Origin of the sequence: Sphingomonas sanxanigenens DSM 19645 = NX02, assembly GCF_000512205.2 — a bacterium.
Taxonomy (GTDB): domain Bacteria; phylum Pseudomonadota; class Alphaproteobacteria; order Sphingomonadales; family Sphingomonadaceae; genus Sphingomonas_D; species Sphingomonas_D sanxanigenens.
On record NZ_CP006644.1, the window covers coordinates 1690754 to 1748424 of the forward strand.

45 protein-coding genes (1 of these 45 cut by a window edge) are annotated in these 57671 nt (G+C 67.3%); 23 read left to right on the top strand and 22 right to left on the bottom strand.

Annotated features, from left to right (window positions below; translation table 11 throughout):
- Positions 1-161, bottom strand: partial view of a DUF4198 domain-containing protein gene (locus NX02_RS07780; protein WP_025291627.1) — the beginning only. The gene continues 628 nt to the left of window position 1, outside the view; only the first 161 of its 789 coding nucleotides appear in the window; the start codon lies at positions 159-161; the stop codon falls past the left edge of the window.
- A 131-nt stretch (positions 162-292) separates the two neighbouring features.
- Here NX02_RS07780 and NX02_RS07785 point away from each other — a divergent pair, with 131 nt between their 5' ends.
- Together NX02_RS07785 and NX02_RS07790 are read left to right on the top strand one after the other, a co-directional pair.
- Positions 293-2407, top strand: a complete 2115-nt coding sequence (locus NX02_RS07785; protein WP_025291628.1) for a TonB-dependent receptor domain-containing protein — start codon at positions 293-295, stop codon at positions 2405-2407.
- Between the two features lie 11 nt (positions 2408-2418).
- A complete protein-coding gene (locus tag NX02_RS07790; RefSeq protein ID WP_025291629.1) occupies positions 2419-3183 on the top strand; it encodes an energy transducer TonB in 765 nt (254 codons plus the stop codon).
- A 12-nt stretch (positions 3184-3195) separates the two neighbouring features.
- On the opposite strand, the gene NX02_RS07795 is transcribed toward NX02_RS07790, so the two are convergent.
- Positions 3196-3774: a TetR/AcrR family transcriptional regulator gene (locus tag NX02_RS07795; RefSeq protein ID WP_025291630.1), complete on the bottom strand. Its 579-nt coding sequence runs from the start codon at positions 3772-3774 to the stop codon at positions 3196-3198.
- A gap of 133 nt (positions 3775-3907) precedes the next feature.
- Between NX02_RS07795 and NX02_RS07800 the strand changes: the two genes are divergently transcribed.
- Complete coding sequence (locus NX02_RS07800; RefSeq protein WP_025291631.1) at positions 3908-4876, top strand: SDR family NAD(P)-dependent oxidoreductase; 969 nt, start codon at positions 3908-3910, stop codon at positions 4874-4876.
- Between the two features lie 32 nt (positions 4877-4908).
- Positions 4909-5817 carry an SDR family oxidoreductase gene (locus NX02_RS07805; protein ID WP_211258302.1) on the top strand — a complete coding sequence of 303 codons (909 nt, stop codon included), beginning with the start codon at positions 4909-4911 and terminating at the stop codon, positions 5815-5817.
- 167 nt (positions 5818-5984) lie between these two features.
- Here the strand turns inward: NX02_RS07805 and NX02_RS07810 are convergent, their stop codons facing one another.
- Positions 5985-7352: a sensor histidine kinase gene (locus NX02_RS07810; protein ID WP_158013955.1), complete on the bottom strand. Its 1368-nt coding sequence runs from the start codon at positions 7350-7352 to the stop codon at positions 5985-5987.
- Positions 7349-8008 carry a response regulator gene (locus NX02_RS07815; protein WP_025291634.1) on the bottom strand — a complete coding sequence of 220 codons (660 nt, stop codon included), beginning with the start codon at positions 8006-8008 and terminating at the stop codon, positions 7349-7351. Before NX02_RS07815 ends, NX02_RS07810 begins: the two co-directional genes overlap by 4 nt.
- A 536-nt stretch (positions 8009-8544) precedes the next feature.
- Between NX02_RS07815 and NX02_RS07820 the strand changes: the two genes are divergently transcribed.
- The 6 genes from NX02_RS07820 (at position 8545) to NX02_RS07845 (ending at position 18447) form a co-directional block, all read left to right on the top strand.
- Positions 8545-10836 carry a TonB-dependent receptor plug domain-containing protein gene (locus tag NX02_RS07820; protein WP_025291635.1) on the top strand — a complete coding sequence of 764 codons (2292 nt, stop codon included), beginning with the start codon at positions 8545-8547 and terminating at the stop codon, positions 10834-10836.
- Entirely contained in the window at positions 10836-12338 is a 1503-nt protein-coding gene (locus NX02_RS07825; RefSeq protein ID WP_025291636.1) for an alkaline phosphatase D family protein, read from the top strand. The genes NX02_RS07820 and NX02_RS07825 overlap by 1 nt, the downstream gene beginning before the upstream one ends.
- Before the next feature lie 69 nt (positions 12339-12407).
- On the top strand, positions 12408-13394 hold the full coding sequence (locus tag NX02_RS07830; protein ID WP_025291637.1) for a LysR substrate-binding domain-containing protein: 987 nt from the start codon (positions 12408-12410) through the stop codon (positions 13392-13394).
- Positions 13395-13446: 52 nt separating this feature from the next.
- Positions 13447-13851 carry a hypothetical protein gene (locus tag NX02_RS07835; RefSeq protein WP_025291638.1) on the top strand — a complete coding sequence of 135 codons (405 nt, stop codon included), beginning with the start codon at positions 13447-13449 and terminating at the stop codon, positions 13849-13851.
- Between the two features lie 101 nt (positions 13852-13952).
- The gene (locus tag NX02_RS07840; protein ID WP_025291639.1) at positions 13953-14846 is read left to right on the top strand and encodes an ABC transporter ATP-binding protein; all 894 of its coding nucleotides are present in this window, start codon (positions 13953-13955) and stop codon (positions 14844-14846) included.
- A gap of 10 nt (positions 14847-14856) precedes the next feature.
- Positions 14857-18447, top strand: a complete 3591-nt coding sequence (locus NX02_RS07845) for an ABC transporter permease/M1 family aminopeptidase (protein ID WP_025291640.1) — start codon at positions 14857-14859, stop codon at positions 18445-18447.
- Between the two features lie 15 nt (positions 18448-18462).
- On the opposite strand, the gene NX02_RS07850 is transcribed toward NX02_RS07845, so the two are convergent.
- The 3 genes from NX02_RS07850 to NX02_RS07860 all read right to left on the bottom strand — a co-directional run bounded on the left by NX02_RS07850 (position 18463) and on the right by NX02_RS07860 (position 21913).
- A complete protein-coding gene (locus tag NX02_RS07850; protein ID WP_025291641.1) occupies positions 18463-19737 on the bottom strand; it encodes a M20/M25/M40 family metallo-hydrolase in 1275 nt (424 codons plus the stop codon).
- Between the two features lie 121 nt (positions 19738-19858).
- On the bottom strand, positions 19859-21019 hold the full coding sequence (locus tag NX02_RS07855) for an SH3 domain-containing protein (protein ID WP_084717646.1): 1161 nt from the start codon (positions 21017-21019) through the stop codon (positions 19859-19861).
- Positions 21020-21046: 27 nt separating this feature from the next.
- Positions 21047-21913, bottom strand: a complete 867-nt coding sequence (locus NX02_RS07860) for a hypothetical protein (RefSeq protein WP_025291643.1) — start codon at positions 21911-21913, stop codon at positions 21047-21049.
- Positions 21914-22036: 123 nt separating this feature from the next.
- On the opposite strand from NX02_RS07860, the gene NX02_RS07865 reads away from it, so the two are divergent.
- On the top strand, positions 22037-22522 hold the full coding sequence (locus NX02_RS07865) for a GreA/GreB family elongation factor (RefSeq protein ID WP_025291644.1): 486 nt from the start codon (positions 22037-22039) through the stop codon (positions 22520-22522).
- A gap of 100 nt (positions 22523-22622) precedes the next feature.
- Positions 22623-24956 (top strand): acetamidase/formamidase family protein, encoded by a 2334-nt coding sequence (locus NX02_RS07870; RefSeq protein ID WP_025291645.1) that lies wholly within the window; start codon positions 22623-22625, stop codon positions 24954-24956.
- 85 nt (positions 24957-25041) lie between these two features.
- On the opposite strand, the gene NX02_RS07875 is transcribed toward NX02_RS07870, so the two are convergent.
- Together NX02_RS07875 and NX02_RS07880 are read right to left on the bottom strand one after the other, a co-directional pair.
- Positions 25042-26274, bottom strand: a complete 1233-nt coding sequence (locus NX02_RS07875) for a L,D-transpeptidase family protein (protein WP_025291646.1) — start codon at positions 26272-26274, stop codon at positions 25042-25044.
- 204 nt (positions 26275-26478) lie between these two features.
- Positions 26479-27180, bottom strand: coding sequence for a FadR/GntR family transcriptional regulator (locus tag NX02_RS07880; protein WP_084718222.1), 702 nt, complete (start codon positions 27178-27180; stop codon positions 26479-26481).
- Positions 27181-27421: 241 nt separating this feature from the next.
- Between NX02_RS07880 and NX02_RS07885 the strand changes: the two genes are divergently transcribed.
- Positions 27422-27673: a helix-turn-helix domain-containing protein gene (locus tag NX02_RS07885; RefSeq protein ID WP_025291648.1), complete on the top strand. Its 252-nt coding sequence runs from the start codon at positions 27422-27424 to the stop codon at positions 27671-27673.
- 110 nt (positions 27674-27783) lie between these two features.
- Positions 27784-28209, top strand: a complete 426-nt coding sequence (locus tag NX02_RS30630; protein WP_025291649.1) for a DUF2934 domain-containing protein — start codon at positions 27784-27786, stop codon at positions 28207-28209.
- Here the strand turns inward: NX02_RS30630 and glgA are convergent.
- Positions 28187-29689: a glycogen synthase GlgA gene (gene glgA, locus NX02_RS07895; RefSeq protein ID WP_342671311.1), complete on the bottom strand. Its 1503-nt coding sequence runs from the start codon at positions 29687-29689 to the stop codon at positions 28187-28189. The genes NX02_RS30630 and glgA overlap by 23 nt on opposite strands.
- Positions 29647-30915: a glucose-1-phosphate adenylyltransferase gene (gene glgC, locus NX02_RS07900; RefSeq protein ID WP_025291651.1), complete on the bottom strand. Its 1269-nt coding sequence runs from the start codon at positions 30913-30915 to the stop codon at positions 29647-29649. The genes glgA and glgC overlap by 43 nt, the downstream gene beginning before the upstream one ends.
- 134 nt (positions 30916-31049) lie before the next feature.
- Between glgC and glgB the strand changes: the two genes are divergently transcribed.
- The 8 genes from glgB to NX02_RS07940 all read left to right on the top strand — a co-directional run bounded on the left by glgB (position 31050) and on the right by NX02_RS07940 (position 43636).
- Complete coding sequence (gene glgB, locus NX02_RS07905) at positions 31050-33206, top strand: 1,4-alpha-glucan branching protein GlgB (RefSeq protein ID WP_025291652.1); 2157 nt, start codon at positions 31050-31052, stop codon at positions 33204-33206.
- Positions 33203-35305 carry a glycogen debranching protein GlgX gene (glgX, locus tag NX02_RS07910; RefSeq protein WP_025291653.1) on the top strand — a complete coding sequence of 701 codons (2103 nt, stop codon included), beginning with the start codon at positions 33203-33205 and terminating at the stop codon, positions 35303-35305. The genes glgB and glgX overlap by 4 nt, the downstream gene beginning before the upstream one ends.
- The gene (gene treZ, locus NX02_RS07915; RefSeq protein ID WP_025291654.1) at positions 35302-37020 is read left to right on the top strand and encodes a malto-oligosyltrehalose trehalohydrolase; all 1719 of its coding nucleotides are present in this window, start codon (positions 35302-35304) and stop codon (positions 37018-37020) included. The genes glgX and treZ overlap by 4 nt, the downstream gene beginning before the upstream one ends.
- On the top strand, positions 37017-38951 hold the full coding sequence (gene malQ / locus NX02_RS07920; RefSeq protein ID WP_025291655.1) for a 4-alpha-glucanotransferase: 1935 nt from the start codon (positions 37017-37019) through the stop codon (positions 38949-38951). The genes treZ and malQ overlap by 4 nt, the downstream gene beginning before the upstream one ends.
- Entirely contained in the window at positions 38948-41383 is a 2436-nt protein-coding gene (treY, locus tag NX02_RS07925; protein WP_025291656.1) for a malto-oligosyltrehalose synthase, read from the top strand. Before malQ ends, treY begins: the two co-directional genes overlap by 4 nt.
- Before the next feature lie 137 nt (positions 41384-41520).
- On the top strand, positions 41521-41796 hold the full coding sequence (locus tag NX02_RS07930; protein WP_025291657.1) for an HU family DNA-binding protein: 276 nt from the start codon (positions 41521-41523) through the stop codon (positions 41794-41796).
- A 395-nt stretch (positions 41797-42191) separates the two neighbouring features.
- Complete coding sequence (locus NX02_RS07935; protein ID WP_084717647.1) at positions 42192-42860, top strand: CGNR zinc finger domain-containing protein; 669 nt, start codon at positions 42192-42194, stop codon at positions 42858-42860.
- Positions 42861-42931: 71 nt separating this feature from the next.
- Entirely contained in the window at positions 42932-43636 is a 705-nt protein-coding gene (locus NX02_RS07940) for an alpha-ketoglutarate-dependent dioxygenase AlkB (protein ID WP_342671312.1), read from the top strand.
- A gap of 42 nt (positions 43637-43678) precedes the next feature.
- On the opposite strand, the gene NX02_RS07945 is transcribed toward NX02_RS07940, so the two are convergent.
- Genes NX02_RS07945 through NX02_RS07955 form a run of 3 tightly spaced genes read right to left on the bottom strand, consistent with a single transcriptional unit; the run spans position 43679 to position 47863 of the window.
- Complete coding sequence (locus NX02_RS07945) at positions 43679-45118, bottom strand: TolC family protein (RefSeq protein WP_025291660.1); 1440 nt, start codon at positions 45116-45118, stop codon at positions 43679-43681.
- Positions 45115-46191 (bottom strand): efflux RND transporter periplasmic adaptor subunit, encoded by a 1077-nt coding sequence (locus NX02_RS07950; RefSeq protein ID WP_025291661.1) that lies wholly within the window; start codon positions 46189-46191, stop codon positions 45115-45117. The genes NX02_RS07945 and NX02_RS07950 overlap by 4 nt, the downstream gene beginning before the upstream one ends.
- The gene (locus NX02_RS07955) at positions 46175-47863 is read right to left on the bottom strand and encodes an ATP-binding cassette domain-containing protein (RefSeq protein ID WP_025291662.1); all 1689 of its coding nucleotides are present in this window, start codon (positions 47861-47863) and stop codon (positions 46175-46177) included. The genes NX02_RS07950 and NX02_RS07955 overlap by 17 nt, the downstream gene beginning before the upstream one ends.
- A gap of 375 nt (positions 47864-48238) precedes the next feature.
- On the opposite strand from NX02_RS07955, the gene NX02_RS07960 reads away from it, so the two are divergent.
- A complete protein-coding gene (locus NX02_RS07960; RefSeq protein WP_025291663.1) occupies positions 48239-49156 on the top strand; it encodes a LysR family transcriptional regulator in 918 nt (305 codons plus the stop codon).
- A gap of 23 nt (positions 49157-49179) precedes the next feature.
- Here NX02_RS07960 and NX02_RS07965 read toward each other — a convergent pair whose 3' ends face one another.
- From NX02_RS07965 to NX02_RS08000, 8 genes are all read right to left on the bottom strand, one after another.
- Positions 49180-50724, bottom strand: a complete 1545-nt coding sequence (locus tag NX02_RS07965; protein ID WP_342671303.1) for a serine hydrolase domain-containing protein — start codon at positions 50722-50724, stop codon at positions 49180-49182.
- Positions 50658-51470 (bottom strand): TauD/TfdA dioxygenase family protein, encoded by an 813-nt coding sequence (locus NX02_RS07970; RefSeq protein ID WP_025291665.1) that lies wholly within the window; start codon positions 51468-51470, stop codon positions 50658-50660. Before NX02_RS07970 ends, NX02_RS07965 begins: the two co-directional genes overlap by 67 nt.
- A gap of 140 nt (positions 51471-51610) precedes the next feature.
- Positions 51611-52705 carry an acetamidase/formamidase family protein gene (locus NX02_RS07975; protein ID WP_025291666.1) on the bottom strand — a complete coding sequence of 365 codons (1095 nt, stop codon included), beginning with the start codon at positions 52703-52705 and terminating at the stop codon, positions 51611-51613.
- 51 nt (positions 52706-52756) lie between these two features.
- Positions 52757-53536, bottom strand: coding sequence for a 4,5-DOPA-extradiol-dioxygenase (gene ygiD, locus NX02_RS07980; protein WP_025291667.1), 780 nt, complete (start codon positions 53534-53536; stop codon positions 52757-52759).
- Between the two features lie 159 nt (positions 53537-53695).
- A complete protein-coding gene (locus NX02_RS07985; protein WP_025291668.1) occupies positions 53696-54181 on the bottom strand; it encodes a VOC family protein in 486 nt (161 codons plus the stop codon).
- Between the two features lie 201 nt (positions 54182-54382).
- The gene (locus NX02_RS07990) at positions 54383-55597 is read right to left on the bottom strand and encodes an aromatic ring-hydroxylating oxygenase subunit alpha (RefSeq protein WP_025291669.1); all 1215 of its coding nucleotides are present in this window, start codon (positions 55595-55597) and stop codon (positions 54383-54385) included.
- 164 nt (positions 55598-55761) lie between these two features.
- Positions 55762-57009 (bottom strand): MFS transporter, encoded by a 1248-nt coding sequence (locus NX02_RS07995; protein ID WP_245648801.1) that lies wholly within the window; start codon positions 57007-57009, stop codon positions 55762-55764.
- A gap of 140 nt (positions 57010-57149) precedes the next feature.
- The gene (locus NX02_RS08000; protein ID WP_025291671.1) at positions 57150-57644 is read right to left on the bottom strand and encodes a MarR family winged helix-turn-helix transcriptional regulator; all 495 of its coding nucleotides are present in this window, start codon (positions 57642-57644) and stop codon (positions 57150-57152) included.
- Positions 57645-57671: the final 27 nt, after the last annotated feature.

Below are 57671 nucleotides of genomic sequence, written 5' to 3' on the forward strand. Positions count from 1 at the left end.
GGCACGAACGCATCCTCGCCGAACGAGGATTGCAAGGTGACATGGTCGGCGCGGCCCACGTCGAACGCGGTCGGCAGCAGATAGGGCATGTGTGCCTGCGCACCGGCGCCGATCAGCAGCGCCGCCGCGGTGCCGACAGCCGCCCAGGAACGAAATCGCATCGTTGGTCCCCCGTGATTGATGGGTGGCAGCTATAGCTGTTGAGACTCACTTGCAATATCATTTTCATTCGGTATGTCCGCTTTCACGCGGTTCGCCGCGACAATCGACATTGCGAATTCCGGGGGATCGAATGAAAAAGACGACGGGTCTGCTGTGCGGCGTTGCGCTGCTGTTCGTGCCGGGGGTGGCGCTGGCGCAGGCGAGCGGCGCGCCGCAACCGGCGGCCGACGCGCAGGCGAAGAAGGACGAGGAGGCCGATGGCGCCGAAACCATCCTGACGCTCGATCGCCTCGTGGTCTCGGCGGGCGCCGACAAGGTCGCGATCGATACCCCACAGGCGGTGACCGCGCTGGACCAGGAGGATATCGACCGGACCCAGGCAACGACGATCGGCGAACTGCTGGAGGGAATTCCCGGCGTCAGCGTGCAGGGCGGCGTCAGCGCGCTGGGTCAGGGGTTCAACATCCGCGGCCTCGGCACCGGCCTTGCCGATTCCGACAGCCGCATCCTGATGACGGTCGATGGCGTCACCAAATTCTTCGAGCAATACCGTATGGGCGCGTTCTTCAGCGAGCCCGAACTCTACAAGCGCGTCGAGGTCCTGCGCGGCCCAGCGTCGTCGACGCTATACGGCGCCGGTGTGCTCGCGGGCGTGGTCAACTTCACCACCAAGGATGCGTCGGATTTCCTGTCGGACGGCGATCGCATCGCGGTGCGGCTGAAGGGCAGCACCGAAACCAATGCCGAGGGCCATCTGTTGTCGGGCATCGTCGCGACCGAGCCGGTCGCGGGCGTCGAACTGCTCGGCAGCTATAATTATCGCCGTTCGGAAAATTATGAGGACGGCCATGGCGACGAGGTGAACCCGTCCAACGCGCTGTCTGACAGCTGGCTGGTCAAGGCGCGCGTCTCGATCGGCGGCAACCGCAAGCATGCGATCTGGGCATCGTATCAGGACTGGATCAGCGACAGCGCACAGATCTACGATCAGGCCGGGGCGCTCGCGGTGCTGCCGGTGCGCCGCCGCGTCCACGACAAGACGGGCGTGCTCGGCTACGTCAATGATTTCGGCGGCAGCAAGCTCTTCAACGTCGAGGCGCAGGTCTCCTATGCAGACTCGGTCATCCACCAGACCGAGACCGCGTTCCTCGGTGCGCTCGACTATTCCGAATTCTCCTATGAGACCAAGCAGGCGCGGTTGCAGAACACGTCCAACCTCGAACTGGGCGGCGACTGGAACCTCGTCTTCATCCTCGGCGGCCAGTGGAGCGAGCAGAAGCGCCGCAACCCTCGCAAGAGCGCGACCACCGGCGTGATCGCGCCGGGTGCCGCGACCCACCCCGAAGGCGACATGACGAAGTACGGCCTCTACGCGCAGGCCGAACTGATGTGGTCGGACAAGCTGACGATCATCCCCGGCGCGCGCATCGACTGGACCGACATGAAACCGGGCAACGCGATCGTGAACGGGGTGGAGACGGTGATCCCCGGCGCGCGCGCGGTGCACAACAATGGTGTCTCGCCCAAGCTGGCGGCGATCTACGCGCTGACCGACTGGGTTTCGGTGTTCGGCTCGATCGCGCACACCGTGCGCATGCCCGTGCTCGACGAGCTTTACAGCCGCACCAGCGCCACCGCGGCCAATGTGGCGCTCGATCTGAAACCCGAGAAGTCGGACAATTACGAGCTTGGCTTCACCCTGTCGTTCGACGGCATCGCCTCTCCCCGCGATCGCTTCCGGCTGAAGACCACCGCCTTCCGCAACAATGTGAAGGATCTCATCACCCGCGGCACCGCGACCTCGCCCTATTTCATCAATGTCGGCGAATCGCGTTTCGAGGGCATCGAGGTGGAGGCCGAATATGGCCTGCGCGGCTTCTTCGCGCGCGGCAGCCTGGCGATCATCGACGGCAAGGATCGGCTGAACGACCTTTATCTGAACACGATCCCCGCCAACCAGTATAATCTGACGCTGGGTTATGCCGATCCGGTCAGCGGGCTTTCGGGCGGCTGGCGTGGCGAGTTTGCCGAGAAGCAGGACAAGGTGACGACCGCCGCGCTCGCCACGCCGGGCTATTCGGTCCACGACCTGTTCTTCGCGTTCAAGCCGCAGCGCGGCGCCGCCAGAGGCTTCGAGTTCCGCATCGGCGCGGAGAACCTGTTCGACAAGTATTTCGAACGGCACCTCTCGTCGCTGCCGGCGCAAGGGCGCACCTTCCGTTTCACCGTCGCCGCCGGCTTCTGACGACCCGCACGATGCAACCCGCTTCCCGCACGGTCGCGGCGGCGCTCTCGCTGGCGATGACGGCGGCGACCTTCGCCGGCCTGATCACCATCGGGCTCGCCTCGACCGTGCGGAAGCCGCATCGCGAGCGTGCGCTGACCGTTCTCGATCTCGCGGCTCTCAAGGGCAGCGAGACGGCGGATGCGGATGCGCCCGCCGAGGCGATGCCGCAGCCTCCCGTCGAAGCGACCCCGCCGGTCGAGCCGCCGCCGCCGCCGCCGCCGCCGGTACCGACCCAGGCACCGCTGCCGATCGTGCCGATGCCGGCGCGCGCGGTGCCGGTTGTGGTCGCGCTGCCGCCGCCTGTCGCCGCAGCGCCTTCCCCCGCACGTGCACAGGCGCCGGCTGCGCCTGCCGCTCCCGCACCTGCGGTTCGACGGCGCGATGCGGCGGCATCGCAGCGCGAGGGGGTGCGCGACGGGATGGATGTCGACGCGCCACCGGGAAACAGCCGGGCCTATGCCGCCCGCGTGCGATCCTGGCTGCTCGCGCACCAGGTCTATCCGCGTTACGCGCGGATGCGGCGGCTGGAGGGCAGCGTCGGCGTGCGCTTCGTGCTCGATCGCAGCGGCAGGCTGATCGAAGGCGCGCTGACCGGCACGTCGGGGCAGGCAACGCTCGATACCGAAGGGGCGGCGATGCTGCGCCGTGCTTCACCCTATCCGGCGGCGCCAGCCGAAGTGCCGGGGGAACGCATCACCTTCAACGTCGCGATCGATTTCCGCCTTCGCGATTGAAACCCGGGCCGGTCAGGTCCGGACGCCGGCGATCAGCACATCGACCAGCCGTCGTGCCTCCGCCTGCCAGCCATCGCTCGAGCTCATCTTGGCGACGCCGCCCAGCGCCCACAGCAAGGTCAGCGGATCCATGTCGACGCGCAGCTCGCCGCTCGCGGTACCGCGCTCGACAAGCCTTCCGGTTGCTTCCTTCACATGCGCGCTCGACGCGGCGAACAGATCGGATGCGCCGCCCGCGATCGAATTGAGCGCGTCCATCATGCCATATTTGGTCGACATGAAATCGACGAACAGCAGCAGCCATTCGCGCAGCGCCTCTACGGGCGGCAGCGTCTCGGCAAAGCGCGTGGCGGCGGCGACGATCTGATCGGTCTCGTTGCGATAGACGTCGGCGATCAGCGCGTCGCGGGTCGGGAAGTGGCGGTAGAGCGTGCCGATGCCGACGCCTGCGCCGCGCGCAATCTCTTCCAGGCTCGCCGCCGCGCCTTTTTCCGCAAAGGCCGCCTTGGCTGCTTCCAGAAGCTGCGCGCGGTTGCGCAATGCATCGGCTCGCGGCTTTCGGCTGCTCTGCACTTCGGTCTCGACGGCCACGACAATTCGCCCTTGCTAAACGGAGGGAACCTCCGTATATAAGCGGAGGCGTCCTCCTATTTATACCTTCCAGCTTCGGCAGACAAGTCGTCAGAGGCGGAAAGGGGCGGGCGATCGGGTAAGGAGATTGATGATGTCCATTGTGTTCGGAGCGACGTCGACGACTGATGACGTGCTCGCCGGTATCGATCTGTCGGGCAAGCGCGTGTTGGTGACGGGCGTTTCCGCCGGCCTCGGCGTCGAGACCGCGCGTGCGCTGGCGGCGCATGGCGCTGCGGTGGTCGGGGCGGCGCGTGATCTGGCGAAGGCCGGGCGGGCGACTGCGGTGGTGCGTGAAGATGCCGCCCGCGGCGGCAGCCTCGAACTGATCGAACTCGACCTCGCCTCGCTTGCCAGCGTGCGCGCGGCGGCGGATGCGCTGGTGGCGGATGGCCGCCCGTTCGACGTGGTGATCGCCAATGCCGGCGTGATGGCGGCGCCGTTCGGCCACACCGCCGACGGTTTCGAGACGCAGTTCGGCACAAATCACCTTGGTCACTTCGTCTTCGTCAACCGCATCGCCGGGCTGATCGCGCCGGGCGGCCGGCTGGTGAATGTCGCTTCGTCGGGCCATCGCTATGCCGATGTCGACCTTGACGATCCCGGCTTCGAGCGGACGGAATATGATCCCTGGATGGCCTATGGCCGGTCGAAGACCGCCAACATCCTGTTCGCCGTCGAGTTCGATCGCCGCCACCGCGACCGCGGCGTCCGCGCCACTGCGCTGCATCCCGGCGGCATCCACACCGAGCTCGGCCGTCATGTCAGCGATGACCGGTTCGAGGTCATGATCGCGCAGATCAACGCCGAACTCGCGGCAGAGGGCAAGCCGCCCTTCGACTGGAAAACGGTGCCGCAGGGCGCTGCCACCTCGGTCTGGGCGGGCTTCGTCGCGTCGGCGGACGAGGTCGGCGGCAAATATTGCGAAAATTGCCATGTGTCGGCGGTGACCGACGGGCTGATCAACCCGGTGGCGGAAGGGGTGCGCTCCTACGCGCTCGATCCGGCCAATGCCCGGGCCTTGTGGGAAAAGAGCGAGGCGATGGTCGGCGAGCGCTTCTGAGCGCACCGGCCACCCCGCAATCGGAGGAACGGATGATGACGAGAACCTGGCTGATCACGGGTATCGGCAGCGGCTTCGGCCGCATCATGGCCGAGCGCCTCCTCGGCCGTGGCGATCGCGTTGCCGGCACGGTGCGCGATCGTGCGGCGGTGGCCGATCTGGCCGCGGCTTATGGCAGCCGGCTGTGGCTGGATGTGCTGGACGTTGCGGAAACCGATGCGATCGCCGGCACCGTCGATCGCGCCTGGGCGGCGCTGGGCCGCATCGACGTGGTCGTCAGCAATGCCGGCTACGGGCTGATGGGCGCCGCCGAGGAAGTGAGCGACGCGATGATCCGGCACCAGATCGATACCAACCTGCTGGGATCGATCATGCTGATCCGCGCGGCGCTGCCCCATCTGCGCGCGCAGGGCGGCGGCCGCATCCTGCAGCTTTCGAGCATGGCGGGGCAGGCGGCGTTCGCCGGCGGTGCGCTCTACCATGCGACCAAATGGGGCATCGAAGGCTTTGTCGAGGCGGTAGCGCAGGAGGTCGGCGTGTTCGGCATCGGCTGCACGATCGTGCAGCCGGGCGGCGCGCGCACCGACTTCAGCCGCCGCAGCGCGCAGGTGGCGCCGATGTCGGCGGCCTATGATGCCTCGCCGTCGCGCATGGTCAACCATCTGATCGCCGACACCGCCCATCCGCCTGCCGGCGATCCGGTGAAGATGGTGGAGGCGATGATCGCCAGCGTCGAGCAGGAACCGGCCCCGCTGCGGCTGGCGCTGGGCAGCGACGCCTATCGCGTGATGCGCGCACGCTACGCCGAACGGCTGATCTGCCTCGAAGCGCAGCGCGATGTTGCGCTTGGGACAGATGCGGAAGAGCGCGCGGAGGGTGACGCGGCGTGGTTCGAGCGCCACCGTAAGGTGGCGCCGGCACCGGCGCTGCAGCGCGCGTGAAGGGAGGCTTTTTTCCCCTCCCCTTCAGGGGAGGGGTTGGGGTGGGGGCGAGCGGAGCGAGCTTCCGGCAACACCGGAAAACAGCGCCGCCAGGGGCATTGAGCCCCTGCCGCGCTACCCCACCCCTGGCCCCTCTCCCCTGAAGAGGAGGGGATAATTCAGCCCCCTCAAATCGCCTTGTCCAACCGCGGAAGCGGCAGGCGCAGCATGAAGATCGATCCGCTTTCGGCACCGGGTTCGTACACGATGTCTCCACCCATCGCGGTCACCAGCGCGCGGGCGATGTAGAGCCCCAGCCCCGATCCCCGCTCACCATGCAGCGGCTGGCGCGAGCCGCGTTTGAACTTGCCGAACAGGTCCTCGCGCTCTTCGGGCGGGACGCCGGTGCCCTGGTCGATCACGGCGATCTGCGCGCGGCCGTTCGCACGGCGGCAGCGCAACGTCACCGCGGCGCCCTCGGGCGAGAAGCGGATCGCGTTCGAGACGAGATTGTCGATCGCGCGCTCCATCGCATAGGGTTCGAACGCGGCGAGCAGCGGGGAGAAGGGCTGGTCGATCTCGATCGTCACTCCCGCGGCGGCGGCAAGCGCCGCGTTGCGGTGGCGCGCGGCGATCGCCACCGTCCGGATGTCGTCGATCGCCAGGTCAAGCTCGGCCATCGTCTCCAGTTCGTGCGCCTCGAGGATGCGCGCGATCAGTGCCAGCATCGCGGTGACGCTGCCGCTGCCCTCGTCGAGCACGCGGCGGTAGAAGGCGGCGTCGGCACCGCTGCGGTCCGCGGCGAGCTGCAGCAGGTTGCGCAGCCCGAACAGCGGGCTGCGCAGGTCGTGCGCGGCGACCGCCATCAACTCGTTGAGTTCGTGGATGTGCGTGGCCAGATCGGCATTGGCCAGTTCCAGCGCAGCGTTCTGGTCGGCGATGATCTCCCGCTGATGGCGATCGCGCTGGCGCAATTGGTAGAGCGCGACCCGGACGATGATCGCCATCGTGCACGCCAGCACGGTGTTGAAGATCGCCATGACCCGGTGGAGCACCGTGTGTTCGAACGAGATCGCGGCGAGCAGCGAATGGATCAGGCAGGTTCCCAGGATGATCGCCGCGAACGGCCGCGGCGGCATCATGAAGATCGCCGCGAACGCCAGCACCACCATCGAATAGCCGTAAGGCATCGCGCCGGTCCTGGAGATCAGATAGCCGGCACTGATCGACAGCAGCATCGCCGAGATGATGAACGCAGTGGGCAATGTGGCGCTGGTGTCCGCGGCGCGCGGCTGCCGCTGCGCGATGCGAGCGGCGATGATGAAGCCGATCATCACCAAAGCGGCCACTGCCGACAGGATTTTCAGCGCATCGCTGGGGCGGAGGAAGGCGAACACGAACTCGAAGGCGGCGTCGATCAGGCCGAGGATGCCGACGATCTCCACCCGCGTATAATCGATGCGGATCGCGGCCTCGTCTTCCACGCTCCGCGTCGAACGGATCAGTTCGCGCAGCCCGGCCACCGCCCGCCGCGCCGTCGCCCGGGGGCTGATCACCCCGCGCCCCCGGACTGGACGAATTCGCGCGCCGCCTCTTCCAGCGCCCGCGCGCGATCGAGACCGAGCTTGATCTTGATCCGGTCGCGATAGGTGCCCACCGTCTTCACCGAAAGGCTGAGGTCGTTGGCGATCTCCTGCGAGGAAAGGCCGATGCCGATCATCCGCAGCACCTGCACCTCGCGATCGGAAAGCTCCTCATAGCGCGAACGGCCGAGCGCGACGCCGCGCGCGAAGTCGGCGACCAGCATCTGCTGCACGGCGGCGCTGACGAACAGGTCGCCGGCGACGACCGCGGTGACCGCATCGGCGACGATCGAGAGATGCTCCCCCTTGGCGACATAGCCGCGTGCGCCGGCGCGCAGCACCCGGCGCGCGAAATGACGTTCGTCCTGACTGGAATAGACGATGATCCGCGCCATCGGATGCAACCGGACGAGCTCCGCGATCATCTCGATGCCGTCGCGGCCGCCGAGCACGAGATCGAGGATGATGACGTCGGGCCTGAGCGCTTCCGCCGCTCGATAGGCGCCCTGCACGTCGCGCGCCTCGCCAACGACCTCCATCTCGTCATGCGCGTCGAACTGGAGGTGCAGGCCGAACAGCACGACCGGATGGTCGTCGACGATGAGGATGCGGACGCGCTCGGCTGCCATGGAAAGATCGATGATGCCCCAGTTGCCGCCAGCAAGGAATGGCGAACATGCGGCGCTGCCATCTACAGCATAGGGCGTTCACCATGTGTAGGTTTCGTCCCTACGGTCCTGTAGGAACGCGGTGCTTACAGGCGCGTGCCGCAACCGGATTAAGCCTTGGCTGCGATCCGCGATCCGGTGGCCGGGGGGCGCCGGAAAGCGACGGCAGAGGATGCCGGGATCGGGTGCGCACGCCGCCGCTGGATCGGCACGGGCCGACTTCGCCGGCGTGCGCACGATTTCCTTCGAAGCCAAATGTCGGGCGCGTTGCGGACAGCCGGTCGCGCGCCAGCGCATCGTCGCGGCCGTTTCGGGCCGGCTCGCGGCTGCGGCGACGAGCGGAAGGCCGGCGCCGTCCAGGTCGGTCGCGCGGTCGGGGGGGGCGCGGCAGATCGGCTTTGCCTGTTGCGCAGCGGGCAACACCCGTCGCCCGATGATCAATACCGCCCCGGCAGCGCGCCTCGCTATGCGGCCCGCGACCGACCAGGGGGAATCATATGCGACACAAGCTGCTGACCGGAATGAGCGCCATTGCCTGTGCCACGGGCTATGCCCATGCGCAGGTGCCGGAAGAGAGAGGCGCGGACGCGATCATCGTCACCGGAACGCGCAGCGCATGCCGGGCCGCGCTCGACTCATCGGCGCCGATCGACGTGATCGATGCCAAGGCGCTCGCCGACACCGGCTATCCCGATCTCGGCCGCGCGCTCAACTTCCTCCAGCCCTCGATCAACTTCGCCCGTGCCGCCACCACCGCCTCGGCCGCCAACACCCGGCCGGTCACGCTGCGCGGCCTCTCGCCGGACCAGACGCTGGTGCTGGTCAACGGCAAGCGCCGCCACGCTAACGCCGTGCTCAACGTCAACAACAGCATCGGCCGCGGCTCGGCGGCGGTCGATCTCGACACCATCCCCGAAAGCGCGATCGAGCGGATCGAGATCCTGCGCGATGGCGCGGCGGCCCAATATGGCTCGGATGCGATCGCTGGCGTGGTCAATATCATCCTCAAGTCCAACGGCAGCGGCGGCAGCGGCGAACTGATGGCCGGCATCACCGAGGAGGGCGATGGCGAGAACGGCCTTGCGAGCATCAGCGGCGGGCTGGCGCTGGGCGCGGGCGGGCATCTGACGATCAGCGCCTCCGCGCGCCACCAGCAGGCGACCAACCGCGCCTATGTCGACCAGCGCTTCGGCCGGGTGACCTACCGGATCGGCGATCCCAAGGCGACCGTCGCCAGCCTTGCGCTCGATGGCGCGCTGCCGCTGGGCGACGCCGAACTCTATGCTTTCGGCACGCTGACCCGGAAAATCTCCAACAATGCCGCGGGTTTTCGCGTGCCCGGCTTCTCGCCGGTGCATCCGCAGGGCTTCCTGCCGATCATCGAGCCGCGCATCTGGGATGTCGGCGCCACCGTCGGCCTGCGCGGCGAATTCGGCGCGGTGAAGGCGGATCTCAGCCAGGGCTTCGGCTCGAACAAGGCCGATTTCCGGGTGTCCGACACCGCCAATGCGTCGCTGGGGGCTGACAGCCCGACGCGGTTCGACGCGGGCAGCGTGACCTACCGCCAATATGTCAGCGACCTCACCGTCTCGATGCCGCTCGATGGGGTGCTCGCCGGCGGCAATATCGCGGCGGGCGGCCAATATCGCCACGAGACCTACGCGATCGGCAATGGCGAGCCTCTCGCCTATTTCGGCCTCGGTGCCGATGGCTTCGCCGGTTTCAATCCGCGCAACCCGACCGACGCGAAGCGCGATGCCTATGCCGCGTTCCTCGATGTCGAACTGCGCCCGATCGAACCACTGCTGCTCGGCGCCGCGGTGCGCTATGACGATTATGACGATTTCGGCGGCCGCACGACGTGGCGGGCCACTGCGCGCCTCGACATCATCGAAGGTGCTGCGCTGCGCGGTACCGTCGGCACCGGCTTCAAGGCGCCCTCGCTCCAGCAGCAATATTTCAGCGCCGTGCAGGGCGCGACCAGCGCCGGCCGGCTGGTGACGGTGGGCACATTGCCGGTCTCCGACGCCGTCGCGCGGGCGCTGGGTGCCAGCGACCTCAAGGCCGAACGCGCGCGCAACCTGACCGCGGGCGTGGTGTTCGGCCCGTTCGACGGCTTCTCCTTCACTGCGGACTATTTCCGTATCCGCATCCGTGATCGCATCGCGCTCAGCGAGCAACTGGGCGGGGCGGCAGTCGTTTCGATCCTGCAGGCGGCGGGGATCACCAATTTCCAGCAGGTGCGCTTTTTCACCAACGCGGTCGATACGACGACGCGCGGCGTGGAGGCGGTGGCGCGCTGGCAGGGCCAGGTGGGCGCGGAAACGCGGCTGTCCTTCGCGGCCGGCTATGGCTGGTTCGACAACCGGCTGGATCGGCTGCGCGCCAACCCGGTGCTGCCGGCGCTGCCGCTGCTCAACACCAAGTCGATCCTGTTCCTCACCGAGGCGCAGCCGCGCAGCAAATTCACCTTTCAGGGCACGGTCGACCATGGTCCGTTCGATGCGCAGCTCAGCCTCACCGCCTTCGGCACCTATACCTCGGCACCCCTCGTCGCGACGCAGACCTTCGACGGCAAGGAGTCGGTCGATCTCGCGCTCGGCTATGACGTGTTGCCCGGCGCACGGCTGGGGATGGGCGTTCAGAACCTGTTCGATGCGCGGCCCGACGGCATCATCGATCAGGGTACCGCGATCGCCGCGACCGGCGGCAGCTTCCCGACCGGCGAGGAAACCCCGCTCGGCCTCAACGGGCGGAGTTGGTACGCGCGGCTGTCGGTGCGCTTCTGATGCTCTCGCGCCGGAACGTGCTGGCGGGTGCCGCGGCGCTGGCGGCGAGCCGCTTCGCCGCGGCTGGCCAGGTGGTGGCGGCACCGCCGCGGCCGCGGCTGACCGAGGATCCGTTCGCGCTCGGCGTCGCCTCGGGCGAGCCCGCACGCGATGGCTTCGTGATCTGGACGCGCATTGCCGGCTTGCAGCAGGACGCGATCGTCGCCTGGGAAGTGGCGGCGGACGAGCGCTTCCGACGGATCGTGCGGACGGGGCGGGCGGCCGCACCCGTCGCGCGCGGCGGCGCGGTGCATGTCCGCGTGCGCGGGCTCGCGCCGGGGCGGCGCTGGTTCTACCGCTTCCACCTCGCCGGCGCGGTCAGCCGCATCGGGCGCGTTTCGACCATTGCTGATCGGCCCGACAGGCTGCGGCTGGCGCTCACCTCCTGCCAGCATTGGGAACAGGGCTGGTTCACCGGCTATCGGGACATGATCGCCGCCGATGTCGCCGCGGTGCTGCAGATGGGCGACTATATCTACGAGAAGTCGTTCGGGGCGGGAACTGACGTCCGCTCCTTCGGTGCGCCCGATCCGGTGACGCTGGAGGACTATCGTGCGCGTCACGCACTCTATCGAAGCGACCGCGACCTTGCGGACGCGCATGCCGCGCTGCCCTTCATCGTCGCGTTCGACGATCATGAGGTGGAGAATGACTATGCCGGCGTCCATGGCGCCATCACCGCCGATTCCGGCGCTTTCATGAAGCGACGCGCAGCGGCCTATCAGGCCTATTTCGAACATATGCCGCTCGATCCCGCGGCGCTGGCAGCGGATGGCGGTATCCAGCTCTACCGCCGCTTCCGCTGGGGCGATCTGGCGAGCGTGCATGTGCTCGATACCCGCCAGCACCGCAGCGCCCATGCCTGCGCGACGGCAGAGGAGCGGGGCGGCCGCGTCCTCGGCAACTGCGCCGCGCTCGACGATCCGGCGCGGACGATGCTCGGCCATGCGCAAGAGGCATGGCTCGATGACGGGTTTCGCCGCGAACAGGCGCGCTGGACCTTGATCGCGCAACAGACCCTGTTTGCGCCGCTCGCGCTGCCGCAGGGGCCCGGCGCGCGTTATTCCGATATCTGGGATGGCTATGGCGCAGCGCGTGGACGGCTGCTCGATGCGCTCGCGCGGCCGTCGGTGGAGAACGCGCTGATGCTCGGCGGCGATGTCCACAGCTTCTGGCTCAACGACGTCGCCCGCATCCCGGGCGGGACGCCCGTCGCCACCGAGATCGTGACGAGTTGCCTCGCCTCGCGCAACGGGCCGGAAGCGCTGTTTGCGCCGGCAAAGGCGTTGAACCCGCATGTGCGGCTGCTCGACAATCATCATGCCGGCTATGTGCTGCTGGACGTGACGCTGTCGCGGACGGAGATCGATCTGCGGGCGGTGGAGAGTCTGGCGGATCCGGACAGCGCCACGCGGTCGCTGGCCCGGCGCACGGTGGCGGCGGGGAAGGCGGGCGTGGCCTGATTCCCCTCGCGCGAGCGGGAGGGGAATGATGTCTCAATTCTGTGACATCGCGGGTGCAGGGTGGCCCTCATGCTCCGCAACGCCCCGCCACTGGAATCGATCGAGATCTTCGTGGCCGCCGCGCATGGCCAGAGCTTCCGCGCTGTCGCGCGCAAGCTGGCGCTGAGTCCGTCCGCGGTCAGTCGCCGCATTGCCGGGCTGGAGGTGTTCCTCGGCACCGCCCTGTTCGACCGCTCGGCGCCCGCGCCGGTGCTGAGCGCCGAGGGCAGGCGCTATCTCGCGCTCGTCGAACCGGCGATCGCGACGATCCGGGGCGCCACCGTCGCGTTGCGCGAGGGCGAGCCGGAGCGGTTGCGGATCGCGACCTCGCACAGCCTCGCCGCCACCTGGCTGATGCCCCGTGCGGCGGCGCTGCGCCGCGATCATGGTCTCGACATCGACGTGCTGCCGACGCGATCCTTCGATGCGCTGCGCGCTGACGAGGCGCACCTTGCGATCTGGGGCGGGCTCGAAGTCCCCGACGACATGATCGCCGACCATCTCTTCGAGGCGCAATTGATGCCGGTCGCCGCGCCGCGGCTCGCCGACGGCCGCCTGCCGCCCACCAGCGAAGCCGAGCTCGGCGACTTCCCGTTGCTCGCGGTGTCGACGCCGGAGCGGATCTGGGAGCGGTTCCTGGCCGGCGCCGGGCTGTTCCCCGCGCGGCTCGACCTGCGCCGCCACGCCACGCTGCAACTCATGTATGAGGCGGCGGTGGCGGGCGCCGGCGTCGGCCTTGCCATGCCGCTGGTCGCCGAGCCCTTCCTGAACTCGGGGCGACTGGTGCCCTGCGCGGCGATGACGCCGCGTTCGATCGGTGAGATTTACCGCATCTATCGCCCCGCGCGCCGCGCGGCGCGTTCGTCCGCCGAGCATCGCTTCGCCGGCTGGCTGGCCGCGGAGGTCCGGCATTCGCTCGACGGGTTCGCGGCGCTGGCGGCCATGCGCCCGGTCGATGCGGCGAACCGAGCCGTCTCTGTGCCGCCGGGCACTGCGGCGGATGCAGGGAAGGCGTAGACAGAAGAAAAGCAACGGGCCGCATGTCAGTCATCATCGATGAGGTAAGACGATGAAGCGCGGCCTGTTCCTGACGATACGCATCCTTGCCGGCGCGATTGCCGCGCCGCTTCCGCTGATCGCCCCACCGGCGGCGATCGCTGCCAATCCCGTGCAGAAGAAGCTGGATCTCGCCGACCGCGTGGCAGGCACCTATGAGGGCGCGGTGACATCGGACTCGCGCGGCTCGTCGCGCAACAATATCACGATCACCATCACCAAGATCGGCCGCAACATGATCGAGATCAGTTGTGATTATGCGCGTATCCCGTCGCGCCGCGTCCAGTTGGAACAGGTTGCCGATTCGATCCAGGCGGTCAGCGGATCCGACATCACCTTCCTCGTCGAGTTGCAGCGCGATCCCAATCGTATCGATCTCTACATCGATGGCGCCGCACTTCTGGTCAGGCGCGCATGAACATCGGTTGAGCGCGGCGATCAAACGCCGTTCGTCGATTAGGGCTTCACCGCAGGCCGGTCAGGGTTAGGCTCGTTGCGTCGCACAACGAGGACTTGCCGATGCTCGAGCTTGCCAATCTCGTCCATGTCTATCCGAACGGCACGCGCGCCCTCGATGACGTGACCCTGTCGATCCCCAAGGGCATGTACGGCCTGCTCGGCCCCAATGGCGCGGGCAAGTCGACCTTGATGCGAACGATCGCGACGTTGCAGACGCCGACATCCGGCAGCATCCGCTTCGGCGATATCGACGTGATCGCCCAGCCCGAGCGACTGCGCGAGACATTGGGCTATCTGCCGCAGGATTTCGGCGTCTACCCGCGCGTCTCGGCCTACGACATGCTCGATCATATGGCGGTGCTGAAGGGCGTCGCCTCCGCGCGCGAGCGCAAGGAGACCGTCGAGACACTGCTCAGCCAGACCAATCTCTGGACCGTGCGCAAGAAGGCGATCGCCGGCTTTTCCGGCGGCATGCGCCAGCGCTTCGGCATCGCGCAGGCGCTGATCGGCAATCCGCAACTGATCATCGTCGACGAGCCGACCGCGGGCCTCGATCCGGAGGAGCGGAACCGCTTCCTCAACCTGCTCGCCGAGATCGGCGAGACGGTCGTCATCATCCTTTCCACCCACATCGTCGAGGATGTCGCTGACCTTTGCCCGCGCATGGCGGTGCTGGCGGCAGGGCGCATCCAGCTCGAAGGCGCCCCGCTCGATCTGATCGCCCGGACGCACGGCACGGTGTGGAAGAAGACGATCGCGCGCGAGGAACTCGAAGCCTATCGCGAACGCTACAAGGTGATCGCGACGCGGCTGTTCGCGGGGCGCACGATCATCCATGTTTTGTCGGACAGCGATCCCGGCGATGGCTTCGGGCCGGTCGAGGGCGGGCTGGAAGACGTCTATTTCGCGACGATCGACACCAGCCGCCGCGGCACCGCCGCCGCGGCGGCCTGAGGCGCCGCCCATGTTCGCGCGCATCGCGGCGTTCGAGCTGCGCTACCAGCTTCGCAACCCGGTGTTCTGGGTGGTGCTCGTGCTGTTCTTCCTGCTCACCTTCGGCGGCACCACCGTCGAGCAGATCCAGATCGGCGGGGGCGGCAACGTCCACAAGAACAGCCCGGCGGCGATCGCCGAAGTCCACCTGATCTTTTCGATGTTCTACATGTTCGTGACGACCGCGTTCGTCGCCAACGTGATCGTGCGGGATGATGAAAGCGGGTTCGGATCGATGGTCCGCTCTACCCGCGTGCGCAAGTTCGACTATCTGTTCGCGCGTTTCCTGGGGGCCTTCGCTGCCGCCGCGATCTCGTTCATCGCGGTGCCGGTCGCGATCTGGGTCGGATCGCTGATGCCGTGGCTGGACAGCGAGACGCTGGGCCCCAACAAGCTGGCCGACTATCTCTATGCGTTCGGCGTGCTGGCGCTGCCCAATCTGTTCATGACCTCGGCGGTGTTCTTCGCGGTTGCGACGATGACGCGATCGATGCTCTATTCCTATGTCGGCGTCGTCGTCTTCCTCGTTCTCTACATCGTGCTCGTTTCCTTCACCGCGTCCAAGCCGGAATATCGCGAGACTGCCGGCTTCATCGAGCCCTTCGCCAATGCGGCGGTGGCGAACGCGACGCGCTACTGGACGGCCGCCGAGGCGAACAGCCTGACGCCGCCCGTTACCGGCACGCTGCTATGGAACCGGCTGATCTGGTTCGGTATCGGGTTGGCGGCGCTGGTGCTTGCCTATGCCCGGTTCAGCTTCGCCGAGCGCGGCGTGTCGGCCCGCGCGTTGCGGCGGCAGGAGCGAAAGGCGGCGAAGCTCGCCGCGCAGTCGCCTCTGATCGTGGCGCAACTGCCGCCGGTCCGCCCGGCCGCGGCGGGGTGGACGCAATTGTGGGCGCGGTGCCGCTTCGAAATGGCGCTCGTCTTTCGCAGCCCCGCCTTTGCGGTGCTGCTGTTGCTGGGCCTGTTCAATTCGATCGGCGGGCTGTTGTTCGGCAACGAGATCTACGGCACGCCGGCGATCCCGCGCACCTTCTCGCTGATCGGCCTGCTGATGGGCACGTTCGGCATCTTCCCGATCATCATCGCGATCTATTATGCGGGTGAACTGGTGTGGCGCGATCGGGACCGCAAGTTCCACGAGATCATCGATGCAACCGCGCTGCCCAACTGGGCCTGTATGGTGCCCAAGACGCTGGCGGTGACCGGCGTGCTGTTCGCGACGCTCGCCATCTCGGTGGTCGCGGCTATCCTCGTCCAACTCGGCCGCGGCCTCACCGATCTTTCCCTGGGCCAATATATCGGCTGGTACCTGCTGCCGCAGACCATCGAAATGGCCATCCTCGCCGTGCTTGCGGTGTTCGTGCAGGCGGTGAGCCCCAACAAATATGTCGGCTGGGGGGTTATGCTCGTCTACCTCGTCGGCACCATCACGCTCGTCAACATGGGCTTCGAGCATCCGCTCTATAATTATCGCTATACCGGCGAGCCGCGCTTCTCGGACATGAACGGCAGCCAGATCGGCGGGGCGCTGGGCTGGTGGCTGCGGCTCTATTGGGGGTCGGTGGCGATCGTCCTGGCGGTGCTCGCCCATCTCCTTTGGCGGCGTGGCACGGAGACGCGGCTGCGGCCAAGGCTGGCGCGGATGCCGGCGCGGCTCAAGGGGCCGGCGGGGGCCGTCCTGGGCGCCGCGGTGCTCGTCGCGCTGCTCACCGGCGGTTGGCTGTTCTACAACATGAACATCCTCAACCGCTACGAAACGCGCGAGGATCGCGAGAAGCAGCTCGCGGAATTCGAGAAGACATATCTGAAGAATGAGAAGATCCTGCAGCCGTCGGTGACCGATGTGACGCTGAACGTCGCACTCTTCCCGAAAGAACGGCGGATGGAGGCGAGCGGGACCTATCGTTTCGTCAACGATACCGGCGCGCCGCTGCCCTTGCTGCATGTGCGCCTGACGGAGCGCGATACGCGGCTGGTTTCGGTCGATCTTCCCGGCGCGACGCTCCAGTCGAACGATGCGGACGCGCAATACCGCATCTATCGGTTCGCGACGCCGCTGCCGCCGGGCGCCACCGGCACGCTGGGTTTCAGGACCGAGCGTCTCCAGAAGGGGCTGCGCGCCAATGGCGACGATATCCGCCTTGTCGGCAATGGCAGCTTTCTCAACAATTTCGAGTTCGCGCCGCAGATCGGCATGAGCCGCTTCGGGCTGCTCACCGATCGCGTCAAGCGCCGCAAATATGGACTGCCCGCCGAGCTGCGCCCGGCGAAGCTCGAGGACCTGTCGGCGACGCGGCGCAACTATATCGGCGACGCGGATTGGGTGCATGCAGACATCACGCTCTCCACCGATGCGGACCAGACGCCGATCGCGCCCGGCCGGCGCGTGTCGGATGTCATCAGGGGCGGGCGGCGCACGGCGCATTTCGTGTCCGGCGCGCCGATCCTTGCTTTCTTTTCGGTGCAATCGGCGGCCTATGCCGAGAAAACCATGGATGCGGACGGCGTGAAGCTGACGGTCTATTATGATCCCAAGCATGCCACCAACGTCGATCGCATGCTGAAGGCAATGAAACAGTCGCTCGCCTATTATCGCAAGAATTTCGGACCCTATCAGTTCGATTATGCGCGGATCATCGAGTTTCCTGGTTATGAAACGTTCGCGCAGGCCTTCGCCGGGACCGTACCCTATTCGGAACAGATCGGTTTCCTTGCGAACGCCACCGATCCCGACGCGATCGATTATGTCACCTATGTCACCGCGCACGAACTGGGCCACCAATATTGGGCACACCAACTGATCAGCGCCGATATGCAGGGCGGCACGATCATGGTCGAGACGCTCGCGCAATATTCCGCGCTGATGGTGATGAAGCATCTCTATGGCGAGGAGAAGATCCGCCGCTTCCTGAAATATGAGCTCGACAACTACCTGCGTTCGCGCGGATCCGAAAAGATCGAGGAACTGCCGCTCAACCGGGTCGAGGATCAGGGCTATATCCATTATCGCAAGGGATCGGTGGTGATGTACCTGCTGCAGGATCGGCTGGGTGAGGCGCGCGTCGATGCGATGCTCGCCGGGTTGCTCGATCGCTATCGCTTCAAGAGCCAGCCCTATGCCCGCTCGACCGATCTGGTCGACGGCTTCATGAGCCTCGCCCGCACCCCCGCCGAGCGCCAGCTCGTCGCCGACCTGCTGACGCGGATCACGATCTACGATCTCAAGACCGAGACGGCGGTCGCCCGCAAACTGCCCGACGGCAATTATGAGACGCTGCTGACGGTGAAGGCGGGCAAGGCCTATGTGGACGGCAAGGGCAAGGAGAGCAAAGCGGCGCTGGCGGACGATATCGACATCGGCCTGTTCGACAAGCGGCCGGGGCTGGGCGAGTTCGACCGCAAGGATGTGATCCTGATGGAACGCCGGCCGATCCGGTCGGGAACCCAGCAGATCCGGGTCGTGACCAGGCGGCGGCCGCTGTTCGCGGGCGTCGATCCCTACAACAAATATGTCGACCGCAACTCGGACGACAATGTCGCGGACGTGACGGGGAACTGACCGCGCCGCCGGCGCTCAGCGGCTGGCCGCGGCGATCACCGTGGCCAGCCCCGCGCTCATCCCGCGGACGCTTTCCTCGATCTCGACATCGATCCATTCGTCGGGCGAATGTTCGGCGCCGCCGCTGCCGCCCGAGCCGATCGCGATCGCCGGAATGCCGAGGTTCATCGGCACATTGGCGTCGGTGGAAACGGGGATGAAGCGTGTCTTGTAGCCGAACGCGCGCGAGGCGGCGAAGGCGAGGGCGCCGAGCCCCGCTTTCTCGTCGGTCTGCCCGGCCGGGCGTTCGCCGATGCGCTCGAAGGTGACGCTGACGGTGCCGCGCGACGTATCCCGCGTCGCATTCTCCTCGGCGACTGCCCGGTCGACGATCGCGCGCAGTTCGCCGTCGACCCGCTCGACCTCCGCCGGCGAGACCGAGCGGATATCGACATCGAGGAAGACACGCGGCGGGATGGTGTTGACCGAGGTGCCGCCGCCGACGACGCTGGCCGAATAGGTCGTCCGCGGATCGCCCGGCACGGTGATGGTGTAGAGGCCGGTCACCGTCTTCGCGAGCGGCACCATCGGGTTGACGATGCCGAACTTGTCGAAGCTGTGCCCGCCCGGGCCGTTGAAGATGATGTGGTGACGCCGCGAGCCGACCCCGCGGGTCACGATCGTCTCGGCGCCGCTGCTGTCGATCGAGATGAACGCCGCCGCCTTTCGGCCGGGCTGACCCTCGCCGAACAGATGGCGCATGCCGCGCAGATCGCCGGGGCCTTCCTCGCCGACATTGCCGACGAACATGATGTCGCGATCGGTTTCGATCCCCGCCTTGTCCAGCGCGCGATGGAAGGCGAGGAGCACGGCGAGGCCGCGGCTGTCGTCGCCGATGCCCGGCGCCATCAGCCGCGTGCCCTCACGTTTCACCGTCACGTCGGTGCCCTTGGGGAACACGGTGTCGAGATGCGCGGCGACGATCAGCGGACCGAGCTTGCGGTTTCTGCCGGGGCGGTTGGCGACGACATTGCCCACCGCGTCGGTCGTCACGTCGGCGAAGCCGCTCTTGCGCATCAGATCGGCAAAGGCGCGGCCCCGCTCGGATTCGCCGAAGGGCGGTGCCGGGATTTCGGTGAGGGCGATGATCTCGTCGACCAGCCGCGCATGATCCGCGCGCAGCGCTGCCTTCGCCGTCTCGAAACGATCCGATGCCAGCAGCTTGACCAGCACGGGCGGCGCAGCGGGTTCCTGCGGGGCGGGCGGCGACGCGGTGGCGGCGGCCGCGAGCAGGAACAGGCTTGCACTCATGATGATGGTCTCCGTGGGCGATGGCTTGCGGCGTCGCCTCAGACCATATCCGCGGACGGCGGTAAACCGTGAGCACTCTCCCGTCCCCCGGCCGGCAGCCGCGGGACGGGAGGATAGGATCTCAGCTCAGCGCAAGCCGCAGATCGCTCAACTGCGCATTGGTTTCGGAACTGCTGCGCACGCGGGCCTGCTGCGCCGCATTGTTGCCGGCGACCGCGCTGGCGACCTGCTTCTTCGGCGTGGTCTTGTCCGCCGCGGGCTTCTGCACCACGATCTTGCGCACGCCCTTCTTCTTGGGCGCCGGGGCGGGCGGGGGTGGCGGAGGCGGCGGTGAACCATCGAACAGCGAGGCGAGCGCGTAGCCCTTCTGGCCGTTCAATTCGACCTCATACCAGCCCTGCGTCGGGCTCTGGCGCACCTGCACGGGCTTGCGCGCGGGGATCGTGTCGAGCTTGGCACCGGTCTGGCTCGCTTCGGCGCGCAGGTTCACGGCCGAGCGCGGATAGACGGTGGTCGTCGGCAGCGGCGCCGGGGGCGGGGGCGGCGCCGGCTCGCTGCCATCGGCCGACTGGGAGACGTAGATCGCCGGCTGGAGCGTCGCATCCTGATAATAGGTCGAATTGGTGTCGTAATTCTCGGTTTCCTCGGGCTTCGCGCCCTCGGCCAGCCGCTGCGCGCGAACATAGTCGGCAACCTGCGAGGTCTGCTGGTTGGCCGCGCCCGAAATCGCCTCGTCGTCCTTGACCACCCAGGTTTCAAGCAGCTTCAGCCGTTCCAGCGCCACCTTGGAATCGATCGCCTGGCTCTCGAAATCGGATTGGACGCTGTAGATCTGGGTGCGCCGGCAATTGCCGAGATCGGCGATCTTCTGCGCGAGCGGATCATAATTGTCGACGGTGCCGGCATAGTCGGTGGCGATCGCGCGCTGCACCTCCTCGCGGTCCTTGGCCTGTTCCGCCTTGGCGGCGACATAGGCGACGACACCGCCGGTCGCGGCACCCGCGAGCACATAGGGCAGCACCGAGCCTTTGTTCTGCCTGCCGGAATTCGCCGCCAGGCCGACGCCCAGGCCCAATATGCCGCCGATCAGCGCGCCCTTGAGCGCCTGGTTGGTCTTGTAATTCTTGATGCGGGTGAAGGGCTTGCGATATTCGGCGCACTGGTCGGCGAACTTGGCTTTCTTCGCCGCGAATGCCGGGGCGGGCGCGACGACGCCGGTCATCAGTGTCGCCACTGCTCCGGCGGCCAGCAGCCCCTGCCGGAACCTTCGAAATGCAGACATGTGCGTTCTCCACAGCGATTAGAGCGATTAGAGCGACGCGACCTCGATTTGACTTATCCATTTATCACGATCTGCCTTGCCCGCGCGTGAATCGCGGATCTGGCCGACGATCACCGGCAGCAATGCCTTCAGCCGCTTGAGCCCGGCACCGTCGAGGCGCTTGGTCAACGCATCGACGGCCGCATCGACATCGTCCGCGGGAGTCTTGCCCAAGCGCTCGACCTCCGCGGCGCAATCGTTGAAGGCAGCGCGGCGCTCGACCTCGTTATTCTGCATCCGCGCCTCGATTTCGGCAATCTCCCGCGCCATCGCCGGGCTCGATGCCTCGTCGCGCTGGCGGATTGCCTCGATCTGGCGGTTGACCGACAGGATCTTGTCCGAAATCTCACGCGCATAAGCGGCGCGCAACAGCGTCGCGAACAGCCGTTCCTCGATCATCGCCGGGCTGTCCGCACCCGATCCGCCCGCGCCGAACAGCGTATCGCGCATCGCATAGGTGCCGATGCCGCCGCCGATGAGCAGCACCACCAGCAGCGACAGCAGGATGATCGCGGTCGAGGAGCCACGCCGCTCGGGTTCCGGCGCCGGCGGCGGCGGGGGCGGCGAACGGTCTCCCGAGGCATATTCGGTCTCGCGGTCGCGCGGGCTGTACTCGGTCTCCCGCTCCTGCGGGGCGAAGGCGGTTTCCTCATAGGAGCCCGAGCGTTCGAGCCCCCAGCCGCCCGCGACAGTGGGCGCGGTCTGTGATCGCGAGGGTTCGGCGGCGGGGAGCTCACGCGCACGGCAGGGGACGCCGATCGACGAGGTCGTGCGCTGGCACGAGAAGCTATAGTCGAACGACTGCCCGCGATTGTACAGGACGCAATTCGGATCGTCGCATGTATAGAGCGCCACTTTACCCCCGACTCCCTTCCGTCAGTGCGTACCGTGCCCGGCGCGGCCGCGCAACGCGCTCCGCGCGTTCACGCTGGACGGCGGCGGGATGTGTCGCCATTCCGAACGGCGAAGGAGATTTTGGTGAGCGTTGCATTTCGCCGCGAGAGCGATGACGAGCATAAGGAACCGCGATTCGAACTGCCGCTGCCGCCGGGCCCCAACCTGGTGACGGCGCGCGGGCTGGCGGCGATCGGGGACATGGTCGAGCGGCTGGAGCGGGCGGTGGCCGCGCATGGCGAGCCCACCGACGATGCGGCGCGTGCGGCGCGCGACGACGACCAGCGCAGCCTGCGCTACTGGCGCACGCGCCTCGCGACCGCGCGGCTCACCGCGGCGCCGGCGGAAGGCGTGGCGGGATTTGGCGCGCGCGTGCGCTTCAGCCTCGCCGGGCGCGAACGGATGATCGATATCGTCGGCGGTGACGAGGCCGATCCGGCGGCCGACCGCATCGCCTTCTTCGCCCCGCTCGCACGTGCAATGATGGGCGCGGAGGTCGGCGAGCGCGTCGACTTCAACGGCAAGGTCGAGGCGATCGAAGTCCTCGCCGCGGAACCGATCCCGGAATGATTGCCGCACCTGCGAATTGACGGCCCGCCCCGCGCCGCATAGTTTCGGTGGGGGAACCGGGCGCTGGGATACGGATGCCGCTGAGTGGGGTAGTGGCCGTTTGCGCATAACGACGAATGCTTATCCGAAGGAACAGCGGCGCGATGCCTGGCGCTTCGCGCTGCAACGCCTGTCGCTCACGCTCGACGCGGTCGACGAGGGCGCGCTTTATGGCGAGCTGATCCAGTTCCGGTCGAGTACCTCGATCGACTTCATCCGCGTGACGGGCACCCCGCAATCCTGGTCGATCGACTTTCGTGAGCAGCCGGGCTGCTTCTGGCTGGCGATGATCCTCGATGGCGCCGCGACGATGCGCGACGCCGAACAGACCCTGGAACTCGCCGATGGCGAGATGCTGTGCGGGCGCGGAGACAGCGTTGCCCACCTCGCCTTTCCCGGCGAGAACCGCACATTGGTGGTCCGTGTTCCGCAGAGTGTGCTGAGCATGCGGCTGAAGACGCCGATCTCCGGCCCGCCGCGCAAGATCGCGACCGATGGTGGCGCGGCCCGCGTCTTTTCGGGCATGCTACGCTCGCTCGCCGATACGATCCCGGAGATCACCACCGATCAGGCGCGGCCGGTGGAACTGGCCTTTCCCGAATTCCTCGTCACCAGCCTGCTCGACAATGCGCCGGCCAAGGCGCTGGGCGGCGCCGCGGGCATGCGTGCCGCGCTTCTCGAACGGATCTTCCAGACGATCGAGATCCGGCTGAGCGACCCCAACCTGAATTATCAGCAGGTCGCCGCCGAACACGGCATCTCGCCGCGCTATCTCCAGAAGCTGTTCGAATCGATCGACGACAGTTTCGGCCATTATGTGAAGGTGCGCCGGCTGGAACGGTGCCGGCTCGACCTGCGCAGCCCGCTGCATGTGCAGAAGTCGATCTCGGACATTCTCTTCCAGTGGGGCTTCAACGACTCGGCGTCGTTCAGCCGCGCCTTTCGCGAGCAATATGGCGTGTCGCCGCGCGAGTATCGCAAGGCGCCGGCGCGCGACGGCGACGAGATGGAGCAGCTTCGCCGCGGCCGGCCGAGCAAGCGCGAGAAGCTCGCCCTCGATCCCGAGGCCGGCGCGCATGGCGAGGATGAGGATGGCGAGACCGAGGTCGATGGCCTCGTCTCGCCGCCGGAAGCGATCGACGGCCAGCCGGTGCGGCACCACCATCTGCCGGTCAGCCCCGAAACGGTGCACTGGGGCTATTTCAGCCGCGCGCTGAAGCCGGTGCTCAACGTGCGCTCCGGCGATTTCGTGACGATCGAGACGCTGACCCACCACGCCAACGACGATCCCGAGCGGATGGTGGAGGGCGATGGCGGCGCCGAGAGCGTCTATCGGTGGGACGAGACCGGCAAGGCGATCGACCGTCGCGGCGCCGGGCCGATGGATGCGAAGGCGTTCGGGCGTGGCCCCGGCGAGGGGTTCGGAGTCCACATCTGCACCGGCCCGATCGCGATCGAGGGCGCGATGCCGGGGGACGTCGTCGAGGTGCGCATCCTCGATCTGAAGCCACGGCCAAGCGGAAATGCCCGCTTCGCCGGCAAGAGCTTCGGCAGCAATGCCGCGACCTATTGGGGCTTCCATTTCCAGGATCTGCTGACCGAGCCGCGCCAGCGCGAGGTGATCACGATCTACGAGGTGGAGACCGGCAGCGGGCGCACGCCCACCGCGCACGCGGTCTACAGCTTCCGCTGGACCGAGCAGGTCGATCCGTCCGGCGTGCGGCACAGCCGCTACGACTATCCCGGCGTACCGGTCGACCCCGCCACGATCGAGCGCAACTATGACGTGCTGCGCAACGTCGAGATCCCCATCCGCCCGCATTTCGGCGTGATTGCTGTGGCTCCGGCGCATTCGGGGCTGGTCGATTCGGTGCCGCCCGGGGCGTTCGGCGGCAATCTCGACAATTGGCGTACCGGCCCCGGATCGCGCGTGTTCCTGCCGGTGCAGGTGCCGGGCGCGCTGCTGTCCCTCGGCGATCCGCATGCCTCGCAGGGCGATTCCGAATTATGCGGTACCGCGATCGAATGCTCGATGACCGCGCTGATCCAGATCATCCATCATCGCGCCGGATCGCTGCACGACCAGTTGCGCGACCTCGATTATCCGCTGATCGAGACCGATGGCGAATGGGTGATCATGGGGTTCAGCCATCCGGACTATCTGAAGGAACTGGGCGAGGATGCGCAGAGCGAGGTCTACAAGCGCTCTTCGATCGATGCGGCGATGCGCGATGCCTTCCGCAAGGCGCGCCGCTTTCTGATGACGACCAAGCAACTCAGCGAGGATGAGGCGATCTCGCTGCTGTCGGTGGGGGTCGATTTCGGCGTGTCGCAGGTCGCAAACGGCAATTGGGGCGTCCACGCCATCATCCGCAAGGCGCTGTTCACCGGGTGACCGGTAGCGCCAGGGCTCGACGGGGCGCGCGAACGCCGCCGCCGAGTCCGATGCCGCCGGCGTTTCGTGACGCCGGCGAAGAGGGTTATGCCTTGGTCGGTGCCGCTGCCTTGTCGGCCATCCGCTTGGCCGGGCTCAGGTCCTGCAGCACGCGCGCGTCGCGACCATAGGGATCCTCCAGCAGCGTCAACTGGCCGTTCGCGTCCACGTCGGCGGTGAAATAGACGAGGTAGACGGGCAGCTTGCGATCAAGCGTCACGGTGCGCGTGGTGGCGCCCGCCGCGGCGCGTTCCAGGGTCGCCTCGGCACCATCGTCAGTCGCGACGAGTTCGGCGGCGAGGCGGTCGATGTCCTTCACGCGGATGCAGCCATGGCTGAACGCCCGCGAGTCCCGTGCGAACAGCGCCTTGGAGGGCGTATCGTGCAGGTAGATCGCATGCGGGTTGGGCATGTCGATCTTGAACTTGCCGAGCGCGTTGCGGGGGCCTGGCGCCTGCACATAGCGGGTGTAGCCGCCGGTGCTGATCCGCTGGAAGCCAGCGCCCATCCCCTTGCGGGCGATGCTTTCCGGCACCGTCCACGACGGGTTGACGACGATCGCGCTGGCCTGCAGCGCCAATTGCGGGGTCGGCGTGCGCGGCGATCCGACGACGACGGTGTATTGCGATACCGCCTGCCCGTTATCGACCACCGCCAGCGTATAGCTCGGCACGTTCACATAGATATGGTCCTCGCCCAGCGTGCGCGGCATCCAGCGCCAGCGCTCGAGGTTGACGCGCAGACGGTCGCGCACCGCGGCATCGCCGCTGGTCGCATAGGCGTGGCGCAGCGCGACATAGCGCGGATCCTGCGGCAGCAGGCTGCGCAGCCAGGGGCGGACGCCGCCCACGGCGACCGCATGGCGCAGGCCGCCAGCAAGCTGCATGCGATCCATCGCCGGTGCTTCGATATGCCAGTCATAGCGGGAGCGCTGGCGGATCAGGCCATTGGCATAGTCGTCGGCCAGCGCGAGCGCGAGCGCATTGGCGCGGCGGTCGATCTCGGTGGTGTCGGTGCCGTCGGCGACCGCGAGCAGACCGGCGATGTCGTAGGCGGCGGGGTCCATGCCCTCGCCCAGCGATGCATGCGCTTCGGCCACGAGATCCTGCACCGCCGTCTGCGACCAGGCACCGCGGGGGGCGGGATCGACCGGGGTGACCGCGGGAAGCGGATTGGTGCCCGCCGCCGACGACGACATCAGCGCAAACGGGGCGGCGACGACGAAGGCGCTGACGCTGGTCGCGAGAGCGGCCGCAAGGGTTTTCGCACTGAAACGCATGGGACGAACTCCAGTCGAGACGAAGCATCTGCCCAGGGCATTACGGCCGGACGGCACATGATCCGAAGTTGAGCGCTCGTCTGAGTCACGCGGTTCGCGATGATCATCCAAGCGCGGCTGATGACGCCTGATAGGATGATTCGTTTTTCCGCGCTGTTGATTGGGTCACATTCCAGTTGTGACGCAGGTCTCCCCCGGCGGGGTTCAGGGCATCAGCCGCTTGCGGCCCTGCGAGAGGTGCCAGCGCATCGCCAGCGCAGCGCCGTCCGCATCCTGCGCGCGGATCGCATCGACGATCACGTCATGCTCGTTCAGCATCGCCGCGATCGCCTCCGGCGGGCGCGAACGGGAGATGTCGACGCCCGCGCGCATGATGCGGTCGATCTCTTCGTGCATATGGTCGAACGCGGTGAGGAAGGCGGGGTTCGCCGTCCCCTGCAGGATCGCGCGGTGCAGCGCCATATCCTCGGCATGGGCCGGGCCGCTGGCGAGCAAGGCTCCGCGCAGCCGCGCCATCGCGCGGTCGATGTCGTCCATCTGCTCGGTCGAGCGGCGCATGGCCGCCAGCCGGGCCGCTTCGGCTTCCAGCACGAAGCGGACCTCGTAGCTGCCCAGCGTCGCCGAGAGCCCGTCCATCGGCACATGTTCGGCAAGCCGTTCGGACGGGCGGCGCTTGACGAAGGATCCGGCACCGCGCCGTGCGCCGGTGATGCCGTCCGCTGCCAGGCGCACCAGCGCCTCGCGGATCACGGTGCGCGACATGCCGAAGGTCTCGGCGAGCCGCGCCTCGGAGGGAAGCCGGTCTCCCACTTCGAGATGATTGCCGTTGATGATGCCGACGATGCCCGCATAGGCGCGGTCTGCCAGCCGCTCGTCATTGGCCATCGTCGTCGCGGAACCGCTCATGTCCATAGCATAAACGCCGCGCTGCGCCCGCGCAAAGCGCCACCTTGGTCGCCTGCCACCGGTAGTCTGTAGGACAGGTTAACGTTATCGCCGCTCAGAAATGCGGAGTTGACTGACTAATTCGGGCGATATAGCCTGAATCTGTCCAACTGATTCAAATGATCTGTCGTACGGGTTGGTGTGCAGAGGATGGCCTCGCCGGCAGGGCGGCGGGGTGCGTTGCGCAAGGGAGAGCGATGTCATGGAACAAGTCTCGCAAGCGGTTGCAGGGCAGGACGATCGTGTGGTGGCGTTCGGCAAGCTCACGCCGACCCAGCTCAAGGTCATGCGGGGCGTATGCTCCGGTCTTGCCAACAAGCAGATCGCCTACGATCTCGGCATCGCCGAGGCGACGGTGAAGGCACACATGACCGCGCTGATGCGCAAGCTGAACCTGCGTAACCGCACGCAGGTGGCGATCGCTGCGCAGTCGGCGCTGGATCGGGCTGCCTGAGCGGTACGCGCGTCGATTTTATCGCCGATCCCGACGATCGCGTGCCGCCTTCTGGAACGCCTGCGTTCCGTGCTCGTTCAACGCCGTAGCGGCTGATGATGGAGGCGGGAATGAGCGATGATCGCGAGCGCAGGGTGCGCGACCGGGCCTATGCGCTTTGGGAAAGGGAAGGGCGCCCCGCCGGGCGGCAGGACGAGCACTGGTTCCGCGCAAGCCGCGAGATCGAGGCGGAGACGCTTTCGGCAGAGCCCGCACCGGCGGCAGTCGAACCCGCTGCGGCCAAGGCGGAAGCGGCCAAGCCGGTCCGTCGTGGCCGCGCCGCGAAGCCGGCTTTTCCCAAGGCGGCCGAACCCTGGCCGAAGGATACCGGCGCTGACGATATGGAAACGGCCGCTACCCCGCCCAAGGTCGCGTTGCCGCGCAAGCGTGGTGCGGTTCGTGCCGCACCTGCAAAGGTTGCGGAACCGTCGGCACGCGTCGGCGAAAAGGCCGCGGGCACGCAGCGCAAGGCGATCAAGCCGAAGCCTGCTTCCTGACGAGATTGCGGAACAGCGCGGCATATTGGGAGGCTGCCTGTTCCCACGATACGTCGGATAGGAGACCGTTGCGCCGCACCGCAGCCCACAGCCGCTGGTCGCTATAGAGTTCGCCCGCGCGATGCAGCGCGTCGATCAGCGCCGCCGACGATCCTGCGGTGAATTGCAGCCCCGTCGCGGCACGCGCAGCCAGGGCTGCGGGATTGGCATCGATGACGGTATCGGCGAGCCCACCCACACGCGCGACGATCGGCACCGCGCCATAGCGCAACGCGCAGAGCTGGGTGAGGCCGCAGGGCTCGAAGCGCGACGGCACGACGAGCGCGTCCGAGCCTGCCTGGATCAGATGCGCGATGCTTTCGTCATAGCCGATGCGGCACGCGAGACGATCGGGATAGGCGGTCGCCATCGCGCGGCACGCATCCTCGAACGGTGCGTCGCCGCTGCCCAGCAGCACGAACTGCCCGCCCATCTCCAGCAATGTCGGCAGCGCCTCGATCAGCAGATCGAGGCCCTTCTGCTCGGTCAGCCGGCCCACCGAACCCAGCAGAAATGGTTCTGGCGCCTGGGGCAGGCCGAAGGCCGCCTGCAGCGCCAATTTGTTGACCGCGCGGGCGCCGGGCTTCTTCGCGGTGTAGGGTGCCGCGATCAGCGTGTCGGTGGACGGATCCCAGACGCGCGTGTCGATGCCGTTGAGGATGCCGCTGACCTGTCCCGCGCGCGTCGCCAGCACCCCGTCCAGCCCCATGCCGCCTTCGGGCGTCAGGATCTCGCGCGCATAGGTCGGCGACACCGTGGTAACGTGATCGGCATAGACGAGGCCGGCCTTCAGGAAACCGATCGAACCATGATATTCGAGGCCGTCCATCGCATAGGCTGCGGCGGGGAGGCCGAGCGTCTCCAGCAGATAGGCGGGGAAGATGCCCTGGAAGGCGAGGTTGTGGATCGTCATCACCACCGGCGGCCGCCGTTCGGGGCGATCGAAGTGGAGATAGGCGGCGGTCAGCGCGGACTGCCAGTCATGCGTCTGGACGATGTCCGGCCGCCACGCGGCGATGCGGCCCTGCGCGATGTCCGCCGCGACCCGCGAGAGGGCTGCGAAGCGGACCGGGTTGTCGGGCCAGTCCCTGCCGTCCGGCCCCAGATAGGGATTGCCCTCGCGAAGATAGAGGTGCGGCGCGTCGAGCACGAACATGCCGAGCCCGGCTGCGGAGCCGCGGCGAACGACCGCCGGACCGCCCATCAGCGCGGGATAGTCCGCCACCACCTCACCGCCACGCAGTGCGTCGAGCACCGGGCGATAGCCGGGGACGAGCGAGGTGACGCCCACCCCCTGCCGGGCGAGCGCCGCCGGCAGCGCCCCCGCCACATCGGCGAGGCCACCTGTTTTGATGAGCGGGAAGATTTCGGGTGCGACGGACAGCAGTCTGAGTGGCGTCAGTGGCCAAGGGCTGCGATCATCTCTTCGGTTATCAGGCAGATTCCGTTCTCCGTACGGCGGAAGCGACGGGCATCCTCCACCGGATCCTCGCCGACGACAAGTCCGGACGGAATCTGGATGCCGCGATCGACGATGACATTCTTGAGCCGCACCGATCGGCCGATGTTCACGCGCGGCAGCAGCACCGCATTCTCGATGGACGAGAAACTGTTGACGTGAACCCCGGTGAACAACAGCGCATGGCGCAGTGCGGCGCCGGATACGATGCAGTCGCCGGAAACGAGCGAAGCAATCGCCTCGCCGCGGCGGCCATCCTCGTCGTGCACGAACTTGGCCGGCGCCGTCATTTCCGAATAGGTCCAGATCGGCCACTCGCGATCATAGAGATCGAGGTCCGGCACCGTCGTCGTCAGGTCGATATTGGCGGAGAAATAGGCGTCGATCGTGCCGACGTCACGCCAATAGGGTTCGGCTTCCGGGCCCGAACGCAGCGCGGACTTGCTGTAATGATGCGCGCGCGCGTTTCCGCCCGCCACCAGCTGCGGGATGATGTCCTTGCCGAAATCGTGCGAGGAATTGGGGTCCGCGGCGTTGGCTCGCAGCACCTCGGTCAGCAGTTTCGTCTCGAACACATAGATGCCCATGCTGGCCAGCGCCACGTCCGGGCGGCCGGGCATCGCCGGCGGATCCTTCGGCTTTTCGAGGAAGTCGATGATGCGGTCATTCTCGTCGATGTGCATCACGCCGAAGGCGGTCGCCTCCATGCGCGGCACCTCGACGCAGCCCACAGTCACGCTGGCGCCGCTTTCGCTATGTTCCTCGAGCATGACGCCATAATCTTGCTTGTAGACATGGTCTCCTGCCAGGATCAGCAAATATTTCGGCGCATAGCTCTCGATGATGTCGAGGTTCTGATAGATCGCATCCGCCGTGCCCATATACCAGTTATCTTCCGATATACGCTGGCTGGCCGGCAGTATATCGAAGCTTTCATTGCGCTCAGGGCGAAAAAAGCTCCAGCCGTGCTGGAGATGGCGGATCAGCGAGTGAGCCTTGTATTGCGTGGCGACGCCGATACGCGGAATGCCCGAATTAAGCGCGTTGGAGAGCGCGAAGTCGATGATCCGCGTCTTGCCGCCGAAATAGACTGCGGGCTTGGCGCGTTTATCGGTAAGCTCCATCAACCGGCTGCCGCGGCCGCCGGCAAGGACGATGGCCATGGCCTGCCGGGTGACAAGGCCTCGCAACGTAGCGCTAGGCGGCATGCATGAATATCCGTTCAGAAATGTTGCCCTGCATGCAAGCGTTCATGAGGGCATTTCGGTTCCATAGAATTTGTGAGGCATGGACACTTTTCGTTGCTACGTCGTTCGGTGCGCGGTGACGCTGAAGGGGGACCATGGTGGAGCAGGGCGCTAGGCGCGTATCGGAATGGCTGTCGGATCCGTTCGGCTATCTGGGGCCGCACGACGGGATCGTCCGCACCTTCCAGCCCGGTGCGATCGGCGCTTGGCTCGTGACGACGCAGGGCCGGCTACGCATGCGCGAGACCGCGACGCGCGGGCTGTTCGAGGGGCGGTTGCCTGCGGATGGCGCATACAGCTTTCACATCGAATGGCCCGATGGCAGCGCCGACGCCGAGGATCCCTATCGTTTCCCGCCGCTGCTGGGCGAGTTCGACCTCCATCTGATGGGGGAGGGGGCGCACTGGGATCTGCCGCTGCGGCTTGGCGCCAATCCCTGCACGCTCGACGGTGTCGAAGGCACCGGCTTCGCGGTCTGGGCGCCCAACGCGCGGGCGGTGAGCGTGATCGGCGACTTTACCGGCTGGAATGCGGAAAAGCTGCCGATGCGGCTACGCCATGGCGCCGGTGTGTGGGAATTGTTCGTGCCGGGCGTGACGCCGGGCGCGCGCTACAAGTTCGCGGTGACGGGTGCCGATGGCGTGCGGCGCGAGAAGGCGGACCCGCTCGCGCGCGCGACCGAACTTCCGCCCGCCACCGCCTCGATCGTCGCGGCGGCGCCGGATTTCGCATGGAACGACGCGGCCTGGATGGCCGGCCGTGCCGCGCGCCAGCATGCCGGCGCGCCGATCTCGATCTACGAGCTTCACGCGGGATCCTGGCGGCGCCCCTGGCAGGGTGGCGAGCATGACTGGGACCTGCTCGGCGACCAGTTGATCCCCTATCTGTCCGATCTCGGCTTTACCCATGTCGAACTGATGCCGATCATGGAGCATCCGTTCGGCGGCTCCTGGGGCTATCAGCCGCTGTCGCAGTTCGCGCCTTCCGCGCGCTATGGCAGTGCCGAACAGTTCGCGCGCTTCGTCGATCGCTGCCATGCCGCCAATATCGGCGTGATCCTCGATTGGGTGCCCGCGCACTTCCCCACCGATGCGCACGGCCTGGCCTTCTTCGACGGCACGGCGCTCTACGAACATGCCGACCCGCGCGAAGGCTTCCATCCCGACTGGAACACCGCGATCTACAATCTCGGCCGCGCCGAGGTGGCGGGGATGCTGATCGCCTCTGCCCTGTGGTGGCTGGAGCGCTTCCATGTCGATGGCCTCAGGGTCGATGCGGTCGCGTCGATGCTGTACCGGGACTATAGCCGCAAGGCGGGGGAATGGATTCCCAATCGCTACGGTGGCCGCGAGAACCTGGAATCGATCGGCTTCCTCCAGCGCATGAACCGCGTCGTCGCCGAACGCTGCCCGGGCGCCATCACCATCGCCGAGGAATCGACCGCCTTTCCCGGCGTCACCGCCTCCCCCGACAGCGGGGGGCTCGGCTTCGCGTTCAAGTGGAACATGGGCTGGATGAACGACACGCTCCGCTACATGGAGCTCGAGGCCGTCCACCGCCGCTGGCACCATAGCGACATGACCTTCGGGCTGGTCTACGCCTTCTCCGAGCGTTTCATATTGCCGCTCAGCCATGACGAGGTCGTGCATGGCAAGAAGGCGCTGATCGACAAGATGCCGGGTGACGACTGGCAGAAATTCGCCAATCTGCGCGCCTATCTCGGCTTCATGTGGGCCCATCCGGGCAAGAAGCTGCTGTTCATGGGCGACGAGATCGCACAGTGGCGTGAATGGGATCATGATGGCCAGCTCGACTGGCAGGCGCTCGCTCGGCCGGACCACGCCGGGGTGCAGGCGCTGGTGCGCGATCTCAACGCCATCTACGTCGCCGAGGCCGCGCTCCACGCGTCCGACGCCGACGCGCGCGGCTTTGCGTGGATCATCGGTGACGATGTCGACAACAGCGTTTTTGCGTTCCTGCGCAGCGACCCGGCGGGTGGCGCCGCGCCGTTGCTGGTCGTCGTCAACATGACGCCGGTGCCGCGTCACGCTTATCGCATCGGGGTGCCGTTGGCGGGCGAATGGCAGGAGGTCATCAGCACCGACGCCGCCGGTTATGGCGGCAGCGGCCTCGGCAATGGCGGTCCGCTGATCGCCGATGGCGCCGCCGGCCATGGTCAGGACCAATCGCTGTCGCTCACCCTGCCGCCGCTTTCGACCCTTATCCTGCGTCATGGAGGACCTGCCGCTTGAGCCCCATTCCCGTTCGCCTGGAAAGCGGATCGCCTTATCCGCTGGGTGCGACTTTCGACGGCCTTGGCGTCAACTTCGCGGTCTTCTCGGCGCATGCCGAAAAGATCGAGCTTTGCCTGTTCGACGAGGCGGGCCGGCAGGAGATCGCACGGCTCGAACTGCCCGAATGGACCGACGAGATCTGGCATGGTTATCTGCCCGATGCGCGGCCAGGCCTGCTCTACGGCTTCCGCGCCTATGGGCCCTATGAGCCTGAGGCAGGCCATCGTTTCAATCACAACAAGCTGCTGCTCGATCCCTATACGCGCAAGACCTTCGGCCGCATTCGCTGGAGCGACACGCTGCACGGCTATCGCGTCCACTCGCCCAGAGCCGATCTCAGCTTCGACCGGCGGGACAGCGCGCCGGCGATGCCCAAATCGGTGGTGGTGACCGACGCGTTCGACTGGGGCGACGATCGCCGGCCGAACGTGCCATGGTCCGAAACGATCATCTACGAAGCGCACGTCAAGGGGCTGACCCAGTTGATGGAAGGCGTGCCGTACCGCGAGCGCGGCACCTATCGCGCACTCAGCCATCCCCACGTGATCGCGCACCTCCAGCGGCTTGGCATTACCGCAGTGGAACTGCTGCCGATCCACGGCTTCGTGCAGGATCGTTTCCTGCAGGAAAAAGGGCTGACCAACTATTGGGGCTATAACAGCCTGGCCTTTTTCGCGCCCGAGGCGCGCTACCTTGGCGTGGGCGACGCCGACGATCTGCGGCTGGCCGTGCGCCGGCTGCACGCCGCCGGCATCGAGGTCATCCTCGATGTCGTCTACAACCATACCGCGGAGGGGAGCGAACTCGGCCAAACGCTCTCGTTCCGCGGGCTCGACAACGCCACCTACTATCGTCTGCAGAAGGATAATCCGCGCTACTGCGTGAACGACACCGGCACCGGCAACACCTTCAACCTCGATCAGCCGCGCGTGCTGCAGTTGGTGACGGATTCGCTGCGCCACTGGGCCGAATCCTATCGCATCGACGGCTTCCGCTTCGATCTCGGCGTGACCCTGGGCCGCACCGGCGATGGCGGCTTCGACCCCGGCGCCTCCTTCTTCGACACGCTCCGGCAGGATCCGGTGCTCGGCCGGGTCAAGCTGATCTCCGAACCGTGGGACATCGGGCCCGGCGGCTACCAGCTCGGCAACCATCCGCCGGGCTTCGCCGAATGGAACGACAAGTTCCGCGATTCCACCCGCCGCTTCTGGCGCGGTGACGCCGGGGTCCGTCCCGAATTCGCCGCCCGGCTGTCCGGATCGGGCGATCTGTTCGATCGCCGCGCGCGGCGTCCCTGGGCCAGCATCAACTACGTCGCCAGTCATGACGGGCAGCCGCTGGCCGACATCGCCAGCTACGAACAGCGCCATAACGAGGCCAATGGCGAGGACAATCGCGACGGCCACAGTGACAATCATTCCTGCAACTGGGGTGTCGAGGGGCCGACCGACGATCCGGCGATCAAGGCATTGCGCGCGCGCGTGCAGCGATCGATGCTGGTCACCGTGCTTTCCGCGCTCGGCACGCCGATGCTGCTCGCCGGTGACGAGTTCGGTCGCACCCAGCAGGGCAACAACAATGCCTATTGCCAGGACAACGAGATCAGCTGGCTCGACTGGGCGGCGGCGGACAAACCCGAGGGGCAGCAGCTCATCCACTTCGTCCGCCGGCTGGTGCTGATCCGCAAGCATTACCCGCTCGTCCGCTCCGGCGCCTTCCTCTACGGCGAGGAGATCGCGCCGGGCCTGCGCAACATCGACTGGTTCGACGAGCGCGGCTTCAACCTCTCGCCCGAGGATTGGCAGAACCCCGAAGGCAAGGCGCTGGCGATGCGCCGCGCGCGGATCGTGGGGGACAATTATTTCGAGGCGATCAACCTGCTGATGAACGGATCGCAGGTTCCGCTCGAATTCCAGCTTCCCGAGCCGCATGACTATCGCCGCCTGCTGGTCGACAGTTCGGATCCCGGCATCGGCGAGCGCGAGCTGACCGAAACGGCGATCACCGTGCAGGATCGTTCGGCGCTGCTGATCTACGCGACCGGGCCGGTGGAATGAACTGGGGCGCGACGCTGATCGCGGCGGCGCGCACGCGCTTCCGCTTGTGGGCCCCCGCGCTCGATGCGCTGACGCTGGAGATCGACGGGCAGGACGGCATCGCGATGGCGCCCGCCGGCGATGGCTGGTTCGAAGCGGAGGCGCCGTGCGGTCCCGGCACGCGCTATCGCTTTCGTCTGCCCAGCGGCATCGCGGTGCCCGATCCGGCGTCGCGCGCGCAGCAGGACGACGTGCACGGCTGGAGCATCGTCGTCGATCCGGGCGCCTATCTCTGGACCGAGGCGGCGTGGCGTGGGCGGCCCTGGCGTGAGACGGTGATCCAGGAATGTCATACCGGCGTCGGCGGCGGTTTCCTGGGCATGATCGACCTGCTGCCGGAGATCGCCGCCACGGGCTTCACCGCGATCGAACTGATGCCGGTCGCGGCGTTCGGCGGCACGCGCAACTGGGGCTATGACGGCGTTCTGCCCTATGCGCCCGCCGCCGCCTATGGGGCGCCGGACGAGCTGCGCCGGCTGGTCGATGCCGCCCATGCGCAGGGGCTGATGATCTTCCTCGACGTGGTCTACAATCATTTCGGACCGGACGGGAATTACCTCTCCGCCTATGCGCCCGATTTCTTCCGGCAGGATATCGCCACGCCCTGGGGCGGGGCGATCGACTTCGGCAAGGAACCGGTCGCGCGCTTCTTCATCGAAAATGCGCTTTACTGGCTGCGCGACTTTCGCTTCGATGGGCTGCGTTTCGATGCCGTCCATGCGATCGGCGACACCGGCTTTCTCCACCGCCTCGCCGCCGAGATCCGGGAGGCGATCCCCGATCGCCATATCCATCTCGTGCTCGAGAACGAGCATAACGACGCGCCTTTGCTCGAAGCCAGCTATGACGCGCAGTGGAACGACGATTTCCACAATGTGATGCATGTGCTGCTGACGGGCGAGGAGTATGGCTATTATCGCGATTTCGCCGGGGAGCCGACCGCGAAGCTCGTCCGCTGCCTGTCCGAAGGCTTCATCTATCAGGGGCAGGGATCGCCGAACCAGCAGGGCAAGCCGCGTGGCTCATCGAGCGGCCATCTGCCGCCGCTGCGCTTCGTGAGCTTCCTTCAGAATCACGACCAGATCGGCAATCGCGCGCTCGGCGAGCGGCTCACCGTGCTGGCCGACCCCGCCCGGCTGCGCGCCGCGATCGGACTGCTGCTGCTGTGTCCGCAGATCCCGCTGACGTTCGCCGGCGACAGCATCGGATCGCGATCACCTTTCCTCTTCTTCACCGACTTCCATGACGACCTCGCCGATGCCGTGCGTGAGGGCCGGCGCGGCGAATTCTCGCACTTCCCCGGCTTCACCGATCCCGAACTGCGCGCGCGCATCCCCGATCCCAACGCGCCGGCCACCTTTGCCGCCTCGCGGCCGCAGCCGGGTGCGGACGCGGCGGACTGGCAGGCGCTCTACACCGATCTTCTCGCGCTGCGCCGCGCGCATATCGTCCCCGGCCTCGACCACGCCCGTGCGCTCGGCGCCGAGGCGATCGGCGACAAGGCGGTGGCGGCGCGCTGGCAGTTCCCTGAAGGCGCGTTGACCCTTGCGATCAACCTCGGCGACGGGCCCGCGGCCTTCACCGCGCCGGATGCGGTGCCGCTGACCATCATCGGCACCGGCGTCTCCGACGCGGGGCTCGCCCCGGCGAGCTTCGCGGCCTGGTTCGTCCGATGAGCGACGCGAAGATCGTCGCGCTCGCCGAGGCTGCGGGCATCCTGATCGATTGGGAAGATGCCGGCGGCGTCGCCCGGCGCGTCACCGTGGAGACCTTGCGCCTCGTCCTCACCGGCCTCGGCCTCGCCTGCGGCAGCGACGCGCAATGCGCCGAGAGCATGGCGTGGCTGCGCGATGCGGAAGCCTCGCCCTGCCGCATCGTCGATGCCGGAGGGCGGATCGAGGGGCTGGTGGGGAAGGGGAAGCTGTTCCTCGAGGATGGCAGCGCGCGCGACGTCGATCTCGATGCTGCACCGATGATGACCGCGCCGGGCTATCACCGGCTCGAATGGAGCGGCGGCGAACTGGCGATCATCGTCGCGCCGCGCGCCTGCCATGGCCTGGCGCCGGGCAGCCGCGAATGGGGCGTGGGGGCGCAGATCTATGCGCTGCGCGATGGCAATCCGTTCGGCGACTTCGCCACGCTCACCGATTTCGCACGCAGCGCGGCGGACGTCGGCGCCGATGCGGTGATGCTGAGCCCGGTCCACGCGCTCTTCACCAGCGATCCGAGCCGCTACAGCCCCTATTCGCCCTCCACACGCCAGTTCCTCAACCCATGGTTCGCGGCGGTGGGCGAGGGCTGGGGCGGGGATCTGCCAACCGGCCCGTTGATCGACTGGACTGCCGCGGTCGCCGCCAAGCTGCTCGCGTTGCGCGAGGTCTATGCCGAGCGCGGGAGCGATCCGGCCTTCGGTGCCTATGTCGCCGCTGCCGATCCGGCGCTGATCGGCCACGCCCGTTTCGAGGCGCTCCATGCGCATTTCCTCGGCCTCCACGGCGCGCGCGGCTGGCAGGATTGGCCCGAACCCTATCGCCGTCCCGATTCCCCCGCGGTGACCGCCTTCGCCGAGACCCGCGCGGAGGACGTCCGCTTCCATCTTTTCCTGCAATGGCTTGCCGATCGTTCGCTGGCTCAGGCCGCGGACGCCGCCACGGACATGCGCATCGGCCTCGTCGCCGATCTTGCCGTCGGGCTCGACGCGGGCGGCAGCCATGCATGGAGCCGGGGCGACGAACTGATGCTGGGCATCGGCATCGGCGCGCCCCCTGACGCGTTCCAGGCCGCCGGGCAGAATTGGGGCATCACCAGCTTTTCGCCCTTTGCGCTCAAGCGGCTTGGCTATCAGCCCTTCATCGATCTGCTGCGCGGCACGATGCGCCATATGGGCGGGCTGCGCATCGATCATGCGCTGGGGCTGCGCCGCCTGTGGGTCGTGCCCACCGGCGCCAGCCCGCTCGACGGTGCCTATCTGCGCTTTCCCGAGCAGGATCTGTTGCGGCTGATCGCGCTGGAATCGCAACGCAACCAGGCGATCGTCGTCGGCGAGGATCTGGGCGTGGTGCCGCCGGGCTTCCGCGACATGATCGCCGAGCGCGGCCTGCTCGGCATGCGCGTTCTGCCCTTCGAGCGCGATCGCAAGGGCCACTTCACCGCCTCGGCGACATGGGATGCGGCGGCGGTCGCGATGACCAGCACCCACGATCTGCCACCCATCGCCGGCTGGTGGCGTGAGCGCGACATCGACTGGCGCGCGCAGCTGGGCGCCGCGGGCGACCGTATTGCCGAGCGCGCGGACCGCGCCCGTGACCGAGCCGACCTGTGGCGCGCCTGCGTCGAGGCGGGGGCAGGAGAGGGCGACGAGCCTGCCGCGGACGAACCCGCCCGCGCGGTCGACGCCGCCATCGCCTTCGCCGCCGCCGCGCCCAGCGCGGTGCTGGTGGTGCCGGTCGAGGATCTGTCCGGGCTGGACGAGGCGCCCAATCTGCCCGGCACGGTCGACGAGCATCCGAATTGGCGCCGCCGCCTGCCGGCCGACGCCGATACCCTGTTCGCGCAGCCCGACGTGGCCGCGCGCATCGCCGCTATCCTCACCGCGAGACCCGAATGATCCCCAGCGCGACCTATCGCATCCAGTTCCACAAGGGCTTCCCGTTCGGCGCGGCCGCCGAACTGGCGGACTATCTGGCGGATCTGGGCATCAGCCATCTCTATGCCTCGCCGATCGGCACCGCGCGCGCGGGATCGACGCATGGCTATGATGTGGTCGATCCCACCGCGATCAATCCCGAACTCGGCGGCGAGGCGGGCTTCCGCGCGCTCGCGGCGGCGTTGCGCACGCGCGGCATCGGCATCATCCTGGATATCGTCCCCAACCATATGGCGGTGGGCGGCACCGACAATCGCTGGTGGCTCGATGTGCTCGAAAAGGGCCGGAAGAGCGCCTATGCGCGCTTCTTCGACATCGACTGGGAACCGACCGGAACGCTGCTCGCGCCTTTCCTCGGCCTGCCCTATTGGGACGCCCTGACCAGCGGCGCCCTGACGCTCGAACCCGCCGGCACCGCGGTGGTCGCGCACGATACGCACCGTTTCCCGCTCCGCCCCGAGGACCAGATTGCGTTGCGCGGCGAGGAGGATCTCGCCGGCGGTTATGACGGCCGCACCGCGGAGGGCGCCGAACGCCTCCATGCGCTGCTCGAACGCCAGCATTATCGCCTTGCCTGGTGGCGCACCGCCGCGGACGAGATCAACTGGCGCCGCTTCTTCGACATCACCGAGCTTGCTGGCCTGCGGGTGGAGGATGAGGCGGTGTTCGAGGCGGTCCACGCGCTGCCCTTGCGCCTTTTTGCAGAGGGGCTGATCGACGGCGTCCGCGTCGACCATGTCGATGGCCTCGCCGATCCCGGCGCCTATTGCCGGCGCCTCCGCGCCGCGCTCGAGGCGGCGCGGCCAGATCCCGGCTATTTCGTCGTCGAAAAGATATTGGGCATGCATGAAGCGCTGCCCGCCGACTGGGTGACCGACGGCACCAGCGGCTATGACTTCATGGATCAGGTCTCGGCGCTGCTCCACGCCCCCGCCGCAGAGGTGCCGCTGGCGACGCACTGGGCCGCGCTCAGCGGGCGCTCCGCCGACTTCGCCGACGAGGAGCATCAGGCGCGTCACGAGATCCTCGAACGCACCTTCCCGGGCCAGTTGGACGCGGCGGTGGCGGCGTTCCACCGCCTCGCCCGCGCCGCCCCCGCGACGCGCGACGTCACTGCGGGAATGATCCGCCGCGCGATGATCGGCCTGCTCGTCCACTTCCCGGCCTATCGCGCCTATGGTCAAAAGCATCGGCTGGCCCGCGTCGCCGATGCCGCGCGCACCGAAGCCGCGCCGGGCGAGGGCGCCTTGATCGACCAACTCGTCGACTGGATGACCAGCGACGTTCCGGAAGCCGCCGACGCGCTCCGCCGCTTCGAGCAACTCAGCGCCCCGCTCGCCGCCAAGGCGGTGGAGGATACCGCCTTCTACCGCTACGGTCGGCTGCTTTCGCGCAACGACGTCGGCTTCCACGCCGCACGGCTGTCGCTGGAGCCCGCCGAATTCCTCGCCGACGCCACCGCCCGCCAGCGCCTTTTCCCCGTGGCGATGCTCACCACCGCGACGCATGATCACAAGCGCGGCGAGGATGTCCGCGCCCGCCTCGCCGCGATCAGCGAGCGGCCCGAAGCATGGATCGCCGCCGCGTCGGACTGGTTGCGCCACCCGCTCGCTGCCGAGATCGATCCCGCCGATGCCTATCAGATCCTCCAGACCGTCGTCGGTGCCTGGCCGCTCGACGAGACGCAGTCGGACGATTTCGGCCCGCGCGTATCCGCCTGGTCGATGAAGGCGTTGCGCGAAGCCAAGCTGCGGTCCTCATGGAGTGCGCCCGACGAAGCCTATGAGGCGGCCTGCGCTGCCTACATCACCGGCCTGCTGGAAGACCCCGCGCTTCGGGCCGACCTTGCCGGCTTCGTCGATCGGATCGCACCGGCGGGCGCGCTCAACGGCATCGTTCAGGCGATCCTGCGCTGCACGGCGCCGGGCGTGCCCGATTGCTACCAGGGCACCGACCTGTGGGATTTCAGCCTCGTCGACCCCGACAATCGCCGCCCTGTCGACTATGCGGCGCGCCGGCCCGTCGCCGCTTTCGCGGATATGCCCGCGCATCTTGCGGACTGGCGCAGCGGCCGCGCCAAACAAGCGTTGATCGCGCATCTGCTGAACCTGCGCCGCCGTCGTCCGCCGCTGTTCACCACCGGCGCGCTCGAACCCCTGCCGGTTTCCGGCGAGCGTGCCGACCATATACTGGCGTTCGCACGGAGGGACGGTGAGGCGCATCTGCTCGTCGCCGTGCCCATCCGCAGTGCCGCCGCCGTGCGCGCCGATCCAGCGCTCGCGATCGACCCCGCATGGTGGGGCGATACCGCGATCGTGGCCGACGGGGAGCCGCTGCCGGTGAACGCCCTGTTCGCCGAAACGCCGTTCGCGATTCGCGCGATCGGTTTCTGACCCTGCGGTGGGCCGTCCACCACCGCAAAATGCAGGAATTTCGGCGCTAAATGGCCGTTTTTCGGCATCCCCAAGCTGGACATCGCCGCCCGACGAACCTAGAGCGCCCGCCTCGATACTAAGGAGGATCAAACATCATGAACAATGCCGATCTCGCCGAGCGCCTTGCCGCGGACCATGGCCTGACCAAGGCTGATGCCCGCAAGTATGTTGACGGCATCCTCGCTGCCATCGTCGATGCGGCTGCCGCTGGCCAGGAAGTCTCGCTGAACGGCTTCGGCAAGTTCAAGCTCAAGGAAACCGCCGCCCGTGAAGGCCGCAACCCGGCCACCGGCGCGACGATCCAGATCGCGGCCGCCAAGAAGCTGACCTTCGCCCCCGCCAAGGCGGTCAAGGACAAGCTGAACGGCTGACGCGCCGTGCGCCGTGCCGCCCCCCGCGGCCGGCGCGCACGCTCCCCGTCGCCGTGCCGGACCGGATCCGGCATGGCGGCGCAAGGGGGAAGCCCGGCGCGGCCCGCCTTCCCGACATCCTTCCGTCCGCTGACGGACGCGCCGCGACTGCATTAAACGCCCCCGTGAAACGCCCGCCCGCTTCGTTCGGCACGATGGGGTTCGTGGCGCTTTCATCCGCCGCTCGCCTGCCCTGCAGCGCCGGCATGCCCTGCGAGATTTCCGCCTTCGCCCTCATGTCATTGATCTGGGGGTCGATCTGCGTCCGAGGGGTTGAAAAAGGACCGTTCTGGGCCGAAACCATCGCATTGCGTCACCGGAGGGAGCCCTATGGCATTTGATCCGTTGCAGCTTTTGTGATCGACAGTTCCCCACTTCCCGATCGCGTGGCCGGCGATATTGCACTCGATCTGGCTAACACGATCCACCGCCGTGGCACGCCGTGCGTGGTCGATCATCTCGGTGATGCCGATGCGATCCTGCGCTGGGCGGCGGCGGCGGGAGTCGTCGATCCCGGCTTTTCGGTGGCACCGCTCAAGCGCCAGGCGCTGCTTGCCACCGTCCACCGTTTGCGCGGCGCGGTGATCAGCGCGGGCACCGCCATCGCCGACGGCAATCCGCCGCCCGCACCGGCGCTCGACGCCATCCGGGAGATCGCCGCGCGCAGCCTCGCCGGCGCCACCTTGGAAGGCTCGCCCGCGCGCCTCGGCTTCATCGGCGCGGACCGCTTGCTGGGGCCGCTCGCCTGGGCCGCGCTCGACCTGCTGCGCGGCGACGAACTCGGCCGGCTGAAGCGATGCGAGGCGGAGGACTGCCGCTGGCTGTTTCTCGACCGCAGCCGCAACGGATCCCGCCGCTGGTGCGACACCGCTACCTGCGGCGCTGCCCACGCCAAGCGCGCCAACGCCGACGATGCCCTCGTACAAACGCCCCCGGAAGCCGGCGATGCGACCCATCAGGAACGCGCCGCCGACACCGGTCGCTGGCAACCCCGCTGGAGCCGCGCCGCCCGCAAACGGCGCTGAACGACAGGGCCCTTCCATCGGGGCGAGGGGTGGTGGGGGGCGCCAGCGAAGCGAGCGTCGAGCGCTTGATCGTGGGTACGCTCGACGCACGAAAACGGCATGATCGCCGATCAATACCGCAGATTGAACGGCATGCTCGCATGTTCCATATATGTTCCATGCCGCACTCGAACCCCTCGCCCACGCTTCCCGACCTGTTCAACACCCCCGTCATCGCCGGCTTGACCAGCTATGCCGCCTTCCTCGACCCGTCCGAGGAACGCGCCCTGATCCGCGCGATCGACGACGCCCGCCTCACCCCGTTCCGTTTCCAGCAATGGACCGGCAAGCGCCTGACCCGGAGCTACGGCCCCTCCTACGATTTCCAGACCGGCCGCCTTGATCCCGCTGACCCTGTCCCGGACTGGCTCCGGCCCTTCGCCGACCGCGCCGCCGACATTTGCGGCCTGCCGCGCGCATCGATCGAGCAGGCGCTGCTGATCCGGTACGACCCCGGCGCCGGCATCGGCTGGCACAAGGATCGCCCGGCCTATGAGCATGTCATCGGCCTCTCCCTGGGCGCGCCAGCGACGATGCGCCTGCGTCGCCGCGACGGTGCGGGCTGGCAGCGCCGGACGTTAGAGTTGGTGCCGCGAGGCTTGTATCGACTCTCCGGTGAGGCGCGCCACATGTGGGAACATAGCATCGCCGGGGTGGGGGAGAGGCGGTATGCGGTGACGTTGCGCAGTTTGGCAGGGGACATGATTCCCACGCGATCGACGGAAACGCGGCCGTGACAGTGATCGGCCATGTACGGCACATTGCTTGGCGTTACGGGGTCAAGGCTCCAGTCCCAAAGCCAGTCGATCGGCGGTTGCGGCCGCAAGTTCGGCACGCGCCGCTGCGATCCGTGCTTGCGCATCGATGAGCCGGACCCGCGCATCCGTTGCCGTCTCTTCACGCTGATTGACCAGGAAGAAGTCGCTGGAGCCCAGCTCGAACCGGCGACGTTCGGCGGCGGCAAGGCGTTCGGCGAGTTGGCGTTCCTGTTCGGCGATGGTTGCCAGGCGCTCGGCCGCGCCGACGCCGATGGTGATGCCATCGACCTCCACTGCGATCTGGTCACGCAAAAAGCGGCTGCGCGCCTGGAGTGCGTCGATTTCGGCGCGGGCCTCCGCAACTTTGCCGCGCGCGGCACGGTTCTGGAGCGGCACCGAAAAACGAAACCCGACGATGGCCTCGAGTTCGTTGCGCGACCGGCCGCCGGGGGCCTCTTCGCCCACATCCTTGCCCACCTCGCCGCGAAGGTCGAGCCGTGGCCGGAGTTCGTTCTCGGCCAGCGCCAGGCGCGCGGCGCCCTGATCGATGCGGGCGAGGAGCGTCTGGAGATCGGGCCGCCGCTGGGCGAACCCGTCTTGCGCTGCGGCGGTTACGCCGGCCAGGGCGTCGAGCCTGCTTGGGAGGCGATCGGGCCCGACAATCACCGGTTCACCGGCCTCATTGCGATAATAGAGCGACAGCGCGTTGGCCGCGGCCTGAAAGTCACCCTCGGCGCGGACCACCAGCGCGCGGCGGCGCACGAGATTCTGGTCGTTTTCCGCCAGAAGGATTTCCGGACGCGCGCCGAGTTCCACCTGGCGGGACAGTCCGCTCCGGCGTCTTTCGGACAGTTCCAGCAGGTCGCGATAGGCACGCAGGCGCAATCCAGCCGCCACCCAGTTCTGGTAGGCATCCACAGCCCGACGCTGGACGCCGATCGCCACCGCCTCGCGCTCGAACCGGGCGATGTCGATGTCGCCGGCCGCCAGCGTACGCCGGGTGCGGCGTTCGTCGACCAGCCGATCGCGGAGGAGCGCGTAGAGCGCGCCGACCTTCATTTCGCCGAGGCGGCTGGTGTAGTTCTCTTCCTCATAGACGGGGAAGCTGCCGCGGCTCGCGCGGTAGCCGCCATAGAGATAGCCACCATTGTCACCCAAGGGCCGGGTCGCGCGTCCGCCGAGGTTGGTGCCGTCATAATAGCCAAGCGTGCGCGAGCGACCCTCCACCTCGAACACCGTGTCGAATGCGCCGGCGGCGGTCAGGGCGCGGCCCTCTGCCACGCGAACGCGCGCCAAAGCCTCGACGATCTGGGGCGCGGCGCGGGCGGACGCGCGCAACACCTCGTCCAACGTCAGCGGCGCGGTCGTCGGCGCCGGGGCAAGCTGCGCCACCTGTTGGCCGGCCGCGGGGACCGATGCGGACCCGAGCAGCAGCGAAAGCAGGACAAGGTGTCGGATCATTTCGGCTTTCCTGCCTTGGCGGCCACCTTGTCCTCATCCTCCGCCGGCATGCCGTCCTTCCCCGCCGCAACCTGGCCGAACTCGAGCGGGAAATCGTTCAACTGGCGCCAAAGCTCATAGCCGACCGCCACGGTCTCGCCCTGCACCCAGCCCTGCACCTTGCCGCCGAGCCGGACATAGCGGCGGTCCGGCCAGGCGGGCTTGCCGGGTGCGGGCTCGATCAGGATACGGATCAGGCCCTGCGCATTGGCAGCGGCGTCGATGGTCCGCACGCGCCCGTCGAAGTAGCCGTAGGCGATGGATGGCCATCCGCTGAACTGGATTGCCGGCCAGCCTTCGAATTCCAGCCGCACGGGCCGCCCCGGCCGCAGCAACGGCACGTCGCGGCCATCGATCAGCAGTTCCACCGCGCGCTCGACGCGTTCCGGCGCGATCACCGCCAACGTCGTGCCGGCCGAGACCAGTGCGCCGCCCGCGGCCGCATTGAGGCTTTGGACACGCCCGTCACGCGGCGCCCGCACCAACTGCGCCGACTGGCGATTGAGCTGAACGTCGATGCGATTGAGCTTCGCGCGCGATTCCGCCAGCTTCGCGGCGGCCTCGGCGACCTTGATCTGCGCCTGCTCATAGTCGCGCCGCGCCGCAAGCCCTTCGGCAAGGAGCTGGCGCGTGCGGCCGACGTCGATCCCGGCGACGGCCTGCGCCTGGCGCACCGCCGCGATCTCGGCTTCGACCTGCGCGCGCTCGGCTGCGAGGCGTGACAGGAGGTTCGGGTCGAGATCGACCACCCGCGCGATCGGGTCACCTTTGTTCACATGCTGGCCATCCTGAACATACCAGCGCTCGACGCGCCCGGGCACCAGCGCGGTAATTTCCTGGGCGCGGTCCCCCGGATCGAGCGCGACGACCTGGCCTTGCCCCTGCGCTGTCTGGAGCCATGGCACGAAGAACAGGATCGCGACGGCGGCGGCGACGCCCAAGGCGACGAGCCACGCGATGCCGATGCCGACGCGCGGCGGCTTGAGCGACGCGAGCGTGCGGAAGTGCGCCAGATGTTCAGGCCGGTACGGCATTGTCGTCCTCCTCGTGCCGAGTAGCGGTCCGAAGATCGGCAAGGGATGCGAAGCGGCGCTGCCCGGACAGCCCGAGGTAGAGGAAGCCGTCGAGGTGCAGGTCCTCCGGACGTCTGGTACAGAGCAGCACCGTGGTGCCTTTTGGCTTGAGAATGCGCAGCGCCGCCACCAGGCGTTCCGGGGCCATCAGATCGAAAAGTTGCCCGAGCAGCAGCAGCTTCGGCTGGACCAGCACCGCGTTGGCAAGCTTCAGTGCCATCGTCTCGCCGACGCTGAGCGGATAGCCTGAGGAGGCGAGCGGCGTGTCGAGCCCCCGGGGCAGGTTGGCAATGCGCCGTTCCAGCCCGACGGCGGCAAGCGCCGCCATCGCTTCGCCGGCATCATGGCCCGAGGCCAGCCGCAGATAGTCGCGGATGGTCATCTCGACGATGGTCGGTCGATCGATCACCATGACGTCCGAGCGCAGATCATACATGTCGAGCGCACCCAATTCGGTGCCGCCGATGCGGATCAGCCCGCGTTCCGGCTGGGCGTGCCGCTTCAGCAGAAGCGCGAGGCGGTGCTCGGCTCCGGCCTCGGCGACCGCGACCAGTTGTTCGCCGGCGCTGAACGACAGGTCGAACCGGGCGCCGTCAAATGCCACGTCGGTCAGCCTGACGGCGCCATCGCGCGGCCCGCTTTCACCCCGGACCAGCGGCTCCTGCGGAATGTCGAACAGCAGCGACAACTCTTCCGAGCTCGCCACCAGGTCATAGAAGGTGTCGAGGTACCAACCGAGCTGGGAGATGCCATAGAACACGCCGGACAGGATCAGTTCGGCCGCGACCAATTGACCGAGCGACAGCTGGCCGCGCAGGATCAGCATTCCTCCCAGCAGCAGCAACGCGGCACTCGCGATCGCATAGATCAGCAGGAACGCAACCGTCTGGGCGAAATGGTACCTGAAGTAGCGTCGGTGCGCGTCGACATAGGTGGCGGTCAATGCCTCCGAACGATCCATCGCGAAGTCGAGGTGCCGCGCCGACTTGTAGAAGCCGTTGGAGCCGCCGACGCTTTCCAGCCAGCGGGCCGCGTTGTGCTTCGCGTGGCTGAGCCCGACGGCGCCGGTGATCGCCCCGCGCCGTCCGAGCAGCCAGGTCAACAGCACCGCCATGACGAGGACGATGTTGAAGGCGAGAAAGAAGGGGTGATAGAAGCTCGTGATCGTCAGCCCGACGACCGCCTGCAGCATGATGGTGAAGCCGCCGATGACCAGGCTGGGCACCGCCTTCTGGACGATCACCAGGTCGAAGAAGCGGTTGAAGATCGCATCGCGACTGCCGTCCGCGAAGAACGGATTCTGGGCATGCACCGCGCGGATCGTGACCTCCGCCACGACGCGCGCGAACACGCGGCGCTCGAACGCCGCCATGATCCATACGCGCAGCCCGCTGAGCCCCGCCACCATCAGCAGCAACAGCAGCAACACCATCGACAGCGCCCACAGCGGCGCCGGCTTGGCGGTGTTGGCAACGCTGTTGATGAGCAGCTGCACCGAGATCGGTGTCGCCAGCGCGAGGAGGCTGATGGCCAAAGTATATACGAGGCCAAGCCGTACGTAGGCGGCGTCGGGACCGATGACCTGAGCCAGCCATGCAGCGGCGTCCCGAAATCCCAACCGTTGCGCAGCCAAGACTGAGTTTCCTTCCTACCCTTGAGAGCCGATCGTTCGGTTGACGGCGGTTTGATTGGATCGTGAGACCCGTCGGCGATCGACAGGTGCGTTCGTCCGACCGATCATCGGTCGGTGATGTTTGAGGACGGATCGAGCGGTCATCGCACTCTCGCCAGAGACGCTCCTGTCGGGCCGCGAACGAGCAGGGTCCATCGCGAGACGAGGGTCGCCACGGCCATATGGCGCCGGCGACGAGGCGGCGTGGCGGCGGCAGCAGGCATGGATGCGCTTTCTCCACGGCGGGTTGAGGGAAACCCACAGCTAGTGACGATGCCGGCTGTGGCCCAATCGAAACCGTTGCTCCGGCGCCATAGGCTGTGATTATATCCTGGCATGCCGACCCTGCGACAACTCGAGTATCTCGTGACGATCGCGGATACGCAGTCGTTCGTCGAAGCGGCGCGCATCACCAACGTGTCGCAACCCACGCTCAGCCAGCAGGTTCGCGCGCTGGAGGAGCGCCTCGGCGTCAGGTTGCTCGACCGGGGCCCCACGGGCGCCGTGCTGACGCCGATCGGCCGCAGCATCGTGGTGACGGCACGCCGCATGCTGAGCGATGCGCGCGATATCGTGGCGTTGGCTGCGCGCTCTTCGAACAGCGTCACGGGGACGCTGAAACTCGGCACCACGCCGACGCTCGGCCCCTATCTACTGTCGCCGATCATCGCCGAGCTGCACCGCGTTGCGCCGGGGCTGAGGCTGCACGTGCGCGAGGGCATACCCGACGATCAGATCCTTGAGCTGTCGCGCGGCAATGTCGATGTCGTCCTGGGGCCTATGCCGATCGCCGGCGATGGCCTGACCATCGAGCCCTTGTTTCGTGAGCCGCTGCATCTGGTCGCGGCTCTCGATCACCGCCTCGCCGCGGACGATCTGCTCACGCGCGATGCGCTTGCGGACTATTCGCTGCTGTCGCTCGACCCACGGCATCACTTCGCCAAGCAGGCAGCCGAGATCGCGGAGGCCTACGGCATGAAGATCGCCCCAGACTATTACGGCACGAGTCTCGACAGCCTGCACCAGATGGTCGCAAGCGGCCTGGGCTTGAGCGTCTTGCCCAGCCTGTACCTCAAGTCGGACGTGGGCGGGTCGGTCGGGCTCAAGGTGTTAAGCGTGCGCGGCTGGCGCCGGCACCGCTCCATCGCCATGGCCTGGCGGAAGCAGTCGTCGATGGACGCGGCATTTCGGTTGATTGCGGACTATGTGCAAAGCTGCGCACACCGGATTCTCGATCCAATCGCGTCGCTCTGAGGGGCGGCCTCGCGCTGACTGCGCTATTCCTGCCGCGTCATCCCCAAAGCCGCCTTGTTCACCAACGCCCGCAGCTCATAGGTCCGTTTCGCCATCGGCCCCGGCGTCAGCATGTTGGTCATCAGGATCGCAACCAGCTTGCGGTCGGGGTCGGCGAAGAAATAGGTGTTGCCGGATCCGGCCCAGCTTCCCGCACCCCTGGGCAGGCCGCCCTTCGCCTCCGTTTCGGCGTCGCCCAGAGCGAGGCCGTAGCCGAACATGCTGTCTTCCTCAGGCGCCCCGCCGGTGCGCAGGCGGGGGGTGAACATCGCATCGACCGTCTCGGGCTTCAGCAGGCGGCGGCCGTGCCAGGTGCCGCGGTTGGCGAGCATCTCGGCGAAGTGGCGATAATCCTCGATCGTGCCGGCGAGACCGCCGCCGGCGTCGCGCAGGCGGGTGGGGTCGCGATATTCGGAGGTGGCGGCGCTTTCCTGCGGCTTGAGGCCGCTCGGGGTGGCGAGGGTGTTGGCAACCAGCCGGGGCACGCGCGCATCGTCGATCACGAAACGGGTGTCGCGCATCTCCAGCGGATCGAAGATGCGGCGCTGGTAGAAATCGTCCAGCGTCTCGCCGGACACCCGCTCGATCACCGCGCCGAGTACCGTCGTCGAGAAGCCGTAGCTGAAGCGTTCGCCCGGCTGGTGGAGCAGGGGCGCCTTGCCCAGCCGTGCGACCAGGTCGGCCAGGGTGGCGGCAGGCGGCGCCTGATCGCGGCCGCTCGTCGCCGCGGTCGCGCGGCTGACGCCGTGGCGGCGGTAGTACCGGTGCACCGGCGTGTCGCCCATGAACTCATAGGTGATGCCGGAGGCGTGGAACAGCAGATCCTCGATCGTCACCGCGCGCGCGGGCGGGACGGTTCGCACCGGATCGGCATCCGGCGCGGCGGCTGCTGCCGCGGGGTCGTAGACGCGCAGGCCGGCGAGGTCGGGGAGGTATTGGCCGACCGGATCCTCGAGGCTCAGCCGGCCTTCCTCCGCCAGCATCATGATCGCCACCGACGTGATCGGCTTGGTCATCGAATAGAGGCGAAAGATCGCGTCCTCGGGGAGCGGGGCCTTGCTGGCGATGTCGCTGTAGCCGAGGCGAAAGGCGGCGAGGGGCGCGCCGTTTTGGGTGATCAGGATCTGGGCGTTGGGGATCTCGCCGGCATCCACCATGGCGGTGAGGCGGGCGCGGAGGGTGGCGATGGCGCCGGACTCAGCTCCCTCCCCCCGCGGGGGGAGGGTTGGGGAGAGGGGGAAGTCGCGCCAAGCGCAAGGGTCTTGAGGGATTAGCGCAGGAATGTCTGTCGGGGCGGGGGCTTTGGTCGTGACAAGGCTGTACGCCAGGCGCGACTCCCCCCTCTCCCCGTCCCTCTCCCCAAGGGGCGAGGGGGCGCGGCGGGCGCTCCTTTCGAGGGGGGCTGCTTGGGTTTGCGTAGCCAGTCCCAGTGCACAGACCAGTGCCAGCCGTGGCCTCACCCTCAAAACGGCTTGTCGCCCGCCACCGTGACCCGGAACCCCGACCGCGTGTCCGGGAAATAATCCCACACCGCGAAATGCTGGGTGCAGCGATTGTCCCAGAAGGCGACCGAATTTTTCTGCCAGCGGAAGCGCACCTGGAAGTTGGCGTTGTTGATGTGCTTGAACAGGAATTGCAGCACCGCGTCGCTCTCGTCCTTGCCTAGCTCGTTGATGCGGGTGGTGTAGGATGAGTTGACGAACAGCAGCTTGCGCCCTGTCACCGGGTGCGTGCGGATCACTGGGTGGCTGCTGATGTTGTACTTCTTGGTCGAATCCGGGAAGATCGCCTTGTAGACATGATCGCCGTCATGCACCGCGGTGAGCGGATCGAGGAAGGCCTTCATCGCGGGCGAGAGCGCGTCGTAGGCGGCATACATGCTGGCGAACAGCGTGTCGCCGCCATGGTCGGGCAGGGTGTGCATGTAGAGGATGCTGCCCATCGGCGGTTCGGGATCGCAGCTCAGGTCCGAATGCCACTTCTCGCCGGCGACGAACTTGCTGGTCTCGTCCGCATGGATCACCACCACCTCGGGATGCTCCTCCAGCCCTGCCACGCCCGAATGGATGTGGAGGTCGCCGAAGGCGCGGCCGAACGTCTTGTGCGCGTCGTGGGTGAGGGTCTGGTCGCGAAAGAAGACAACCTGGTGCTTCATCAGCGCATCGTGGATCTCGCTGAACGCCTGGTTGCCGAGCGGCTCGCTGAGATCGACGCCGAAGATCTCGGCGCCGATGCGCTTGGTCATCGGGCGGACGTCGATCAGGTCATAGGCCATCGCGATAATCCTTCATGGGGCAGGTCTCGTGTGAGCGGGGCGCCCCGCGCCCGGTTCGGCGCGCCGACCGCCGGTCTGCCGGCGGCGGTCGGGGCGTCGAAGTCTCCGGGCGCGGAACATAGGGTCTGGATCTCCGGGCGTCAGCCGATATCGAGCACGCTGCCCTTGTCGGGGAAGATGCGGCGTTCGATGCGGCAGTGGATGCCCTGGGTGCCGTCCACCACCTGAGTCACGCCGAAATCGGCAGCGACGCTCATCAGCGAATAGCCGTCGACGCGGGAGAGGCCCTGATGCTCGGTCAGCAGATGGAGCATGTCGGTGGAGGCGCCCTTCATCGCCTCGTCCAGATCGGCGCCGAAGCCATGGACGATCCAGCAATCGTCGGTCTGCAGCAGCGGCGAGGGGAACTGGAAATCCTTGCGCAGCACGATCTGGAACAGCACGTCGAGCGAGGCCTCGATCGCGGTGCCGCTGATCTCGCCGTCGCCCTGGCTCACATGCGGGTCGCCGATCGAGAACAGGCCACCCTTCACCTGCACCGGGTAGAACATCGTCGCGCCCGCGCCGATCCGCCAATTGTCGATATTGCCGCCGTGGAGGCCGGGCGGAATGGTGCTGACCGGCGCGTCGACCGCGGGGGCGACGCCGGCGGTGCCCAGATGCGGGCGCGCGGGGATGGTGATGCCGGGAAGGGCGGGGTGGCGATCGCATTCCGGGCAGTTGGTCATGCGACCGGGCAGGCCATAATCGCCCTCGATGTCATAGGCGTAGAGTGCGCTGGCGGTGTTGGCGTTGCGATCCAGCTTGTAGATCGTCACCCGCTCCTTCTCGCCGAATTCCTTGTAGAGATGGCCCCAGCTTGCCGACAGGTTCGATCCGTAATTGAAGCGCGGCTTCATCTGGAAATAGCGCACCTCCAGCATGTCGCCGGGCTCGGCACCCTCGACGTAGATCGGGCCGGTCATGATGTGGCAGCCGGGGGCGCGGGTTTCCGGGGCGATCTCGGTGAAGATGCGGCGGATGTCGCAATCCATCATCAGGCTGGGATCGTCGCCGGCATGGTGCGTCACCGCCTGCGCCTGGATCAGGTCGCCGCTCTTCACCACCAGCGCCGGCTTGATCTCGGGCGAGAAATAGCCCCAGTGAACGGTCTCGGGCGTCGCCCGCAGATAATGGAGCGCGCTCGGCTGGATATCCTCACGGACCGCGGCGGTTTGGGCGCTGATCAGGGCCATCGAAACTCCTCTGGGCAAAAATACGCTGAGACTGTGGGCAGGAGACGCGGGTCAGGCGCCGATGAGCACGCTCGTCATGCTGAGCGACTTGTGGTGGATGAAGTTGGGCTGGAACTCGGCCGCCTCGCCTTCATGACGGGCGCCGAGCACATAGAGCAAAGGCCAGAAATGGTCGGGCGTCGGCACCGAAAGCTTCGCTGCTTCCCCCATCGCCGCGAAGTCGATCACGACCTCGGGCCGGTCTTCGGCGATCGCGTCGACCATCGTCGTGTTGAAGCGCTCGGCCCAGGGGTAGGCAGGGGCGTCCGGGTTCCCCCAGTCCATTGCCGGCAGGTTGTGCACTATATTGCCGGTGCCGATGATCAGCACGCCCTCGTCGCGCAGCGGGCGCAGCAGGCGGCCGACCGCCCAATGGTCGGCGGGGGATTTGCCGACGTCCATGCCCAGTTGGACGACGGGGACGTCGGCTTCGGGATAGGCGTGGACGAGGACGGACCAGGTTCCGTGATCGAGCCCCCAGCCCTGATCGATGGTGACGGACATCGGGCTCAGCAACGCGCGCACGCGGCCGGCAAGCTCGGGATCGCCCGGTGCAGGATATTGCACATCGAACAGAGCCTGCGGAAAGGCACCGAAATCATGGATGGTGCGCGGCTGCGGCATCGCGGTAACGGCGGTGCCGCGCGTCAGCCAGTGCGCTGAGATGCACAGGATCGCCTTCGGCTTGCCTACGCGCCCGGCGATCGCATTCCAGGTCCGTGTGACCGCGCTCTTCTCGAGCGCGACCATCGGGCTGCCATGGCCGAAGAAAATGACGGGTAGGCGGCTCATCCGCTGAAACTCCACTTCACCTGATTGTCGTGCATCGCGCGCGTTCCCCTTGTCGCGCGCCGTGCGGCCCCTGTTCTTGTCGCTGACGCTAGGAACGGGCGGGGTTCGGGGTCTTGCGGCGCGACGCACAAGAATTTGTCGCGCCGCCGCCCAGGCCGGTTATTCGCGGGTGAAGTCCGCCGGAATCTGCGGATTTTCCCCGGCCTTGCCCCACAGCACGATCTCATTGCCCCACGGATCGACGAACGCATGGTTGTAGCCGTTGAACTCTTTCCAGTAATGATTGCGCCACAGGATGGTCGCCCCCAGCGTCTGCGCAGTCGCGAGGATGCGATCGGCGCTGTCGTCGTCGCTGATCAGGACCCAGATGCGCGGCTTGCGGCCGGTGGTGGAGAGCGTCCGCGGCTCGACGCCGGCGGGTTCGGGATGCGGGCGGGCATTGCCCGCGTCGAAGATGCCCAGGTGCAGGTTGCCGATCTGGCTGTCGCTGCCATCCTTGTTCTTGAAGAATCCGCCCGGCACCATGCGGTGATAGATGCCCTCCGGCCGCGCATCATTCTCCCAGCCGAACACCTCGGCATAGAAGGCGCCGGCCGCGGCAGGATCGTCGGAAGCGAGGTCGACGAAGATCAGGGTGTTGGTCATTCTTTGCTCCTGTGCAGGTATCGCCGGAGGTATCAGCGGCGGCGGCACAGGCTCGGCGGCGCGCGCACAAAAGCTTGATCGCTATCCCCTTCCCGCGCGCGGGAAGGGCGCGATGCTGCGGAAAAGAAGGCGGCACCGATCCCAGGGGACCGGTGCCGCAAGTCCCTTCCCGCACCGCGGGAAGGGGCAGGAGGGCGTTGATCAGGCGGCGCCGCTGCGGCGCAACTGGGTGACGGGCGCGGAAGGGCCGCGGCGGCGGTTCCATTCGCCCCAGTAGCGATCGACCAGCCACAGGTTGAACTGGCGCTGCGCGCCTTCCTGCCAGCTATAGCGGCCGCGCGGCGCGAACTTGGATTGCAGGCCCTGCTGGACCAGCAGATCGACATGCAGATCCTGCTCGACGATTTCGTACACCGCCTCGTCGTTCATCTTCATCTTGAGGGCATAGAGCGGGTCGGACATCGCATCGGGATGGAGCAATGTGCCCATCGTCAGCGCATGGGAACTTCCACTGTGGGCATCGAGGATCAGGAACAGCACCATGTCGCTCATGATCACCATCGACAGGCTGGGCGGCAGGTTGACGAACAGCAGCCGGTGGCGTTCCTCGTCGGTCAGCTTGGGAAAGACCGGGAAGACCGCCTTCTGCGTCGCGTTGAAGCTGGCATCGGGGTGGAGCGAGCCGTTGAGCCGGTAATAGCCGGCGGTGTTCTCGGGCAGGTCCGGGAAGCTGGCGAGGGCGCTCGGCACGAAATCGTGCAGCGGGCCCTGGTGCAGACGGTTGGCGTGGTAACCGTCATTGTTGTTCTCGAACATCACCTTCCAGTTCCACGCATAATGCGTGGGCGCCTGCGGACGGGGGCCGCGCAGCGAGGCGAAGTCGTAATTGGCGACGACTTCTTCCAGTCCCGCCAGCCGCGGCTTGAGCGGTGCCGCGTCAGCGTCGAAGTTGATGAAGACGAAGCCGTGCCAGCTTTCGATGCGCAGCTTGGGCAGGCTGGCCGACTTCTTGTCGAAGTTGCAGGTCTTGTTCATCGCCGGCGCGCCGACCAGCGTGCCGTCGAGGTCATAGGTCCAGTGATGATAGGGGCAGACGAAGGCGCGGGTGTTGCCGGCGCCCTCCGCCACCAGCATCGCGCGGTGCTGGCAGACCGCCGACATCGCGTTGAGCTGGCCGTTGCGGTCGCGCGCCACGATCACCGGTTCGCCGGCATGGGTGGCGGTGAAGAAGTCGCCCGGCTTTTCCGCCCATTCCTCGCGGCCCACGCACAGCCATTCGCGATAGAAGATCGCCTCGCGCTCGAAGCGGAAGAATTCCTCGTCCGTGTAGCAGGCCGGCGGCAGGGTATCGGCTTCCAGCGTGTCACGGATCGAACTCGAGAAGCTGTCGAAGAACTGGTCGGTCAGAATCGTCATTCAATTGGTCCCGTCGGCTGTGTCGGCCCGGCGATGCGCACCAGGATGGCGCCGCCGGACCTCTCACGGATGGTGGATGGTTTAGCGCCGCCTTTTGCCGGCGGCTTTGCGCTCCGCGCCGTCTCTTTTGGCAGCGACGGTGTGGAGAGTGGGATGCGCGGGGATTATTCCGCGGGCATCAGTTCCGCGCTCTCGGCCAGCGCATCCCCGGGCCGGCGCGGTGCGCGCAGCAGGAAGGCGGTGGAGAAGAAGGCGAGGGCAAGCAGCGCGGCGAAGGCGAGGAAGGCGGTGGCGAAGCTGCCGGTCGTGTCGGCGATGTTGCCGGCGAAGGGCGGGCCGAGGACCGCGAAGGTGGTCGCCATGGTCGCCATCGCCGTCATGTCGCCCGCGATCGCCGCGCCGAAGTAGCGAAGCAGCAGGATGTGGGCGCTCAGCCACGAAAGCCCCCAGCCGATGCCGAACAGCACCGCAGCGCCGTAGACTGCCGGTTCGACGCGCACGAGGTAGAGCATCAGCATCGCCCCGCACTGCAGCGCGAGCCCGCCGACCAGCAGGTGCTTGGGCGCCACCTTCTCGCTCAGCGCGCCGGTCACGCCCTTGGCGACGGTGCCGGCGAACGCCAGCAGGCTCATCGCGAAGGCGCCGGCGGTGGCGCCGACACCAAGGCTGGCGACATGCGCGACCAGCGCGGAGTGCATCGTGGTGACCACGGTCTGCACCACCATCATCGCGAAGGCGAGGATCAGGAACGAGGGGGTGAGCAGCGCCTGCCGCACTGTCCACGGCGAGGCGCCGGTTGCGCCATGGCCGCTTGCGCCGGCGTTGGTCACCTGCTCCACGCTTTCCACCTTCATCGCATCGCGGATGCCGACAAGGCAGATCAGTCCATAGATGAGCGCGAAGATCGCCATCACGATCCAGTGCATCCGCCAGCTGCCGCTGGCGCCGACGATCGTCTCGACGATCAGCGGCCCCGCGATGCCGCCGGCCGCCCCCGCCATGAAGTAGATGCCGATCATCCGCGCCGAGGTGTTGGGAAACCAGGTGGCGAGCAGATAGACCGCGGGGGAGGGGGCGATCAGCGAGAAGCCGATGCCCATCAGCGAGGTCGCGACGAAGAAGAAGCCGAGCGCCTGAATGCCCGAGGCGATGAAGAAGCCCACCGCCAGCACCAGCGCGCCGAACGCCATCGTCAGCCGCGTGCCGAACATCTTCATCATCATCGGCGGCAGCGGGCTGCTGAGCCCGCAGGCGAGGCCGAGCAGCGAGAAGCTGAAGCCCGCCGCTGCCTGCGACCAGCCCAGTTCGGCCACCATCGTGTAGAGCACATAGCCGAGCGACGTGAACGTCGTGGCCGTCACGAAGAAGAAGCCGAGCGACGAGATGATCATGACGAGTAGGTTGCGCGGCATAGCTCGCTCCAGAAGTGGCGCCCGTTCCGCCGGGATGCAAGCCCCGACGATTGCGGTGAAGCTGACACAGCGGTGCCACGCCGCTCTTGATGATCCGCGCAAGAAGAATTGACGGGCACGGCGCAATGCGTCCGCCGGGCTCAGCCCTTGCGCTGCAGCGCCTCCACGCGGGGGCGCTCCGCCGGCGGGATCAGCCCCTCCAGCACCCCCCAGAAGCCCGAGACCGAATCCTGCCCCGCCGCCGCATAGGCCACCGACATCCGCTCCCGCAGAGCCTCGAACAATTCGGCCTCCAGCGCGACGCCCGCAGGCGTCAGCCGCAGCAGCCGCTGGCGGCGGTCGGTGGGTCCGGGGCGGCTTTCCACCAATCCGCGCTCGGCGAGTTCGTTGAGCACGCGGCCAAGCGACTGCTTGGTGATCGCGAGCAGCCCCAGCAGTTCGCTGACCGACAAGTTGGGGCTGCGCGCGATGAAATAGAGCGTGCGGTGGTGCGCGCGGCCCAGCCCCTGCTTCGCCAGCCCCTCATCGATGCCGCGATAGAGGTGGCTGTAGCCGAAATAGAGAAGCTCCACGCCCCGGCGGATTTCCGCTTCGCGGAGGAAGAGCGCGGATGCGCCTTGATTTATGACAGCCATATTGACCTATTTTTCCGCGAACTTTAC

What these genes read in the sequence shown, in the direction of transcription:
- NX02_RS07785 (WP_025291628.1), top strand. Translation starts at nt 293, where the DNA reads ATGAAAAAGACGACGGGTCTGCTGTGCGGCGTTGCGCTGCTGTTCGTG.
- NX02_RS07790 (WP_025291629.1), top strand. Translation starts at nt 2,419, where the DNA reads ATGCAACCCGCTTCCCGCACGGTCGCGGCGGCGCTCTCGCTGGCGATG.
- NX02_RS07800 (WP_025291631.1), top strand. Translation starts at nt 3,908, where the DNA reads ATGTCCATTGTGTTCGGAGCGACGTCGACGACTGATGACGTGCTCGCC.
- NX02_RS07805 (WP_211258302.1), top strand. Translation starts at nt 4,909, where the DNA reads ATGATGACGAGAACCTGGCTGATCACGGGTATCGGCAGCGGCTTCGGC.
- NX02_RS07815 (WP_025291634.1), bottom strand. Translation starts at nt 8,008, where the DNA reads ATGGCAGCCGAGCGCGTCCGCATCCTCATCGTCGACGACCATCCGGTC.
- NX02_RS07820 (WP_025291635.1), top strand. Translation starts at nt 8,545, where the DNA reads ATGCGACACAAGCTGCTGACCGGAATGAGCGCCATTGCCTGTGCCACG.
- NX02_RS07825 (WP_025291636.1), top strand. Translation starts at nt 10,836, where the DNA reads ATGCTCTCGCGCCGGAACGTGCTGGCGGGTGCCGCGGCGCTGGCGGCG.
- NX02_RS07830 (WP_025291637.1), top strand. Translation starts at nt 12,408, where the DNA reads ATGCTCCGCAACGCCCCGCCACTGGAATCGATCGAGATCTTCGTGGCC.
- NX02_RS07835 (WP_025291638.1), top strand. Translation starts at nt 13,447, where the DNA reads ATGAAGCGCGGCCTGTTCCTGACGATACGCATCCTTGCCGGCGCGATT.
- NX02_RS07840 (WP_025291639.1), top strand. Translation starts at nt 13,953, where the DNA reads ATGCTCGAGCTTGCCAATCTCGTCCATGTCTATCCGAACGGCACGCGC.
- NX02_RS07845 (WP_025291640.1), top strand. Translation starts at nt 14,857, where the DNA reads ATGTTCGCGCGCATCGCGGCGTTCGAGCTGCGCTACCAGCTTCGCAAC.
- NX02_RS07850 (WP_025291641.1), bottom strand. Translation starts at nt 19,737, where the DNA reads ATGAGTGCAAGCCTGTTCCTGCTCGCGGCCGCCGCCACCGCGTCGCCG.
- NX02_RS07855 (WP_084717646.1), bottom strand. Translation starts at nt 21,019, where the DNA reads ATGTCTGCATTTCGAAGGTTCCGGCAGGGGCTGCTGGCCGCCGGAGCA.
- NX02_RS07875 (WP_025291646.1), bottom strand. Translation starts at nt 26,274, where the DNA reads ATGCGTTTCAGTGCGAAAACCCTTGCGGCCGCTCTCGCGACCAGCGTC.
- NX02_RS07880 (WP_084718222.1), bottom strand. Translation starts at nt 27,180, where the DNA reads ATGAGCGGTTCCGCGACGACGATGGCCAATGACGAGCGGCTGGCAGAC.
- NX02_RS07885 (WP_025291648.1), top strand. Translation starts at nt 27,422, where the DNA reads ATGGAACAAGTCTCGCAAGCGGTTGCAGGGCAGGACGATCGTGTGGTG.
- NX02_RS30630 (WP_025291649.1), top strand. Translation starts at nt 27,784, where the DNA reads ATGAGCGATGATCGCGAGCGCAGGGTGCGCGACCGGGCCTATGCGCTT.
- glgC (WP_025291651.1), bottom strand. Translation starts at nt 30,915, where the DNA reads ATGCCGCCTAGCGCTACGTTGCGAGGCCTTGTCACCCGGCAGGCCATG.
- glgB (WP_025291652.1), top strand. Translation starts at nt 31,050, where the DNA reads ATGGTGGAGCAGGGCGCTAGGCGCGTATCGGAATGGCTGTCGGATCCG.
- treZ (WP_025291654.1), top strand. Translation starts at nt 35,302, where the DNA reads ATGAACTGGGGCGCGACGCTGATCGCGGCGGCGCGCACGCGCTTCCGC.
- malQ (WP_025291655.1), top strand. Translation starts at nt 37,017, where the DNA reads ATGAGCGACGCGAAGATCGTCGCGCTCGCCGAGGCTGCGGGCATCCTG.
- treY (WP_025291656.1), top strand. Translation starts at nt 38,948, where the DNA reads ATGATCCCCAGCGCGACCTATCGCATCCAGTTCCACAAGGGCTTCCCG.
- NX02_RS07930 (WP_025291657.1), top strand. Translation starts at nt 41,521, where the DNA reads ATGAACAATGCCGATCTCGCCGAGCGCCTTGCCGCGGACCATGGCCTG.
- NX02_RS07945 (WP_025291660.1), bottom strand. Translation starts at nt 45,118, where the DNA reads ATGATCCGACACCTTGTCCTGCTTTCGCTGCTGCTCGGGTCCGCATCG.
- NX02_RS07950 (WP_025291661.1), bottom strand. Translation starts at nt 46,191, where the DNA reads ATGCCGTACCGGCCTGAACATCTGGCGCACTTCCGCACGCTCGCGTCG.
- NX02_RS07960 (WP_025291663.1), top strand. Translation starts at nt 48,239, where the DNA reads ATGCCGACCCTGCGACAACTCGAGTATCTCGTGACGATCGCGGATACG.
- NX02_RS07970 (WP_025291665.1), bottom strand. Translation starts at nt 51,470, where the DNA reads ATGGCCTATGACCTGATCGACGTCCGCCCGATGACCAAGCGCATCGGC.
- NX02_RS07975 (WP_025291666.1), bottom strand. Translation starts at nt 52,705, where the DNA reads ATGGCCCTGATCAGCGCCCAAACCGCCGCGGTCCGTGAGGATATCCAG.
- ygiD (WP_025291667.1), bottom strand. Translation starts at nt 53,536, where the DNA reads ATGAGCCGCCTACCCGTCATTTTCTTCGGCCATGGCAGCCCGATGGTC.
- NX02_RS07985 (WP_025291668.1), bottom strand. Translation starts at nt 54,181, where the DNA reads ATGACCAACACCCTGATCTTCGTCGACCTCGCTTCCGACGATCCTGCC.
- NX02_RS07990 (WP_025291669.1), bottom strand. Translation starts at nt 55,597, where the DNA reads ATGACGATTCTGACCGACCAGTTCTTCGACAGCTTCTCGAGTTCGATC.
- NX02_RS07995 (WP_245648801.1), bottom strand. Translation starts at nt 57,009, where the DNA reads ATGCCGCGCAACCTACTCGTCATGATCATCTCGTCGCTCGGCTTCTTC.
- NX02_RS08000 (WP_025291671.1), bottom strand. Translation starts at nt 57,644, where the DNA reads ATGGCTGTCATAAATCAAGGCGCATCCGCGCTCTTCCTCCGCGAAGCG.